General features: G+C 62.8%; 48 protein-coding genes and 5 pseudogenes (2 of these 53 running past the window's edge). 27 read left to right on the forward strand and 26 right to left on the reverse strand.

The window, feature by feature from the left end:
* The 4 genes from gadC to IE187_RS10410 form a co-directional block, all read left to right on the forward strand.
* Positions 1 to 289: the 3' portion of a glutamine/gamma-aminobutyrate antiporter GadC gene (gadC, locus tag IE187_RS10395; RefSeq protein ID WP_189676161.1), read on the forward strand. The gene continues 1,232 nt to the left of window position 1, outside the view; only the last 289 of its 1,521 coding nucleotides appear in the window; the start codon falls outside the window, past its left edge; it ends in the stop codon at positions 287 to 289.
* On the forward strand, positions 286 to 969 hold the full coding sequence (locus IE187_RS10400; protein WP_189676162.1) for a MarC family protein: 684 nt from the start codon (positions 286 to 288) through the stop codon (positions 967 to 969). Before gadC ends, IE187_RS10400 begins: the two co-directional genes overlap by 4 nt.
* The gene (locus IE187_RS10405; RefSeq protein WP_189676163.1) at positions 966 to 1,928 is read left to right on the forward strand and encodes a hypothetical protein; all 963 of its coding nucleotides are present in this window, start codon (positions 966 to 968) and stop codon (positions 1,926 to 1,928) included. Before IE187_RS10400 ends, IE187_RS10405 begins: the two co-directional genes overlap by 4 nt.
* Before the next feature lie 106 nt (positions 1,929 to 2,034).
* On the forward strand, positions 2,035 to 2,613 hold the full coding sequence (locus tag IE187_RS10410) for an oleate hydratase (RefSeq protein ID WP_229839348.1): 579 nt from the start codon (positions 2,035 to 2,037) through the stop codon (positions 2,611 to 2,613).
* A gap of 128 nt (positions 2,614 to 2,741) precedes the next feature.
* Here IE187_RS10410 and IE187_RS10415 read toward each other — a convergent pair whose 3' ends face one another.
* Positions 2,742 to 3,110: a response regulator gene (locus IE187_RS10415; RefSeq protein WP_189676261.1), complete on the reverse strand. Its 369-nt coding sequence runs from the start codon at positions 3,108 to 3,110 to the stop codon at positions 2,742 to 2,744.
* Between the two features lie 392 nt (positions 3,111 to 3,502).
* Between IE187_RS10415 and IE187_RS10420 the strand changes: the two genes are divergently transcribed.
* A complete protein-coding gene (locus IE187_RS10420; protein WP_189676164.1) occupies positions 3,503 to 7,894 on the forward strand; it encodes a chemotaxis protein CheB in 4,392 nt (1,463 codons plus the stop codon).
* Between the two features lie 48 nt (positions 7,895 to 7,942).
* Here the strand turns inward: IE187_RS10420 and IE187_RS10425 are convergent, their stop codons facing one another.
* Together IE187_RS10425 and IE187_RS10430 are read right to left on the reverse strand one after the other, a co-directional pair.
* Positions 7,943 to 8,152, reverse strand: a complete 210-nt coding sequence (locus IE187_RS10425) for a hypothetical protein (RefSeq protein ID WP_189676165.1) — start codon at positions 8,150 to 8,152, stop codon at positions 7,943 to 7,945.
* Positions 8,153 to 8,279: 127 nt separating this feature from the next.
* Complete coding sequence (locus tag IE187_RS10430) at positions 8,280 to 8,858, reverse strand: chemotaxis protein CheB (RefSeq protein ID WP_189676166.1); 579 nt, start codon at positions 8,856 to 8,858, stop codon at positions 8,280 to 8,282.
* Positions 8,859 to 9,245: 387 nt separating this feature from the next.
* Here IE187_RS10430 and IE187_RS10435 point away from each other — a divergent pair.
* Together IE187_RS10435 and cueR are read left to right on the forward strand one after the other, a co-directional pair.
* Positions 9,246 to 11,528: pseudogene (locus tag IE187_RS10435) on the forward strand (heavy metal translocating P-type ATPase).
* The gene (gene cueR, locus IE187_RS10440) at positions 11,525 to 11,914 is read left to right on the forward strand and encodes a Cu(I)-responsive transcriptional regulator (protein ID WP_133190876.1); all 390 of its coding nucleotides are present in this window, start codon (positions 11,525 to 11,527) and stop codon (positions 11,912 to 11,914) included. Before IE187_RS10435 ends, cueR begins: the two are co-directional and overlap by 4 nt.
* Positions 11,915 to 11,967: 53 nt before the next feature.
* Here the strand turns inward: cueR and IE187_RS10445 are convergent, their stop codons facing one another.
* From IE187_RS10445 to IE187_RS10470, 6 genes are all read right to left on the reverse strand, one after another.
* Positions 11,968 to 12,489: a hypothetical protein gene (locus tag IE187_RS10445; protein ID WP_189676167.1), complete on the reverse strand. Its 522-nt coding sequence runs from the start codon at positions 12,487 to 12,489 to the stop codon at positions 11,968 to 11,970.
* Between the two features lie 8 nt (positions 12,490 to 12,497).
* Positions 12,498 to 12,977, reverse strand: coding sequence for a cupin domain-containing protein (locus IE187_RS10450; protein ID WP_189676168.1), 480 nt, complete (start codon positions 12,975 to 12,977; stop codon positions 12,498 to 12,500).
* Positions 12,978 to 13,156: 179 nt separating this feature from the next.
* On the reverse strand, positions 13,157 to 13,348 hold the full coding sequence (locus IE187_RS10455) for a hypothetical protein (RefSeq protein ID WP_133190882.1): 192 nt from the start codon (positions 13,346 to 13,348) through the stop codon (positions 13,157 to 13,159).
* Between the two features lie 10 nt (positions 13,349 to 13,358).
* Positions 13,359 to 14,369 (reverse strand): YncE family protein, encoded by a 1,011-nt coding sequence (locus tag IE187_RS10460; RefSeq protein ID WP_189676169.1) that lies wholly within the window; start codon positions 14,367 to 14,369, stop codon positions 13,359 to 13,361.
* A 67-nt stretch (positions 14,370 to 14,436) separates the two neighbouring features.
* The gene (locus tag IE187_RS10465) at positions 14,437 to 15,828 is read right to left on the reverse strand and encodes a sensor histidine kinase (protein WP_189676170.1); all 1,392 of its coding nucleotides are present in this window, start codon (positions 15,826 to 15,828) and stop codon (positions 14,437 to 14,439) included.
* Positions 15,815 to 16,492 (reverse strand): winged helix-turn-helix domain-containing protein, encoded by a 678-nt coding sequence (locus tag IE187_RS10470; RefSeq protein WP_189676171.1) that lies wholly within the window; start codon positions 16,490 to 16,492, stop codon positions 15,815 to 15,817. Before IE187_RS10470 ends, IE187_RS10465 begins: the two co-directional genes overlap by 14 nt.
* A gap of 186 nt (positions 16,493 to 16,678) precedes the next feature.
* Between IE187_RS10470 and IE187_RS10475 the strand changes: the two genes are divergently transcribed.
* The 8 genes and pseudogenes from IE187_RS10475 to IE187_RS21345 all read left to right on the forward strand — a co-directional run bounded on the left by IE187_RS10475 (position 16,679) and on the right by IE187_RS21345 (position 26,952).
* On the forward strand, positions 16,679 to 18,007 hold the full coding sequence (locus tag IE187_RS10475) for a TolC family protein (RefSeq protein WP_189676172.1): 1,329 nt from the start codon (positions 16,679 to 16,681) through the stop codon (positions 18,005 to 18,007).
* Entirely contained in the window at positions 18,004 to 19,035 is a 1,032-nt protein-coding gene (locus tag IE187_RS10480; RefSeq protein WP_189676173.1) for an efflux RND transporter periplasmic adaptor subunit, read from the forward strand. Before IE187_RS10475 ends, IE187_RS10480 begins: the two co-directional genes overlap by 4 nt.
* Positions 19,035 to 22,100, forward strand: a complete 3,066-nt coding sequence (locus tag IE187_RS10485; RefSeq protein WP_189676174.1) for an efflux RND transporter permease subunit — start codon at positions 19,035 to 19,037, stop codon at positions 22,098 to 22,100. The genes IE187_RS10480 and IE187_RS10485 overlap by 1 nt, the downstream gene beginning before the upstream one ends.
* Before the next feature lie 449 nt (positions 22,101 to 22,549).
* Positions 22,550 to 22,927: a hypothetical protein gene (locus IE187_RS10490; RefSeq protein ID WP_189676175.1), complete on the forward strand. Its 378-nt coding sequence runs from the start codon at positions 22,550 to 22,552 to the stop codon at positions 22,925 to 22,927.
* A 616-nt stretch (positions 22,928 to 23,543) separates the two neighbouring features.
* Positions 23,544 to 24,268 (forward strand): annotated as a pseudogene (locus tag IE187_RS10500) (IS5 family transposase).
* A 129-nt stretch (positions 24,269 to 24,397) separates the two neighbouring features.
* Complete coding sequence (locus IE187_RS10505) at positions 24,398 to 25,096, forward strand: sigma-70 family RNA polymerase sigma factor (protein ID WP_189676177.1); 699 nt, start codon at positions 24,398 to 24,400, stop codon at positions 25,094 to 25,096.
* A gap of 173 nt (positions 25,097 to 25,269) precedes the next feature.
* Positions 25,270 to 25,983, forward strand: coding sequence for an EAL domain-containing protein (locus IE187_RS10510; protein WP_189676178.1), 714 nt, complete (start codon positions 25,270 to 25,272; stop codon positions 25,981 to 25,983).
* A gap of 804 nt (positions 25,984 to 26,787) precedes the next feature.
* Positions 26,788 to 26,952 (forward strand): beta/alpha barrel domain-containing protein, encoded by a 165-nt coding sequence (locus IE187_RS21345; RefSeq protein WP_229839349.1) that lies wholly within the window; start codon positions 26,788 to 26,790, stop codon positions 26,950 to 26,952.
* A gap of 264 nt (positions 26,953 to 27,216) precedes the next feature.
* On the opposite strand, the gene IE187_RS10520 is transcribed toward IE187_RS21345, so the two are convergent.
* Together IE187_RS10520 and IE187_RS10525 are read right to left on the reverse strand one after the other, a co-directional pair.
* On the reverse strand, positions 27,217 to 27,951 hold the full coding sequence (locus IE187_RS10520; RefSeq protein WP_189676179.1) for a glycosyltransferase family 2 protein: 735 nt from the start codon (positions 27,949 to 27,951) through the stop codon (positions 27,217 to 27,219).
* A gap of 92 nt (positions 27,952 to 28,043) precedes the next feature.
* Positions 28,044 to 30,806 (reverse strand): TonB-dependent receptor domain-containing protein, encoded by a 2,763-nt coding sequence (locus IE187_RS10525; protein WP_229839350.1) that lies wholly within the window; start codon positions 30,804 to 30,806, stop codon positions 28,044 to 28,046.
* A 340-nt stretch (positions 30,807 to 31,146) separates the two neighbouring features.
* Here IE187_RS10525 and IE187_RS10530 point away from each other — a divergent pair, with 340 nt between their 5' ends.
* The 3 genes from IE187_RS10530 to IE187_RS10540 are packed head-to-tail and all read left to right on the forward strand — an operon-like array spanning position 31,147 to position 34,174.
* Positions 31,147 to 32,463, forward strand: a complete 1,317-nt coding sequence (locus tag IE187_RS10530) for an extracellular solute-binding protein (protein WP_189676180.1) — start codon at positions 31,147 to 31,149, stop codon at positions 32,461 to 32,463.
* Positions 32,460 to 33,341: a carbohydrate ABC transporter permease gene (locus IE187_RS10535; protein WP_189676181.1), complete on the forward strand. Its 882-nt coding sequence runs from the start codon at positions 32,460 to 32,462 to the stop codon at positions 33,339 to 33,341. Before IE187_RS10530 ends, IE187_RS10535 begins: the two co-directional genes overlap by 4 nt.
* Complete coding sequence (locus IE187_RS10540; RefSeq protein ID WP_189676182.1) at positions 33,332 to 34,174, forward strand: carbohydrate ABC transporter permease; 843 nt, start codon at positions 33,332 to 33,334, stop codon at positions 34,172 to 34,174. The genes IE187_RS10535 and IE187_RS10540 overlap by 10 nt, the downstream gene beginning before the upstream one ends.
* On the opposite strand, the gene IE187_RS10545 is transcribed toward IE187_RS10540, so the two are convergent.
* From IE187_RS10545 to IE187_RS10590, 10 genes are all read right to left on the reverse strand, one after another.
* Positions 34,164 to 35,264: an ABC transporter ATP-binding protein gene (locus tag IE187_RS10545; protein ID WP_189676183.1), complete on the reverse strand. Its 1,101-nt coding sequence runs from the start codon at positions 35,262 to 35,264 to the stop codon at positions 34,164 to 34,166. The genes IE187_RS10540 and IE187_RS10545 overlap by 11 nt on opposite strands.
* A 627-nt stretch (positions 35,265 to 35,891) precedes the next feature.
* Complete coding sequence (locus IE187_RS10550; protein ID WP_189676184.1) at positions 35,892 to 36,131, reverse strand: hypothetical protein; 240 nt, start codon at positions 36,129 to 36,131, stop codon at positions 35,892 to 35,894.
* An 85-nt stretch (positions 36,132 to 36,216) separates the two neighbouring features.
* Positions 36,217 to 36,807, reverse strand: a complete 591-nt coding sequence (locus IE187_RS10555) for a hypothetical protein (RefSeq protein WP_189676185.1) — start codon at positions 36,805 to 36,807, stop codon at positions 36,217 to 36,219.
* A 16-nt stretch (positions 36,808 to 36,823) separates the two neighbouring features.
* Positions 36,824 to 37,393, reverse strand: a complete 570-nt coding sequence (locus IE187_RS10560) for a hypothetical protein (protein ID WP_189676186.1) — start codon at positions 37,391 to 37,393, stop codon at positions 36,824 to 36,826.
* Positions 37,394 to 37,404: 11 nt separating this feature from the next.
* Positions 37,405 to 37,893, reverse strand: a complete 489-nt coding sequence (locus tag IE187_RS10565; RefSeq protein ID WP_189676187.1) for a hypothetical protein — start codon at positions 37,891 to 37,893, stop codon at positions 37,405 to 37,407.
* Positions 37,894 to 37,970: 77 nt separating this feature from the next.
* On the reverse strand, positions 37,971 to 38,390 hold the full coding sequence (locus IE187_RS10570) for a hypothetical protein (protein ID WP_189676188.1): 420 nt from the start codon (positions 38,388 to 38,390) through the stop codon (positions 37,971 to 37,973).
* A gap of 279 nt (positions 38,391 to 38,669) precedes the next feature.
* Positions 38,670 to 39,146, reverse strand: a complete 477-nt coding sequence (locus tag IE187_RS10575; protein WP_189676189.1) for a hypothetical protein — start codon at positions 39,144 to 39,146, stop codon at positions 38,670 to 38,672.
* Positions 39,143 to 40,873, reverse strand: coding sequence for a hypothetical protein (locus IE187_RS10580; protein ID WP_189676190.1), 1,731 nt, complete (start codon positions 40,871 to 40,873; stop codon positions 39,143 to 39,145). The genes IE187_RS10575 and IE187_RS10580 overlap by 4 nt, the downstream gene beginning before the upstream one ends.
* Entirely contained in the window at positions 40,873 to 41,214 is a 342-nt protein-coding gene (locus IE187_RS10585) for a hypothetical protein (RefSeq protein ID WP_189676191.1), read from the reverse strand. Before IE187_RS10585 ends, IE187_RS10580 begins: the two co-directional genes overlap by 1 nt.
* Positions 41,211 to 41,888, reverse strand: a complete 678-nt coding sequence (locus tag IE187_RS10590) for a hypothetical protein (RefSeq protein ID WP_189676192.1) — start codon at positions 41,886 to 41,888, stop codon at positions 41,211 to 41,213. Before IE187_RS10590 ends, IE187_RS10585 begins: the two co-directional genes overlap by 4 nt.
* Positions 41,889 to 42,355: 467 nt before the next feature.
* Here IE187_RS10590 and IE187_RS10595 point away from each other — a divergent pair, with 467 nt between their 5' ends.
* The 5 genes from IE187_RS10595 (at position 42,356) to IE187_RS10615 (ending at position 48,600) form a co-directional block, all read left to right on the forward strand.
* Complete coding sequence (locus IE187_RS10595) at positions 42,356 to 44,887, forward strand: hypothetical protein (RefSeq protein WP_189676193.1); 2,532 nt, start codon at positions 42,356 to 42,358, stop codon at positions 44,885 to 44,887.
* Positions 44,888 to 45,305: 418 nt separating this feature from the next.
* A complete protein-coding gene (locus IE187_RS10600; RefSeq protein WP_189676194.1) occupies positions 45,306 to 45,956 on the forward strand; it encodes a hypothetical protein in 651 nt (216 codons plus the stop codon).
* A gap of 87 nt (positions 45,957 to 46,043) precedes the next feature.
* Positions 46,044 to 46,685, forward strand: coding sequence for a hypothetical protein (locus tag IE187_RS10605; RefSeq protein WP_189676195.1), 642 nt, complete (start codon positions 46,044 to 46,046; stop codon positions 46,683 to 46,685).
* Between the two features lie 111 nt (positions 46,686 to 46,796).
* Entirely contained in the window at positions 46,797 to 47,519 is a 723-nt protein-coding gene (locus IE187_RS10610; protein WP_189676196.1) for a MobA/MobL family protein, read from the forward strand.
* Between the two features lie 445 nt (positions 47,520 to 47,964).
* Positions 47,965 to 48,600 (forward strand): hypothetical protein, encoded by a 636-nt coding sequence (locus IE187_RS10615; RefSeq protein ID WP_229839351.1) that lies wholly within the window; start codon positions 47,965 to 47,967, stop codon positions 48,598 to 48,600.
* A 97-nt stretch (positions 48,601 to 48,697) separates the two neighbouring features.
* On the opposite strand, the pseudogene IE187_RS10620 reads toward IE187_RS10615, so the two are convergent.
* A pseudogene (locus IE187_RS10620) lies at positions 48,698 to 49,816 on the reverse strand (IS3 family transposase).
* Between the two features lie 176 nt (positions 49,817 to 49,992).
* On the opposite strand from IE187_RS10620, the gene IE187_RS10625 reads away from it, so the two are divergent.
* Positions 49,993 to 50,696 (forward strand): IS5 family transposase gene (locus IE187_RS10625; protein ID WP_229839352.1). Its coding sequence is split into 2 segments (ribosomal slippage): positions 49,993 to 50,277 and positions 50,280 to 50,696, totalling 702 coding nucleotides; the frame shifts between segments, so codons are not numbered across the junction.
* 65 nt (positions 50,697 to 50,761) lie between these two features.
* Here the strand turns inward: IE187_RS10625 and IE187_RS10630 are convergent.
* Entirely contained in the window at positions 50,762 to 52,156 is a 1,395-nt protein-coding gene (locus tag IE187_RS10630; RefSeq protein WP_189676198.1) for a hypothetical protein, read from the reverse strand.
* Positions 52,157 to 52,583: 427 nt separating this feature from the next.
* Between IE187_RS10630 and IE187_RS10635 the strand changes: the two genes are divergently transcribed.
* Positions 52,584 to 52,928, forward strand: coding sequence for a transposase (locus tag IE187_RS10635; protein WP_189676199.1), 345 nt, complete (start codon positions 52,584 to 52,586; stop codon positions 52,926 to 52,928).
* A gap of 114 nt (positions 52,929 to 53,042) precedes the next feature.
* A pseudogene (locus tag IE187_RS10640) lies at positions 53,043 to 54,344 on the forward strand (IS701 family transposase).
* 41 nt (positions 54,345 to 54,385) lie between these two features.
* On the opposite strand, the gene IE187_RS10645 reads toward IE187_RS10640, so the two are convergent.
* Complete coding sequence (locus IE187_RS10645) at positions 54,386 to 55,345, reverse strand: IS481 family transposase (RefSeq protein ID WP_189676200.1); 960 nt, start codon at positions 55,343 to 55,345, stop codon at positions 54,386 to 54,388.
* A gap of 366 nt (positions 55,346 to 55,711) precedes the next feature.
* On the reverse strand, positions 55,712 to 56,923 hold the full coding sequence (locus IE187_RS10650; protein WP_189676201.1) for a methyltransferase domain-containing protein: 1,212 nt from the start codon (positions 56,921 to 56,923) through the stop codon (positions 55,712 to 55,714).
* Between the two features lie 341 nt (positions 56,924 to 57,264).
* Between IE187_RS10650 and IE187_RS10655 the strand changes: the two are divergent.
* A pseudogene (locus IE187_RS10655) lies at positions 57,265 to 57,351 on the forward strand (transposase); the annotation flags it as partial.
* Positions 57,352 to 57,474: 123 nt separating this feature from the next.
* Here the strand turns inward: IE187_RS10655 and istB are convergent.
* A protein-coding gene (gene istB, locus IE187_RS10660; protein ID WP_189676202.1) for an IS21-like element helper ATPase IstB crosses the window boundary here: on the reverse strand, positions 57,475 to 57,671 show its final stretch. 664 nt of this gene lie beyond the right edge of the window; only the last 197 of its 861 coding nucleotides appear in the window; its start codon lies off the right edge, out of view; its stop codon occupies positions 57,475 to 57,477.

Raw genomic sequence — 57,671 nt, forward strand, 5'->3', positions numbered from 1 at the left:
CCGGCTGCGCTACACCCAGCCCGACCGCGAGCGGCCGTTCCGCATTCCCGGCGGGAATGTCGGGATGTGGCTGGTCGGCCTGCTGGGGCTCGCCGGGGCGCTCGTCGCGCTGGGGTTCAGCTTCATCCCGCCGGCGCAGATCAGCACCGGCAGCCCGGTGCTCTATGTCGGCGCGCTGGTGGTCGGGTCGGCGGTCTTCCTCGCCATCCCGTTCGTGATCTACGCCTTTCACAAGCCCGACTGGAAAGCGGCGGATTCGGACTTCGAACCGTTCGAAACCGCGGCATGACGGCACTCGACACCAGCGTGCTGGTGACGATGACCGTCGGCCTGTTCGCAATTACCGCGCCGATCGCGGTCCTGCCGTTGTTCGTCGCCGCTACCGCTGGCCAGACACAAGGGGACCAGCGTCGCACCGCGCTGATGGCAGCGGCGACCTATGTCGTCGCGGGACTGCTCGCGTTGTTCGTCGGCAATGCCGCGCTCGGCGTCTTCGGGGTCAGCATCGCCGCATTGCGCGTGGCGGGAATGGCGGTGATCGGCGTGATCGGCTGGCAAATGCTCAACGCCCCGATCCCGAGCGAAGCGACGCCCGTCCGCAGCCACCACCACCGCGCGTCCAACACGCATGTGCCGGTCGCCGCGCACAATGCCGTCGCCCCCTCCCCCGCATCGGTCGGAATCCTGCCGCTTGGCTTCCCGATCTATGCGGGCCCCGGGGTCTTGTCGGTCATCATCGCCTGGGGCAGCGGCAGCCGCCCGGTCTATCTCGCCGCGATGGCCGCGATCCTGGCGAATGCCGCGATCATCGTCGCGCTCGATTTCCTGGCCGCGCCGATCACGCGGGTGATCGGGGAGAAGGCCTTGCTGATCACCGAAAAGATCTTCGGCCTGCTCGTCGTCGCGATCGCGGTCGGCGGGATGGCGAGCGCGCTGGTCGTGCTGTTTCCCGGGCTCGGCGGCCGATGAAGACGGTGTGCGCCGCGATCGCCCTGTGCGCGCTGGGATCGCCCGGCGCCACGCTGGCGCAGGACGGCGATCTCGCGGTTCGCAACCAATGGTTCACCGGCTCGCTCGAGGCGTCGTCGCCAGCCTTGTCGACGGCGGGGACGCTCGCGATCGAACCCTATCTCATCTACAAGATCGATACCGGCGCCTATGACGATCGGGGCCATCGCCAATCCGGCGGAGACGGCGTGCAGCAGCTGCAGTCGGTGACGGTCGTGAAATATGCGCTCACCGACCGGGTGAGCTTCCAGGCGCTGCCGACGGTCGTCCGCGTGACCGATGGGCATGACGCGCGGGGCCTGGGGATCGCCGATCTGCCGATCGAGCTGGAATATCGACTGAAGGACGAGAATGGCCGAAGCGGATCGCCCTCGATCACAGCGAGCGCCGGCCTCGTGCTGCCGATCGGCCGCTACGATCATCTGACGACCGTGCTCGACGGGCTCGGCACCGGCGCGCTGCTGGCAAAACAGGGGATCGTCGTCGAATCGCTGTTCGACACCACGGGTGGCCACCCGGTTCGTCTCCGCCTCTTCGCCTCGATGACCGAGGCGCTGGCGTCGGCGGGCGTTCGCGATCTGAGCGTCTATGGCACGACGGACGGCTTTGTCGGCCACGCCATGCCGGGCGTGTCCGCGCAGGTCGGTGTGGCCGCCGGCTATGCGCTCGACCAGCGCTGGGTGGTTGCGCTCGATCTGGTCCGGAGCGATGCCGGCGGTTCGCGGCTGACGGGCGTGGATGCCGGCGGGACAGTGCGACGAACGACGGGCCGGCGCGCAAGCCGAACGACCTTGGCGCCGGCGCTGGAATATAATTGGTCGGCTCGCGCCGGGCTCATTGCGGGGGTCGAAGTGACCGTCGCGGGCCGCAATACACCGTCCTACGCCGCACCCCAGATAGCATTTGCCGTGGCATTCTAGCGTTCGTCGCGTCGATCTGTACCCCGATGGTGTGCGTAATTTCCGACGCTGCTCGCGCCGGGGGAACGGGACTACCGCGGGATCCTTGGGACAAGAGGATCAACGCATGAGCAGCTATACTCTCGTCAGCAGCGGAATTGCCGCGCTTGCCGGGGCGGTCATCCTGCTGCGGGATGGAGAGGTCGCGGGCGCGGACATCACGATCCTCGAGGAACGTTACCAGAGCGGCGGCGCGGTCGATGCGCACGGTAGCGCCGAGGACCGATATTTCCTGAGCGGCAGCCATATGCTCGAGGCGATGTACCAATGCACCGTCGACGTGCTCGACGACATTCCTTCGGCGAGCGACCCGACGATCTCGGTGCCCGAGGAAGCAAACCCAGCCGCTGCGGAATGGCGGTGGGACAATGAGGTGCGGCTCGTCAATCTGGACGGCTCTCGCTCGGATGCGCACGCTATGGGATTCACCGAGCACGACCGGATCGACCTGCTCGCGCTCATCGGTGGATCCGAGCGCAGGCTCGGCGACAAGCGCATCACCGACTGCTTCGCGGCCCATTTCTTCGAGACCACCTTCTGGTTGGAATGGGGCGCGCTGTTCGCGTTCGAGCCGTGGCACAGCGCAATCGAATTCCGCCGCTACTTGCGACGCTTCATCGATCATTTCTCGGCGATCGATGTCTAGGACGACATCTGTCGTACCATTTACACGCAGCATGACGGCATGATCGTGGCGTTCAAGTCCGCCATCGCGTCTGTCTCGAGGATCTCGGCTTTGCTGCACGCAGCACCGCGATCACCGTGAGCAGCATCTCACTGGCCGCCCCGAGCACGCGTTGCCGTGTCCATCGCAGTCGTGAGCGCATGCAGGGTGAAAGGTTTGGCGAGGACCACGGCGTCCGGCACCGCCTTCAAGAGCTGGATCGTATCGCCGCTCATATAGAAATGCGCGACGAAGCCGCGGGCAAGGATCCGCCGCATCGCGGATACTCCGCTGCCCTCGGCAAGATTGCCGTCGACGATCAGCAGATCGGGCGCCAAGCGCTGCGCCGCCGCCACGGCATCGGTCTCGGTCGATGCGATGTGGCACACATCGTGCCCCATCGCGATCAGCAGGTCGGCAAGATCCATCGCGATCAGGACGTCATCCTCGACGAGGAGGATTCTGCGTCCAGGGCTCACAGCCGCGCACGCCTTGCCTCATCCGCGCGACGTCCACGCCGCGACGCACCGTGGTGCACCGCCGGTGGCTGCGCGCGCACGATCTTGGGCAAGCTGTTCGGGTTCGGGTACACTGTCTAGCCTCCAGGCCACCCCGTCGGCGATAGACATGAACCCGGGCACGATCGTGAACGGCGTTGTCATCAGGGTCGTCCGCGGTACTGCCTCAGAAAAATGCGCGCAGTCAGTCTCGGAAAATACTCAAGCTCATGGTGCGCACCGGCGATTTATTTTTCAGCGTAACTATGCGTAGGATGGATGGGACCAGACAGTGCTACGTCCATTTCATGACCGTAAATAAAACACCATCGGTGGGGGCAAGCGACCAGCCTCTGCCCCATCCGGCGTCGCCGATGCCGCAAAAAGCTACCCCCAAAGTCGCTGGGCCGCGGCTTGCGGAGTCGGTCCCGATCGTCGCGATAGGCGCTTCGTCGGGGGGACTTAAGGCGGCATCCAGACTGCTCGACGCGATCTCACCCACCACGGGCATGGCGTTCATCGTCGTTCAGCATCTCGATCCGACGCACAAGAGCATGATGGTCGACCTGTTGGCCGATCATACCACGATGGACATCGGCGAAGCGATCGATGGCTGCGTGATCCGCCGCGACCATATCTACGTCATTCCCCCCGGCCGATATCTTTCGGTCGAAGACGGCGCGCTGGCCCTTTCCCCGCAACAGGCGCACCATGGCGCGCGCCTGCCGTTCGATTGTCTGCTGGCGTCGCTGGCGGAAGAATGCGGTGACCGGACGATTGCCGTAATCCTGTCGGGAACGGGCGCAGACGGCAGTGGCGGGCTTGCCGCGCTGAAAGCCGCAGGCGGCTATGCGATCGCGCAAAAGCCCGAACAGGCCGATTATGACGGTATGCCGCGGAGCGCGATCGAAACGGGGCTGGTCGATCAGACCCTTGCGCTGGAAGACATCCCCCAGGCACTGGCGGACCGCAAAGTCGCGATCGCGCAGTCCGCCGCCGCACCGAGCGTGCCCGCCCCGCCGAGCATGCCCGCCCCGCCCGCATCGACCGACCTGAACGCGATCATCGCCTTCCTCAACGACAACACGGCGCACGACTTCCGCCAGTACAAGTCGGGGACGCTGGAACGGCGGATCGAGCGGCGGATCGTGCTACGCACGCTCGCGCCCGGCAATCTTGCCGGCTATCTCGATCTGCTGCGCACAGAGCCGGCCGAGCGCGATCTGCTCGCCAAGGACCTGCTGATCAACGTGACGCGCTTCTTCCGAGATCCGGCGATCTTCGATGCGTTGGCGCAGACGATCCTTCCCGACCTCGTCCGGCTCCTCCCCGAGCAAACACCGCTCAGGATCTGGGTCGCGGGATGCAGCACCGGTGAAGAGGCCTATTCGATCGCGATGCTCTGCCGCGACGCGATCAAGGCGTCGGGACGCGACATCAAACTCAAGCTCTTCGCCTCCGACGTCGACCCGGACGCGATCGCGACCGCACGCGAGGGGCTGTATCCGTTCGATATCGAGAACACGGTCCCCGCGGACCTGCTCGCGCGCTTTTTTGTTCGGGACGAGGCCGGCTACCGGGTGGCGACCGCGCTGCGGGACACTGTCGTCTTCACCGTCCAGGACGTACTGTCGGACCCGCCCTTCTCGAAGATCGATCTCGTCTCCTGCCGTAACCTGCTGATCTATCTGAACCCCGAGGCGCAGGCCAAGGTCATATCGCTGTTCCATTTCGCGCTCCGCGAAGGCGGCATCCTGCTGCTCGGATCGTCCGAGACGGTGGGCAGCGCCGGAGACCGGTTCGAAGTGATCGCCAAGTCGGAACGCATCTACCGGCACGTCGCGCACGGCCGGACCGGCACCGCGGGCTTTCCCGTCAACTTCGGCGACGCGCTGCCGATGCCGGGGACGACGGGCCGGTCCGCCTCATCGCAGCGCCAGGCCACGCTGGCGGACATTTGCCGCCGGGCCGTCATCGCCACCCACGCGCCCGCCGCCATCCTGATCAATCGCAAGCGGCAGTGTCTCTATTCGATCGGGCCGACCGATCGCTATCTGCGGATCCCGCCTGGCTATGCCACGCTCGACTTGCTTGCGATGGCGTCCCCGACGCTCCGCACCAAGTTGCGGCTCGCGATCGACAAGGTCAGCGAGGCGACGCCGCGCGTCGACGGCGGCCGGACGCGCGTGATGCAGGACGGCATCGCGATCTGGTTTCGGATCGATGTCATGGCGGTGGTCGCCGGGCAGGACGACATGCTGCTCGTCTGCTTCGTCGAGGAACCGGGCGAGAGCGCGGGTGCGACGGCATCCCCCAATCGCGGTGACGCCGCGCGCGTCACCGAGCTCGAGCAGGAACTGGAGGCAACCCAGGCGGAATTGCAGACGTCGATCCTGAACCAGGAAACGTCGAGCCAGGAACAGAAGACGATCAACGAGGAAGCGCTCTCGGTCAACGAGGAGTTCCAGTCGACCAACGAGGAATTGCTGACGTCCAAGGAAGAGCTGCAGTCGCTCAACGAGGAACTGACCGCGCTCAACAGCCAGTTGCAGGAGACGCTGGAACGACAGCGCCTGACCTCGGACGATCTGCAGAACGTGCTCTACAGCACGAATGTCGCGACGCTCTTTCTCGACATCGACTTGAAGATCCGGTTCTATACGCCCGCGATCAAGTCGGTCTTCAACATCATCGCCGGCGACATCGGACGACCGATCACCGACCTGCGCTCGATCGCGACCGATCCCGACCTGCTGGGGGATGCGCGCAAGGTGCTGGCGGATCACGGCTTGATCGACCGCGAGATCAGCGCGCCGAACGATACGTGGTTTCTGCGCCGCGTATTTCCCTATCGCACGCATGACGATGCCGTCGAAGGCGTCGTCATCACCTTCGCCGACACCACCGACCGAAAGATGACCGCCAAGGCGCTCGAGGCCGCCAAGATCGAGGCGGACCGCGCCAATCTTGCCAAGTCGCGCTTCCTCGCGGCAGCAAGCCACGATCTGCGCCAGCCGCTCCAGTCGCTGACGCTGCTGCAGGAACTGCTGAGCCAGACCGTCGAGGGCGAGAAGCCCAAAAAACTCGTCTCCCGCCAGGGCCAGACGCTGGCCGCGATGTCCGGCATGCTCAATGCACTGCTCGACATAAACCAGATCGAAGCCGGCGTGGTGGAGGCGATGCCGGTGGTCTTTCCGATCTCCGACGTGCTCGATCTGCTGCGCGACGAGTTCGGTTATCTCGCACAGGCCCGTAACTTGTCGCTGCACATCCTGCCCAGTGCGGCGTTGGTTCACAGCGACGCCACGCTGCTCACGCAGATGCTTCGCAACCTGCTGGGGAACGCGATCAAATATACCAAGCAGGGCAAGATCCTGCTCGGCTGTCGACGGCGCGGCGACACGCTTCGAATCGAAGTTTGGGATACCGGGATCGGGATCGCCGCCGACCAGTTGCACGCGATTTTCGAGGAATTCCACCAGATCGACAACGCCGCGCGCGAACGCAGCCTCGGTCTGGGTCTTGGCCTGTCGATCGTGCAACGCCTCGGCCATTTGCTCGGGCATGCCATCGACGTTCGCTCGCGCCCGAACGCGGGCTCGGTCTTCACGATCACGCTTCCCTGCCCGGCCGCCGATCCGCCGGGCGCCGTCGCCAAACCACCCGAACCCGATGCGGCCCCGGACGGGCACCGGCGCACCTGCAAGATCGTCGTCGTCGACGACGACCCGGATGTCGTCGAATTGCTGGAGCAACTCCTCAAGCGCGAGGGGCATATCGTCAAGACCGCGGCCGATGCAGCATCCGCGATCAAGCTGGTTGCGGGCAGCGCGATCAAGCCGGAACTGCTGTTGACCGACTATAACCTGCCCGGCGGCCGGGATGGCCTCGATCTCCTGCGCAGCCTTCGGGCGACCCTGCCGCACGGGCTCCCGGCGATCGTCCTCACCGGGGACATATCGAGCGCGGCGCTGGCGCGGATCGCGGCAGAAGACTGCGTGCAACTGAGCAAGCCGGTGAAGGCGCGCGACCTGCTCGCGGCGATCGAACGCCTGTTGGCCCGGGCACTGCCGTCGGCGTTGCACCCGGCCGGAGCTGTTGCTATTGCGGGCCCATCGATCACCTATGTCGTCGACGACGACCCGTACATTCTGGCGACGATCCGCGATGTGCTGGAGGGCGATGGCCGCAGTGTCCAGGATTTCCCAAATGCAGAGGCGTTTCTTGCAGCGTATGCGCCGGGCAATGACGGGTGCCTGCTGGTCGACGCGCACCTGCCGGGGATGAGCGGCGTGGCGCTGATCGAGCAATTGCGCGCCCGCGCAAACCATCTCCCCGCGATCTTGATCACGGGGAGCGGCGATATCGGACTTGCGGTCAAAGCAATGCGAAGCGGCGCCTGCGACTTCATCGAAAAGCCGGTCGGCCGGGTCGAATTGCTTGCGAGCGTCGCGCGTGCAATCGATCAGTCACACGACCTTCGGCTGCGGGATGACGCGCACCAGAAAGCGGCGGCGCATGTCGGCGAATTGACCGACCGCCAGCGTGAAGTCATGGACCTGGTGTTGGCGGGCCATCCCAACAAGAACATCGCCGCCGATCTCGGGATTAGCCAGCGCACCGTGGAAAACCATCGCGCTGCGGTCATGCACAAGATGCAAGCCAAGTCGCTTCCCGAACTCGCGCGGATCGCGCAAGCCGCCGCCGACGGGAATGCGGCACGGCCGCGTTCGGCTCTGCCCCCGACCGAAAGCGCGGCGGTCTGAGGCAGCGCGTTGCAGCGGTCGAGCGGAGCATAGCGCCGCTGCACCGCGCTATCCGGCCGATATCAGTGTCCGGCAGTCCGCCTGCATATCGCAATCGCGGCACGCCGCGGCCTCTCCCACCGTGTCGATACACCGCGCACGGTAGAGGCGCGCGAGATGGGCGTGCGACCATGCGGCGGGGCCACAGTCGGTTGCCGCCGCGATCAGGTCTTCGGTGCGTGCCCGGTCGCGCAAAAACGCTCTGGTTTCGATTGACATGGCGCTGGTCTTTCCGGCCGACCGCGGCGGAGTGGAGCGGTCCTCGGGCCAGATGCTATGGTGACGAACACGGCCGCCCAAGGATCGGAAACTACGCACGGAACAACCATCGCGAGCCGACGGACGCCTACTCGCTATCCGATCCGAGGATTTCTGCAATTTTAGCGGCGATATCTTCGGGACCTAGGATAAAATCGACACAGCCACTGGCAATGGCGCTGTCGGGCATGTCCGCCTGAATCGCCGATGCCGGCAATTGGGCGATCGTGACCCCGCCGCACGCGCGAATCCCGCACAGCGCGTCCGCACCGTCGCCGTCATAGCCCGACACGATCACCGCGATGAGCCGGCCATGCCAATAGTGCGTCAGCGATTGCAGGAAGACGGTGATGACATCCGGCCATCCCCGCGGTTTGGAGATCGCCGTGAGGCGAAATGCCCCGTCCAGCACGTGCAGGTCGCGTTGCGCGGGGATGATGAAGACGTGGTTCGGTCGGATATCGAGCCCTTCGGTAATGAGCTCGACCGGCATCGCGGTATGCCGCGGGAGGATTTCGTGGAGCAGGGTCGAAACGGTTCGCAAATGGTTCACGATCACGATCGCCGCCCCGAGATCACTCGGCAAATTGTCGAGCAAGCGCTTGTACGCATCAAGGCCACCCGCCGATCCGCCGACGCAGATGATCGGTATATCCCGAGCTGTCATTGAACGAACGCTCCTTTGCGTGAATGCGCCAAGCTACGTCCTGCGTCGGCACGCGCGACGGGCGGCGGTGATCGACCATAGGCATTTCTGCGCGGAACCCCGTACGCTTTCTGGTGCGGTGCCGGCATTCGGTCGGCATCGCTCGGAGTTGCCGCTCCGCTCGAGCAGCGTGACGGCGGCGGCGCAGCGGTTGCCCCGGGCGCCAACGCACGCTCCCGCGTTCACAGGGCCGAAGTGATGGCCGGCGCGTTGTGCGTCATGAACCAGACCGGCTCCGGGCTTGACCCTGACACGGTGTCAGACCCTATCTGGGTTCGCATGGAGACCCAGATGACCAGCGATGTTCCCGTGCACGGCCTCGATGCCGACAGTCCTCGAGCGGACGGGATGGTGACCGATCCCGTCTGCGGCATGACCGTGGACGCGACAAAGACCGCACATCACGCCGACCATGAAGGTCACCGCTATTCCTTTTGCAGTGCGCGCTGCCGGAGCAAATTTATCGCAGCCCCCGAGACCTACCGCGCCGGCAAACCCGTACCCGCGCCCAAAGCGGGCCCCGGTGGAGTATGGACATGCCCCATGCATCCCCAGATCCGGAACGACGGTCCGGGAACGTGCCCCCTCTGCGGCATGGCGCTCGAGCCCGAAGATCCGACGCTCGATACGGGGCCAAACCCTGAACTCACCGATTTTACCCGACGAGCCTGGATGGCCGGGGTATTGAGCGTTCCGTTGCTCGCGATTTCGATGGTGGCCGAGATGCTCGGCATCACGCTCGTGCCGCCGACATATTCGCCGTGGATCCAGCTCGCGCTCACCGCACCGATCGTCCTGTGGGCGGGTGCGCCATTCTTTCAGCGCGGATGGACGTCGATCCGCACGCGACACCTCAACATGTTTACGTTGGTCTCGCTCGGCGTCGGCGCGGCATTCAGCTATAGTCTCGTCTCGACGATCGCGCCCGGCGTGTTCCCGTCCTCGTTCCGCATGCACGGGGTCATTCCGGTCTATTACGAGGCGGCTGGCGTCGTCGTGACGCTGGTGCTGCTCGGGCAGGTCCTCGAACTGCGCGCGCGCGCGGCGACGGGTCGAGCCATCCGCGCGTTGATGGATCTCGCGCCGAAGACAGCGCGGCGGCTGCGCGAGGATGGCAGCGAGGAAGAAATCCCCCTCTCCGACGTCGCCACCGGCGATACGCTGCGGGTGCGGCCCGGCGAGGCAGTGCCGGTTGATGGCATCGTGGTCGATGGCCGGTCGTCGGTCGACGAAGCGATGCTGACCGGCGAACCGGCAGCGGTGCTCAAGCAGAAGGGTGCTTCCGTCACCGGCGGGACGATCAACGGCGCCGGCTCGCTGGCGATCGAGGCGCGTGCCGTCGGCGCCGACACGGTGTTGGCGCGGATCGTCAAGATGGTCGCCGAGGCGCAGCGCAGCCGCGCGCCTATCCAGGCGATCGCCGACCGGGTGTCGGGCTGGTTCGTGCCGCTGGTGGTGGGGATCGCGATCCTTACCTTCGTCGTCTGGAATATGGTGGGGCCGGAGCCGCGCTTCGGCCATGCCTTGCTCAACGCCATCGCGGTGCTGATCATCGCCTGCCCGTGTGCGTTAGGGCTCGCGACGCCGATGTCGATCATGGTCGGCACCGGGCGTGGTGCGCGCGGCGGCGTGCTGATCAAGGATGCCGAGGCGCTTCAGATGATGGCCGTCGTCGACACGCTGGTGATCGACAAGACCGGCACGCTGACCGAGGGCCGCCCGAAGGTGACCGCGATCTAGCCTGGTGACGGCTTCGATCGCGATACGGTGCTCGCGGCGGCGGCGGCCGTGGAGGGCCAGTCGGAGCATCCGCTGGCCGCTGCCATCCTGCGTGCCGCGCAGGACGCAAAACTGAAGCTCGGGTCGCTTGCGCAGTTTGCATCGCAGACCGGATTGGGTGTCAGCGGTCATGTCGATGGCAAGGCGGTCGTGGTGGGCAATGCGGCGCAGATGCACCGGATCGGAGTCGATGCGGGGTCCCTCGCGGAGGCAGCGGAACGCTATCGCCGTGACGGCGCGGGCGTGATGCTCGTCGCAATCGCGGGCAAGCCGGCCGGATTGATCGCGGTCGCCGATCCCATTCGGGACTCCGCGCGCGACGCCATTGCCGCTCTCAAGGCGGAAGGGTTGCGGATCGTCATGCTCACCGGCGATGCCGAGGCAACCGCGCAAGCCGTTTCCACGGCAATCGGCGGGATCGACGAGGTCCATGCCGGGCTCAAACCCGAAGACAAGGCGCGGATCATCGGCGAGCTCCAGGCAAAGGGTGCCAAGGTCGCGATGGCAGGCGACGGCATCAACGATGCGCCCGCGCTCGCCGCGGCAGACGTGGGTGTGGCAATGGGCACCGGCACCGACGTCGCGATCGAGAGCGCGGGCATGACGCTGACCAAGGGCGATCTGGCGGCGATGGTGCGCGCGCGCCGTCTGGCCCGCGCGACGATGCGCAACATCCGCCAGAACCTGTTCTTCTCGTTCGTGTTCAACGGCATCGGAGTTCCGATAGCAGCCGGCGTGCTCTATCCCGTCACGGGTTTGCTGCTGTCACCGATGATCGCGGGCGCGGCAATGGCGCTGTCGAGCTTCACCGTGGTGACCAATGCCTTGCGATTGAACCGGGCCAAGCTGTGAAAATCGGGCCCGCATCGCAGGCGAGCGGCGTCTCGCAGCGGATGATCCGCCATTATGAGACGATCGGCCTGATCCCGGCGCCCCTCCGCCGCGACAGCGGGTATCGCGATTATGCCGATGCCGATGTGCACCGCCTCCGCTTCATCGCGAACGCGCGCGATCTGGGCTTCCCGATCGAGGACATCCGCTCGCTGCTGGGACTGTGGAACGATCGCGACCGCCAGAGCATCGACGTCAAGCGCCTCGCTTTGGCGCGCGCCGACGACCTTCACCGCAAGGCTCTTGCACTGGAGGCGATGCGAAATACGCTGCTCGATCTCGCCGAACGATGCCATGGTGACGGGCGACCGGATTGCCCCATCATCGCCGCCCTCGATACCGCATAGGGTCGCCGCCACGTCAGCCCGTGCGATCCCCCGGCGCGCGCCGATCATCCGCCTTACACCTCGGCGTGGCGATGGCTCCACGAGCGAGCAGCCCGCTCAGCGCGCGTCGGCACCACTGCCCAATGACAGGCGTTCGGGCCGAAGTCGCGTTGGGCATCGTCCCGCCTGAGCGTCATTCCGAGCGGGCGTTCGCCCATATCCGCCAGGAATGCGGGAAAATCGTCTCTCCACCGCGCAGCCACCGCAATCCCTCGGCCGCCGCATTGCGGATAGCCGCTGACCTTTGGATTGTCGCACAGGCTCTTCATCGCCTGCCAAGCGCGGTAGGTCGGCGCATGCCGTTTATCAGCGCGCTCGCCATGCGTGCGCAGCCGCGCGGCGCTGATCTCGCGGTGTCTGCAGCCACAGCTCGTGGTGCTTCCTGCCCGTACGTTGCCGCCATGCGCCACGATCATGGTGCCGCAATCACAGGCGAACAGCCAATGACAATGGCCGTGCCGATCGGTGTGCGAAAAATCCACGCCCAGAAGCCGCGCATAGCGCTGCCCGGCCATGTCGATCCGAACCTTGCGCATCTCCCCCGTCAACCGTGCGTGTCGGCTGCAGGCTTTGGTTGCACCGACCAGGCGGCAGGTTCGTCGCCCTGGTCGGCCTTGGCCGCCGCTGCCGTCGCCTGCACGGTATCTGGCCTGTGATGCGCGGGGGCATAGACGGTATAGAGTTGCATCGGCGTCGTGCCGGTGTTGGTGATGTTGTGCCACGTCCCCGCCGGAACGAGCACACACCAGCCGTCCGAAACGTCTTTCTCGAAAGTCAGCGCGTCCTTGGCAGCACCCATCTGCACGCGCCCATGGCCGGCATCGAGGCGCAGGAACTGATCGGTGTCGGGATGCGCCTCGAGACCGACATCGCCACCGACCGGGATCGACATCAACGTCACCTGCAGATAGCGGCCGCTCCACGCGACGGACCGATACTCGGCACTGTCCTTGGTCGCGCTTTCGAGGTCGAACGACTGCGGCTGTGGCCCGACGTCTTTGATGCGTGAGTCGGTGCCGGCCATCAGTCGTCTCCTCGAAAGCGTCGACCGGGCGGGGACTGCTTCACCCATTCTGAAGCGCACGCCGTGTCGCGATGGCGCTATCTGGCAGGCCGCCGCGACGGAACAGCATCGGAAACTACGCACGCTACAGGACGCTGCGCCGCCGGTATGCATCACCATCGGAGAAACGCGCGAGATCGTCAGAACTTGAACCGAACACCCGCCTCGTAGCTTTGGTCGTAGAATTCGCGTTGCGTCGTGGGATATTTGACGATGTCCTCGGCGGACTGGACGTTGATGAGATGGGAAGCCGCCTTCTCCTCGGCGCGCGCGGTTTTTGCCGCGCGCGTGGCTGTGCCGACGATCGTTGAACAAAGTTTCGACGATCGCAAAACCGCACCTTCAACGCGCAGGTTTGACCACCAGAATGTGAAAGGAGCCCGGCACCATCGCGGGACGTCCGCCGCCCGCTGCAGCCGCGCCGAACTTCGCGGTTGGCAGATACAGCGCGCCCGTTTTGGGATCGAGCGCGCCGGTGCGCGCGCCGACTTCGGTCGTCACGACGCCCACGGCTTCCACCCGGACACCTTTCAGCGAGAGGATGTCGAGCACCCCGTCTTTCCCGCACGGGATGAACGCGAGCCCGCGCGCCTCGTCCATAATCACGGCGTCGGGCCCCGCGCCGATATCGACGAGTGCGCTCAGCTGCCGCCGACGGGCGTCGACGATGGCGGCCTTGCCGTTGGCGCACGACGCGATCAGGCGGTCGTGCGCGCTGTCGTAGCCGAGCCCGGTCGGTGCCTTGCAGCCCGGCAGCGCGATCGCCTTGCCGGCGACCCCGCGCGCGACGTCGACCGTTTCGATCTGGTCCGCCTCCTCGTTGTTGACGAACAGCGTCCCGTCCGCGCCGAACGCGGCATATTCGAGCGCGGGCTTGACCGGGATCGTGCGAGACACCTTGCTGGTGGCGAGGTCGATCACCGACACGGTGCCGCTATCGGCATTCATGACATAGGCATGGGTCTTCTGCGGATCGAGAATGGCAGCGTCGGGTTTCTTGCCGACGGCGATGCTCGCCATTTCGGCACCCGACCGCAGATCGTACAACCGCACGGTGCCATCGGTCCCGCTCGTCACCAGCAGCCTGCCGCCGGACAACGGCACGACTGCATGACCGCGCTGCACGCTGCCGAGCGAGGTGACCTTGCCGGTCGCCACTTCCAGCACCGTGACCGCGTTGCTGCGCGCGACATACACGAAAGTGCCGTCGTCGTCGGTGCGGGCATAGTCCCACGATCCGTCGGGCCCAGCGATCGATTGGGTGACGGCATAGATCGGCGCGGGCGTCGCGGCGAGACCGGACGGCGTGGCGGCAGCTGCAGCGAGCAGGACGAGAAGCGAAGGGCGGCGCATGGCGGTCTCCACGAAGATGAGGGCTGCCTTTTGCCCCAGCGCCCCACCGCGGTCACGTTAGGGATCGCTAATCCAGCGCTGCGACCCCGGTCTCGACCACGCGTGCGGGCTGCGCGAAGGTCAGGCGAACCCGCAAGCCGGGGCGATTGTCGAGCAAATCGAGGCGGACGCGATGGAGCGCCGCGATCGCCGCGGCCAGCGCCATGCCGAGCCCTGCGCCCGGCAAGTTTCGGCTGCGGTCGAGGCGGTAGAAGCGAGTCAGCACGGCGTCGCGTTCATGCGGCGGAATGCCAGGTCCGTCATCGCTGACGCTCGCGACGATCGCGCCGTCGATCCGCTCTAGCCGGCTGACGATCGTGCTGCCGGCCGGCGTATGGCGGATCGCATTGTCGACCAGATTGGTCATCATCTGCGCCAGCAATTCGGCATCGCCCTCGATCAGCAGACCGTTGGCATGCGCCGCGATCAAGGTTTTCCCATCGTCCTCGGCAACGGGCTGATACGCGGCGATCACTCGCCCGACCAGTTCGCTCAAATCGAGCGGAGCGAAATATTGGCGCCCGTCGCCCCCCTCGAGCGTCCCGATCCGCAACAACGCCCGGAAGATCGCGAGAATCTCGTCGGTCTGCGCGATGGCGGTGTCGATGCTGGCGTCGAACCGCTCCGGGTCACGCGCATCGCGCGTTTGCTCGAGCTGCTGGCGAAGCCGCCCGAGCGGAGTGCGCAGATCGTGGGCGATGTCGGTGGTGACTTGGCGCAGGCCGTCCATCAGCGCGCCGATCCGGTCTAGCATCGCGTTGAGGTTCGCCGAGAGCTGGTCGAATTCGCGGCTGATACCGATCGGCGGCAGACGTTCGGCCGTATTGCCCGCCATCACCCGCGCGATCGCAGCGTTCACACGGTCGAGGCGGCGCATGAACAGCGCGCCAATGAGATAGCCACCGACCAGCGCAAGCACGGTGATGACCGCTCCCGCGACGACCAGGAACCGGTCGAGCGCACGCCGCAATTCCTGGATGTCGTAAGTGTCGGTGGCGACGACCAGCGTCCCGCCGTTGGGGAGGGCAACCCCGAGGCTCCGCAAGGTTTCGGCGGCAGGGTCCTGCGGGTCGTCGTGCACCGCGACCTGCCCCCAGCCGAGCCTGACCGTCGGCGTGCCGATATCGTCGACCAGCAGGCGTCCGGCGCGGTCGATCACCTGGTATCGGAACGCTTCCGCGCCGCTCGCGCGCCGATGCCGGGCGATCGCCCCGAGGAGGCTTGCTCGCCCCTCCTCTCGGTCCTCGCCGGCAAGGATCGCGGCCTCGCTGGTCAGGCCGCCTTCGGTGGCATCGACCGCATAATGCGCGATGGACCGCTCGACGACGACCAAGACGAGCGCGGAACCTGCCGCGAACGCAAGCGCGAGCAGGCAGGCAAAGCGGAACGCCCCGCTCCGGAAACCGCTAAGCCAGGCCATCGCACCGATAGCCCGCGCCGCGCACCGTATGGATCAGTTCCTGATCGAAGCCGCGATCGACTTTCGAGCGCAAGCGACTCATGTGGCTTTCGATGATATTGGTCTGCGGGTCGAAATGGAACGACCACACATTTTCGAGCAGCATCGTCCTTGTGACGATCTCGCCTGCGTGGCGCATGAGATATTCGAGCAGCTTGAACTCCTGCGCCTGCAACGGGATCGCCCGGCCGCCACGCCGCACGCTGCGCTTGATCAGATCGATTTCGAGATCGGCGACGCGCAGCACGGTCGCCACGTCTCGAGCCGGCTGGCGGCGCAACAAGGCGTTGACCCGCGCGAGAAACTCGATCGCGGCGAACGGCTTGACCAGATAATCGTCGGCGCCCGCGTCGAGCCCCTCGACGCGGTCATGGACGCCGTCGATCGCGGTGAGGAAAATCGCGGGGGCGCGAACACCGGCCGCGCGAAGCGCCTTGAGCACGCCAAGCCCATCGACTCCGGGCACCATGCGATCGAGGATGAGGACAGCATAATCGTTGGTGGACCCGAGGACGATCGCGTCGCTACCGTTGCTGCAAGCGTCGACGACATGCCCTGCCGCAACCAATGTGCGCTCCAGATGGGTGCGGGTCGCTTCGTCATCCTCGAGCAGCAGCAGGTTCACCGCATCACCTCCACCAGCTGCGTAGCACGATCGCCTAGCCGGACGTCCCGCGTCGCGCGCAAGTTGGGAATAAACAACATCCGGATCATCATCCGTCTATGCCATATCGCACGACGGCCGCGCGTTCTTTCCGTGGCTCGGCTTCCGGAGTTGACCGCGTTGAGACGTACCCTTCCGCGCCGCGCCATGGCTGCGCTCGCCGCACTGAGCGGGGTGACCGGGTGCGCGCACTACACCCCGCTCCCGCTGGCGACCGCGCCACCGCTGGCGGCCGACGTGCGATCATTGGCGCGGGCGGAAACGATCGTCGCGACAGAACCGCTGTCGGTCGCGCAAGTGGTCGACCTCGCCCTCGCCAACAACCCCGACCTCAAGGCGGCACGGCTGCGGCGCGCGATTGCCGCGGGCCAGACGCGACAGGCCGGTGTCCTGCCCAATCCGTCGCTGACCGGCGCCTTCCTCCCGCTGCTATCGGGTGGCGGGGCGGTGCCCGCGTGGAACATCGGCCTCAGCCAGGACATCAAGGCGCTGCTCACCTACCGCACGCGCCGCCGCGCCGCTGTCGACAGCGAGCGCCAGGTCGCCGCGGATATCGTCTGGCAGGAATGGCAAGTCGCGGGGCAGGCGCGGCAAGTCGCAGGCGACTTGATCCTCGGCGCAGGCAGTCGGCAAAGCTATGTCGCGGCCTATCGGTTGCTGGCCGCGCGCAACGCCAAGCTCGAACAGGCACTGGCCGCGCGCAACGTCACGCTGGTGACGGTCGCGCCCGACCGGGTCGCGCTGCAGGCCGCGCGGACCGCGCTCGATGCGCTCGATCAGCGGCAATTGGCGTTGATGCATCAGCTCGATGCATTGCTCGGGCTCGCGCCGGACGTCGTCGTCCCGCTCGCGACGCAGATCGATCTGCCGCGGTTCGACCCCGCCGCGATCCGCGCCGAGCTCGCGACGTTGCCCGACCGCCGCCCCGATCTGATCGCGCTGCGGATGGGCTATGCCGCCGCCGACGAGCAGCTGCGCCAGGCCATCGTCGCGCAATTCCCCGACGTCGTTCTCGGCGGCAGCGTCAGCAGCGACAGCTCGAAGGTCATCAACAGCGGCCCCAATGTCGCGATCGGCCTGCCGATCTTCGACCGCAACCAAGGCAATGTCGCGATCACGCGCGCGACTCGTGCGCAGCTCCAGGCCGACTATGCCGCGCGCCTTGCGACGGCGGTCGGCACGGTCGGTGCGTTGCTGCGTGAGATGGAGCAACTGTCCGCGCAGCTCGCGGTCGCGCGCCGCGACCTACCCGCGGCGCGGTCCTCCGCCGACCGCGCGCAGGCCGCGTTCGGCGCTTCCAACATCGACGAGCGGGGCTATGTCGACCTCGTCTACAACCGCTTTGCCAAGGAACAGGAGATCATGACGCTGGAACTGGGATTGCTCGACCGACAGGTTGCGATCCAGACGCTTGTCGGCGATGGCCTGCCGACCGTGGATTTGCGCGCCGACGACGCCCGGGCGGTGTCGCGATGAGGGTGCCGCTCGGTCTCTCGATCGCGCTGGCGCTGTCGGGCTGCGGTGCGGGGGGCACCCCAGATTCCGCACAAACCGCAGTACCGAGCGCGCTCGTTTCCACAGTCGCTCCGATCCAGGGATCCTTGCCCCAAACGGTCATCGGCTATGGCACCGTTGCGCCCGCGCTCAACGGAACGCGTAGCTTCAACGAAGCGCAGCCGGGCCAGATCACGCGGCTGATGGTCGCCCCCGGCACGGCGGTCCGGCGCGGGCAGCCGCTCGCCAGCTTCGCCACCGCGCCCGCCTCGCGGAGCCTGTACCGCCAGGCGGTCGATGCGCTGAGCGCGGCACGCAAGCAACGCACGACCACCGCGCAGCTGTTGTCGCAACAGCTCGCGACGCAGGATCAGTTGGTCCAGGCGGAAAAGGCGGTGTCCGACGCGCAGACCGCGCTTGCGGCGTTGCAGGCGGATGGCGCGGGGAACGGCGAACAGACGCTGACCGCCCCGTTCGACGGCGTCGTCACCACCGTGAGCGTCGCCCAGGGTGACCGGACGCAAGCGGGCGCCCCGATCCTGACGGTCGCCAAGGGAACGGGTATCGTCGTGACCGCCGGCGTCGACCCTGCCGAGCGCGGTCGCGTCGCGGTCGGGCAATCCGCGTCGCTCGTCCGGCTGTCGGGCGGAACGTCGCTGACCGGACGCGTGCTACGGGTCAGCAATGCGCTCAATGCCAAGACCCGGCTGGTCGACGTCGACGTTGCGTTTCCGGTCGGAAGCCTGTTGCCGGGCGAAGCTATGCAGGTCGCGATCGCCACTGGGCACGTCGCCGGCTGGGTGGTGCCGCATCGCTCCGTCGTCACCGCGGGCGGGCCGACGCACGTCTTTCAGGTCAGCGGCGGCAAGGCGGTCGCCGTCCCCGTCACGGTGGCGCTCGCCTCTGATGCGGGCGATGTCGTCAGCGGGGCGATCGACCCCCGGCGTCGCCTGATCGTCGATGGTGCCTATCAGGTCAGCGACGGTGCCGCCGTGCGGTGGACGCGCTGATGCTCGAGCGGTTGCTGCGCGAGCAATCGCGCGCCTTCGTCCTGATCGCCATCGCGCTGGCAGTGGCGGGGCTCGTCGCCGCGCTGTCGTTGCCGATCGGACTGTTTCCGCAAGTGTCCTTCCCGCGCGTCGTCGTCGATCTCGATGCCGGCAGCCGCCCCGCCGATCAGACCGCGCTGACCGTCACCCGCCCGGTCGAGGAAGCGCTCCGCGCGATCCCCGGTGTGCAGGACGTCCGTTCCGCGACCAGCCGCGGGGCAGCGCAGATCTCGATCGATTTCGGCTGGGGCCGCGACATGGTCGCGAGCACGCTGCTGGTCGATTCGGCGATCGCGCGGACGATCGCGTCGCTTCCGAGTGGCACCCAATACACCGTCCGGCGGATGGACCCGACGGTGTTCCCGATCATTTCCTACGCGCTCGTCTCGACCGCCGCCGATCCGGTCGCGCTGCAGGATATCGCAAAATATCAGATCACGCCGTTGCTCTCCTCGGTCCCAGGGCTCGCGCGCGTCGGCGTGCAGGGGGGCGACACCGCCGAGGTGCAAGTGCTCGCCGATCCGCACCGGCTCGCCGATCACGCTCTGTCGATGGCCGACCTCACCACCGCGATCCGCAACGGCAATGTGCTGAGCGCGGTCGGACAGGTGCAGGATCGCGGGCGCCTGTCGCTCGTCATCGCCGATCGCAGCGTGACGACCGCGGCGCAGATCGGTGCAATCATCGTCTCTCCCGATCCGCAGGGCGTCGTCCGCGTTCGCGACGTAGCGACCGTGCAGAATGGTGCCGTCCCGGTGTGGCAGCGCATCGTCGAGGATGGCACGCCCGCGGTGCTGTTCAACATCTACGAACAGCCCGACGGCAATGCGGTGCGGATCGCGCAGGCCGTCCAGCAGAAGCTCGCCACGCTCGCGCTCCCGCCCGGCGTCAAGCTGGTCTGCTGGTACGACCAGAGCGAGCTCGTCACGCAATCGGTCGCCAGTGTGCGCGATGCAGTGCTGATCGGGCTCGTGCTCGCAGCGGTGGTGCTGTTGGGCTTTCTGCGCAGCTGGCGGGTGACGCTGGTCGCGGTCATCGTCGTGCCCGCGACGCTCGCGGCAACGGTGCTCGTCCTCAGCATGCTGGGGATGAGCTTCAACATCATGACGCTTGGCGGGATCGCCGCGGCGGTCGGGCTGCTGATCGACGACGTCATCGTGATGGTCGAGCATATCGCACGCCGCGCCGGCGCGATCGGCGCTGACGGCCGACCCGCCGGGGACGCCGCGGTGATCCCGGCGGCGCGCGAGTTCCTCGCGCCGCTCACCGGATCGAGTCTTGCAACGCTGATCGTGTTCGTGCCGCTGTCGTTCCTCACCGGGGTGACCGGCGCCTTCTCCAAGGCACTGTCGCTGACGATGGCGGCGGCGCTTGCGATCTCCTGGGCGATGACCGCGTTCGTCGTGCCGGTGCTGGTTCGCTGGCTGGTCGATTTCAGCGCGTGGCATGACCCCGGCACGCCCGGAGTCGGGCGTATGGCGCGGCTCCACGATGGCATTCTCGACCGCCTGTCGGCACGCCCCTGGCTGCTCGCCATCGCCGCAGTGCCACTGCTGGCGATCGGCTATGTCAGCTACGAAAACGTGCCGAGCGGCTTCATGCCCAAGGTCGACGAAGGCGGGTTCGTGATGGACTATTACACTGCGCCCGGCACGTCGCTCGATGAAACGGGGCGGCAGGTCGGCCAGATCGACGCGATGTTGAAGGCCAACGCGGCCGTGCTGACCTTCTCGCGCCGGCTCGGCACCGGGCTCGGCGGCGATCTCGGGCAGAGCTATCACGGCGACTATTTCGTGCGGCTCAAGCCCGGTCATGCCGCCCCGACCGAGGAGATCGCGGCGGCGGTGGCGGAGCGGATCACCGCGGAGGTACCCGGCGTCCAGGTCGAAGTCGCGCAGCTGATCGAGGATCTGATCGGCGACTTGACCGCAGTGCCGCAGCCGATCGAGGTGAAGCTCTATGCCGCCGACCCTTCGGTCCTGCAGGGCGAGGCGCGCAAGGTCGCTGCGCTGATCGGTAAGATCGACGGCGTGGTCGAGGTGAAGGATGGCGTGCAGCTCGCGGGCGATGCGCTCGACGTGCATGTCGATCCGGTCCGCGCCGGGATCGAGGGTGTCGCTCCCGCCGATATCGAGGCGCAGTTGAGCGCCGCGCTGACCGGGAGCATTGCAACCACGCTCGCCCAGCCGAGCAAGGCGGTCGACGTGCGGGTGCGCTTGCCCAACGCACTGACGCTCAGCGAAGCCGGGCTCGCCCAATTGCCGATCCGCGCGAGCGACGGACACGTCTTTGCGCTGTCGCGCGTCGCCACGATCGAGGCGGTGACCGGGCAGCCGCAGATCAGCCGCGAAAACCTCGAACCGATGATCGCGGTGACCGGGCGGATCCAAGGCCGCGGGATCGGTGCTGCGGTCGGCGACGTGCGGGCGGCGCTCGACCGGCCAAGCGTTCTCGGCCCCGGCGTGCGGTATGAACTGGGCGGCCTCTACCAGCAGCAACAGATCGCTTTTGCCGGGTTGATCAAGGTGTTCGGGGCGGCGCTGGTGGCAGAGCTGGTCTTGCTGCTGCTCCTCTATCGCCGCTTCTGGTTACCGGTGATCATCATCGGCTGTTCGCTGCTGTCGACCACTGCTGTGTTCACCGCGCTGTGGGCGGCGGGGGTCGATCTCAACATCACGGCGCTGATGGGAATGACGATGATCATCGGCATCGGCACCGAGATGGCGATCTTCTACGTCTCGGAATTCGAAGAGCTGGCGCGGACCATGCCGCCCGCAGCGGCGACGCGCGAGGCGAGCCGCAACCGTCTGCGCCCGATCACGATGACGACACTCGCGGCGATCTTCACGCTGCTGCCACTTGCGCTGGCTATCGGTCAGGGCTCGGGGATCCAGCAACCGCTCGCGATTGCGATTATCGCCGGTCTGATCTTGCAATACCCCTTGGTATTGCTCGCGATGCCGGTCCTGGTACGGCTTACGTTGCCAAAGGACGAGCGTGTCCTCGACACCGTACGCGAATCCTGATCGATCGGACCGACGAGAAGGTGTAGGCGATGCCAGACCGACTATCGACTATCGCGTTCCGCCGAAATACTGGCGGCTGCGCTCGGACCACCATCGCGGTATTGTGAGGGGGAATTCCGGCAGCCGACACGTCAGCAACGATCGCGAAAATCTCGAGCCTTAGCCCGAACACGGCGAGGATCGGGGCGGTAGCAATCGCCTTCGCCGTCGATGCTTGTCGCGATTGGCGCAACGAAACGCAACGGACCGATCGCAACCGGCTTGGTGATGCAGAAAAGTGGTGTGGCGCGCGGACCCGACCGCGCGGTTGCGCAGTGCGCCCACGATCGCAGCGGTGATCGCCGACACCGCACTCGATAGTGCTGCATCACCGCGCATCCGCTCGAGCGGCGGCGACCACATGCCTGAGTGGCGATCCGCACCAGGGAAGCCGACAGAAGTCAAAAATCATGTTCAGCGCCTTGGCGTGGTCCCGCCATGGCGAAGCCGCCGAGCATCTCGCGTGCGGTAATCTTATCGTCCTGCTGGACCGTCTGATGCGCGACATGGGCGAGCACAGCATACGCGCCTTCGAACGTGACGACTGCCAGGGTCTAGAGGACGATCGCAATCTGCGTGATTCACGGCATCAACCATGCCGCCGCCTGCCGCAACGATTGGCTGCTCCTGAGACTGGCATGCGCTACGACGTGCCGCCCCGGAAATACCCCCAAATGCAACTCGACATCATGGGCCAAAAAGGCATCCAAGCGCGAGCGGCGAGCGGCGACGAATTGGCGACAAGCCACGGAACGCAGGCACAAAAAAACCGCCTCGGGGTATCCTGAGACGGTTTGGTATGTGGGTGTGGTTGCGGGGACCTGCACTGAACGGTGTGCCACTTCCGCAGTCATCGAGATCTAGAGGCATGGCGCTGCGGAACTATCTGCCTCTGGGTTAGCGACCCGCCATGGACTGCTTCAACTTCGCCTGTCGCAGCGGCGATCGACAGAGCTCATGCGACTACGGTCGACTACCCCTGCCCGGCGCCGCTCGCACGCCGTTGCAGCTGGGATAGGCTTTGCATCCATAATGGAACGCTTTTCCGCCGTTGCCACCGCCCCACCGCTTGACCATAGGGTCACCACAGCAAGGGCAGATTTTTCCCGGTTTTGCGCTGCCGCCGCCCTTTTTTGCTTTTCCGGCTTTTCGTAACCGTGGCTGAAGCAGGTTGTTGGATCATCCTATCAGCCGGCGTGTCGATCGACGTCAAAACGGGACCCCACCTGTCCGCAACGCAAGTAATTGTTTCGGAGATGGAAAGTTTGTTTTCAAGGGGTCCCGACCGGTGCGGATCGGGACCCCTTCTAGGGTCAGGACCTATTGATCTGAGTGGCTCGACCTGATTCAGGCTCCGTGAGGAGACCGAGGATGAGTGACCTGTACTAGCTGACCGACGAGCAAATGGCGCGGCTCGAACCGTATTTTCCCAAGAGCCACGGCAAGCCACGGGTTGATGACCGGCGAGTGTTGAGCGGCATCGTTTTCGTCAACCGCAACGGGCTACGATGGTAAATTGCCCCTCGGGAGTATGGCCCACACAAGACGCTCTACAACCGGTGAAAGCGATGGAGCGAAAGGGGTGTCTTCCTCCGCATAATCGAAGGACTGGCCGCTGCGAGCGCCACGCCGAAGACGATCATGATCGACGCGACCTATCTGAAGGCGTACCGCACGGCGTCCAGCCTGCGGGTTAAAAAGGGGGCCTTGGGCGCCTCATCGGTCGCACCAAAGGCGGTATGAATACGAAGCTGCACGCCGTCACCGATGCAGAAGGCAGACCACTCAGCTTCTTCATGACCGCGGGCCAGGTCAGCGACTACACCGGCGCTGCCGCGCTGCTTGATGATCTACCCAAGGCGCAGTGGATACTGGGCGACCGCGGCTATGACGCAGACTGGTAGAGGGACGCCCTTCAGGCAAAGGGCATGACGCCCTGCACTCCGGGGCGAAAATCCCGGATCATCCCCGTCAAATATGACAAGCGCCGCTACCGAAGCCGGAGCAGTATCGAGATTATGTTCGGTCGTCTGAGGGACTGGCGCCGCGTCGCTACCCGCTACGATCGATGCCCGACCGTCTGCTTTTCCGCTATCGCGCTCGCCGCCACCGTCATCTTCTGGCTCTGACCAATGAGCCGTGACCCTAGAAACCGGCGTTGGCCAACCTGCCGCTCGTGTTGAGGCACGGTTTCCATAATATATTCACAGTCTCGTTCGAAATCGCAACTTCGCGACCTTCGCCACGTTGTCGCTTCGATGAATCTGACTTTCCATCTCTCCGACAAAGGAAAGCTCGGGGAGCCCGACGCCGTGGCAAGTGGAACTCTCGACTACGTTGTGGTAGTCGGCGAGGCTATCGGGTTTCCGGTGGTCGATGGCGTCGCGCCGTTTAGCCCCCAGCAGATACTAACGCTGGCGCTTCTCCGCACCGGTCAGGAAGATCGGGAGGCTTTTCGCGAACTGTACAGACTCACTAGTTCGAAGCTGTTTGGCATTTGCCTTCGCGTCTGCCGCAGCCAGGCCGCCGCTGAGGACATGCTCCATGACGTCTACTTGAAGATCTGGAATCGGGCCGGCACTTTTGATCCTGACCGTGGGAGTGCAATTGCGTGGATGTCGACACTTGCGCGAAACCGCTGCGTCGACTGGGTCCGTACTCAGTACGCCCGCCGATCGGTGCCCATCGAGGGCGCGTGGGAAATAGCAGATCCCACCCCGCTCATCAGCGAGGCATTGCTAGAAGGTGAAGCCAGTGCGGGACTGCTGGCGTGCCTTGAAAGTCTTAAGCATTGCGAGCGCGACGCTATCTATGGCGCCTATTTTGGCGGTCTGACGCACGCCGATATGGCTGCGATGCAAGGCGTGCCCGTTAGCACGATGAAGAGCTGGGTTCGCCGGGGGCTCCAGAAACTTCGCGAGTCAATTGATGACGCGGGAATCGACTTGCGCCCGTAAAACCGACGGGCTTACTACGAGACGTGCGCTAGCTTGCAACATCGGAAGGCCAATTGCCTTCTCCAAGATTTACCGGCTCTTAGTATTCATCAATTAACCCTGGGCTTGGAGAAACGAGTATGCAGGGCGGATGCCAAGGCTGTAAATTAGATCGCGATCAATTCGACATTGCGATGGCGTTCCAGCCGATCGTCGATGTCGAAACAGGCCGCGCCTTCGCATTCGAGGCGCTGGTGCGCGGCGGTAACGGGCAAAGTGCGGCCGAGGTGCTTTCGGGCGTTTCGAGCGAAAACCGGTATGCGTTCGATCAGCGTTGCCGGGTGGCTGCGATAGAAGGCGCGGTCGCTGCAGGCATCCTCGATACCGGTGCCAAGCTCTCCATTAACTTCCTGCCAAACGCCGTGTACTCACCAGCAGCCTGCATCCAGTTGACCCTCAAGACAGCGCGCGCGACAGGTTTGCCGATCGATCGATTGATTTTCGAGTTTACCGAGAATGAAGAAATGATCGACACCGACCACGTGAAAAACATCGTGGAGACCTACCGGACGATGGGGTTCGGCACTGCGATCGACGACTTCGGCGCGGGACACGCCGGGCTCGGGCTTCTCGCGAAATTTCAGACCGACTATATCAAGCTCGACATGGAACTCGTTCGAGGGATTGAAGCGAGTCTTCCACGCAGGATGATTGTCGAGGGTGTGATCCGCATAGCTAACTCGCTGGGCATCGTGATTATTGCCGAGGGCATCGAAACTCTAGCCGAATATGACATTCTGCGTGCGATGGGGGTCCGCTATTTCCAAGGCTATCTTCTCGCTCGCCCCGGCTTCGATCGCCTCCCCGTGATTGATCTGCCAAGTCGGAGCTTCGCTGCGGTCGCATGAAGGGATCGATTTGCAGTTAACCGTACCGATAGAGTAAATGTCTTGAGGCGCCAAACGATCAAGCCCGTGGATACGATCGGGCCTACCCTAAATCCGCACGGCAGAATGATATTCGTCCCCGCGAAAGCCGACGAATTGAAGGGCGGGCCTAATGTAGAAAGTGCCGTCATAAGCGGGTATCAAGATAGGCCCGCAGGTCAACGTCAGCCGCGACGCCCGCGCAGGCTTCCAAACAAGGCTACGGTGACCATGCCCAACAAGGCGGCTGTTCTCATAGTCGGGCCTTCGCAAATTTGGTCGCCTGAGCCCCGAGCGAGGTAACCTTGCCGGGCAACGCGTTGACGCCGTCACCCACCCTAGACGCGATCGCATCCGGAGAAGTCGTCATTGCGTTGGGGTGGTGCGGCTTTCAAAGCGTCGGGAACGGCTCCTGGCTGGCGGTCGGGACTGGCGGAGGATGAGACATAGCTGGCTCCTTCTTGGTACGGCCACCGACCAGTTTGATCCCGACTGCACCCTCTACGCGCTCATGGTGTGTAGATAGGCGTCGAAACGGGACCCCACCTGTCAGAAACGCAAGTAATTGTTTGGGAAATGGAAAGTTCGTATTCAAGGGGTCCCGATCGGCACCAATCAAGACCCCTTCCAGACCGATACTATCGTGCAAATTGCTGTATCTACAATAAGATATGGTGGGGTCTCGTGTCGACGCCTATCTACAACCCGGCGGCTCGGGCTACCCTCGCTGCCTGGCTATTTTATGCCAAGCGAAGCTTTTGCCGCAATTAACGCGGGACTAACGGCTTGAAGCTGTTCCCGGCAGAGGCAGCATCGTCGAAGACCCTCAACGCACAACGAGCGGTGATCCTGCGTAGCGTGCCGATCGTCGCTGTCGGCGGTATCACGCCTTTTACGATGTACGATAGGCGCGGATTTTTCGATGGTTTCGGGCTCGGTTCGGCTCTGTAGGAGACCGGTATGGATGCTGCGCAGGTGGGGTGTAATACGGATGCCTTCGTGTCCACTATCAATCGCGATCGAATCAAAACGCCTTTGGCGAGATGGGCTAGATTTTGATTTCGACACCGGCAATCGGCTATGGCGCTCGGGACTGGGTGCCGGGCAATCCAAGGTCAAACGATAAGCTGAAAAAATGGTAAAAGTTGCGTAGCCGCCAAAGGCGCTCAAAAACGTCGCTTGCTAAGCCCTCGCAGCATTTCGCTATCAACTTGACTAAGGCGTCAAGGCCGCGAGGTACGGGTGTGCAAGCACGCGCAGTGCGTTGCGTGCACTGATGTCGGTATCGCCGACTAAACGACTGCCCGCTACGGTGCGGTATAGCGCGACACAATGATCGATCCTCGCGAAACGGGCACCGGCTGCGGCTGCACGGGTATAGAAATCCCAGTCGTTGCAATTGTGAAAGCTGGGATCGAAACCGCCGATGCGGTCGACGACCGCCCGGGAAACGATCGACCAGCTGGGGCCAACCACCCCGCCGCTGGCAAGACCACGGCGGATACAGTCTCCATCCCAACCACATTCCGGGGCGCCGGGTGCCCCGTGCCCTTCGACGCGCGCAAAATGACCGACGACGATCTCGAACGCGCCATGCCCGGTGCCATCGAGCAACGCCTGCGCCGCGCCCAGCAGCCAGACGTCGTCGCTGTCGAGGAACGCGATCCAGGGCGCGCGCGAAAGCCCCGCGCCGGTGTTGCGTGCCTGGGACGCGCCGACATTGCGCGGCAGGACGACTGCCTCGACACGGTCGTGCGTCGCCGCCAGCGCGCGGATGATGGCGGCACTGTCATCGGTTGAGCCATCATCGACGACGACTACGCGCTGTGGCGCAGGGTCCTGCGCCAGGACGCTCTCGACCGCGTCGGCGACGACATGCGCGCGATTGTAGCAGGGAATGACGACGTCGTAGGTCGGGCGCGAAGTATGGGTGAGCGGGGCAAGGTCCATTCCCTTTCCTGTGCCAGCTGTGTGCGAGTGATCAAGCGGCTTGATGCCTCCGGCAACTCCCGATCCGCCCATCACCAACGGCTTGGGACAGCTTATCGAAATTTGCCCGTACGGATTTTTACCCCTGTGTAGAGATAGCGTCCTATGGCAGAGATCGGCTGGTTGATCGCGTTGCCCGGATCGGGCTTCTGGTCGGTTAGGTTCTGTACGCCGGCATAGATCGAATAGGCGCGGCCGACGTCAAGCGCGATCTGGAGATCGTGCTGCCATAATTCCCTGTAGCGCAGCTGCGCTGCCGGCGCGTAATTGGGGTCATTGTCGGTGGTCAGCTTGTCGACCGTCCGCGTCGCGTCCGCCCAGCGCAGATTGTAGCCGATCGTGAGACCGCCGCGCGTCCAGCTCGGCGAGAAGTTAAAATTGAACTTCGGCGTGCCCGGCTGATCGACATTGTCGGTGGGTGCCGCGCCCGGCGTCCCAACGAATTCGAGCCGGTTGAGATATCCGCCGACCAACCGGAAATCGAATGTCCCGAGCTTGCCTGCCCGAATGACATAATCGATGTTCAGGTCGGCCCCTGCGGTGCGGAAGCGCGAGACATTCTGCGGCTGGACCGAATAGTTGCTTATAATTCCGGTCCCTTGCGTCCGCGAGATGGCGGCACAGAACGGATTGGAGACCGAGGGTTGATCGACGCACAGCGACGCGAGTTGCGAGGGTGCAGGTGTACTAATCGCGCCCCGCAGATCGATATCATACCAGTCGAGCGACGCTGTCAGCCCGCGCAGGAAACGCGGCCGCAGCACAACGCCAGCGGTCCAGGTTCGCGCCGTCTCGGCCTTGAGTGCTGGATTGCCCGAGCGCGTGCCGACGACGTTGCTGGCGGTCTGCAGCGCCGGCGAGATCGCCGCGCCCACTGCCGATAGGACGGCCGCGCAATTGGCTGCGCGATATTGCGTCCCGTGGCCCAGCTCATTGGGCGAGCAAGGGTCGATGAAGAAGTTCGAATCCCCGCTAAGCGGCTGGAACAATTCCCCGATGTTGGCCGCCCGCACCGCTTCGCCATAGGAACCACGGAAGCTGATGTCGCGGATCGGGGCGTAGACGCCGTTGACCTGCCAGGTGGTCGTATTGCCGATCGTCGAATATTGCGAGAAGCGGTAGGCCGCGGCGACCGAGAGCGTCTCGGCAAGACGCTGGCCCTTGAAGATCGGCGCGTTCAACTCGCCGAACGCCTCCTTCACGTCGAAGCTGCCGCCCGACGGGACGACCAGCGTCGGTTCGGTGAAGGCGACGAAGCGGTTGTTGATGAGATTGTCGCTCGGATCGAACGCGCTCGTCTCTTTGCGATATTCGCCGCCGACCGAGAATTGCACGGCTCCGCCGGGCAGGGCGAAGAACGCGCCGAAATCGCCGCTGATCGACGCGTTGACGACCTGTTGCGTGATCCGCGCGAAGCTGGTGTCGTCGGTTTGGAAATAGCGCAGCGCCGCTGGGCTGATCGGCCCCGCACCGAACAGGCTGACCGGAACGCAGCCCGGGTTGCCGCCGGTCAGGTTGGTACGGCAAACCGGCTGGCCGGTGGTCGGGCTGGTCACGACATCGAGCGCGGCTCGGTAATTGACGTCGAGCAGGTTGTTGAGCTTGGTGATATCAACGTCGGTGCGGCCATATTCGAAATATGCGTCATAGGTAGCATGGCTGCTGATGCGCCCGGTGACGTCGAACACGCCGCGATAGGTACGCCGCAGGTCGGTTTCACCATGGCGTCCATAATCGATATTGTCGCGCGTCACCGCGACCTGCGTCTGACCTGCGGCCAGCGCCGCGGCGCGGATCGATTGCGGTACGAACGGATTGTCGAGCGTGATCGGCGCGCCATAGGTGCCGATGTAATAATCGAAGGTGGTCGCTTTGGTCTGCGCGAACTTGGCTTCGACCGAGACCTTGAGTGCATCCGAGACGTCGTAATGCCCGAGCAGGTTGACGTCGTGTCGCTCGATCCGCGGCGCGAGGTCGCCCGAGTAGAAGCCGGCCACGGGGGTATCGTCACCCCCGGTCGAATAATAGGCCGCAGGCGTGCCGGGCTGATAGGGCTGGCCGAGCCCGTTGAAATTGGGCGTGCCGCTCCCCGTCGCATCGACCGCGCCGATCGGTGATTCGTTGGGATAGCGCAGGTTGCCAACAAGAATGTTGTGTGGCGCCGACGGGTTGGTCGCCGCCGCGTCGTTGGGGATGAGATACTGCCGCTGGTCGGCACGCAGATAGGCACGATCGTCATTCTCGAGCCGGTCGTCGGCGTTATATTCATAAGCCAGCGTGAGATTGGCGCGGCCGCCTGCGAAACTGTGCCCGGCCGCAATCGAGGCAAAGCGGTTGCCGGCGTCGCCGCGCGATGAGATGCCGAGCTGTCCGCGCGTCGCGATCCCGTCGAAATCGCGCTTGAGGATGAAATTGACGACGCCCGAGACGCCGTCCGCGCCGTAGACCGCCGACGCCCCGCCGGTCAGCACGTCGACCCGCTCGATCAGATCGGTCGGGATGCTGTTGATGTCGACCGCGGCGCTGTTGGCCTCGCCCGCGACATGGCGACGGCCGTTGACGAGGACCAGCGTCCGGTTGGTGCCGAGGTTGCGCAGGTTGAGTTCGTTCAGCCCCGCCGCACCGAACGGGTTGGAATAGACCGCATTGCCGCCCGAGGTCTGCGTGGAGTCGCGCGATCCGGTGAGCGCGGGGACGCGCTCGAGGAAATTGGTGATGTTAGTATTGCCCGACTGCTGGATCGCCGCCGCGGTGAACGAGGTGATCGGGTTCGGCGCGGCGAATTCGGCGCGCGCGATGCGCGAGCCGGTTACCACGATGTCGTTGCCCTCCGCTGCGTTGGGGGCGACCGGTGTGGAAGCTGGCGGTTGCTGATCGGTCGCGGAACCGTTCGATGCAGCGCTTGGAGGCGGCGGGGCGAGGACGGTTTGCGCTTCAGCGACTGAGGTCCCAAGGAAGAATGCGGTGCCGGTTAACAAACAGCGGCGATACACAGCCAGTAACATCAAATACCCCTTCTACACGCGGTTTTTGCCACCCGGCGATGCATCCGGGATGGCCTCGGCTTTGATTGATGGTTTTGCCGCTGAACCGCCTTTTGCGGACCTTACCGTATCGAGAGAATGATCCGAATCAAAAAATTCATACTCTTTGCTGTTGGCGAGCCAGGAATGGGGGCATACCCTCGTCGAAGTGCCATACCGAAAATACGATATACCGACTTTCGACACGCTCATCCAACGCCGCACGCTGCTCACTCTGGGTGCCGGCCTTGCGCTCGGCGGATGCGGCGCGGCCGTGCCGGGGCTGCGATGGTGGGCGATCGGTGCGCTTGGCGAGAATGCGCCCGAGCTGCTCCCAGCGTTTCGCACGGCCACCGGCGTGGCGGTCGAGGTCCAGGCGCTGCCATGGACCGGCGCGCATGAAAAGCTGCTCACCGGGTTTGCCGGCAATTCCCTGCCCGACGTGATGATGCTCAACAGCGCCTGGCTACCGGAGTTGACGCTGATCGGCGCGGTTGCGCCGCCCGCAGCCCGTTCGTCGCTGCTCGCTGATCACGTCGCGGGCGCGGTAGCATCGGTCGAAGTTGCGGGGCGGGCGATGGCGGTGCCATGGACGGCGGACAGCTGGGTACAATTCTATCGCCGCGATCTGCTCGCGGCGGCAGGCTATGCGGCCCCGCCGCTCGTCTGGAGCGAATGGATGCAGATGGCGCGCGCGATCAAGCGCCGTCAGCCCGACCGCTTCGCGACGCTGCACCTGCTCGACTGGCCCGAACCATTGTTCGCCTTTGCCGCGCAGCAGGGGGTGCCCTTCCTCCGCGATCACGCGACGCGCGGCAATTTCTCGTCCGACGGCTTTCGCACCGCGCTCGGCTTCTACAAGGGAATCTTCGACGAACGCCTGGCCCCGGTGACGACCGGGGCCGAGGCAGGCGATACCTACGTCGCCTGGCGACATGGTCGGTTCGCGATCCTGCCGTCGAACGCAACGTCGATCGGCGATCTGCGGCGTCGCACGACCCTGCTGCCGCACGATCTGTGGGACGTCGCGCTAACCCCGGGGCCGCGCGGGGCCGGTGCCGCGATGGCGCGGGGCACCAGCCTCGCCGTCAGCCACGCCGCGCGCGACCCTGCCGCCGCATGGGCGCTGATCCGCTATCTGTGCGATCCCGCGATCCAGCGCCGCGTCTACGACATCACCGGCGATCTCCCGACGCGACGGAGCGCCTGGCGGATGCCAGAGATGCGCACCAACCCCGTGTCGGCGACCTTCGCGACGCAGATCGCACACAGCGTCGCACCACCGGCCGTTCCCGAATGGGAAAGGATCGTTGCCGAAGTTCAGCTCGTTGCCGAACATATGGTGCGTGGCGACTATGGCGTCGAAGCCGCCACGGTCGAAATGGACAAGCGGGTCGATCGCATTCTCGAAAAGCGCCGCTGGCTAGCGGAGCGGGGCCGCGCGGCATGACACGTCAGGCGCGCGCGGGGCTGGGCTTCGTTCTCCCGGTGATGATAGGCACGGTGCTCGTGCTGGTCATCCCGACGATCGGGGCGGCACTGTTGAGCGTCACCGATTTCGATATCTACGCGCTTGCCGATATCGCCAATTTGCGGTTCGTTGGGGCTGGCAACTATGCCGAATTGCTACGGATGCCGTTATTTTGGCGCTCCGTCGCGAACACCGCCCTTTTCACCGCGATCGGCGTTCCCGCCGCGATCGCCACGTCGCTCGGCGTGGCGTTGCTAATCAGTTCGGCGACGGTGCGATGGAAACCGGTCTGGCGCGTGCTCCTGTTCGCGCCCTATGTCACGACGCTGGTCGCAACCGCGGTGGTCTGGCGCTACATGTTCGACCGGCACAACGGACTGCTGAATTACGCGCTGTCGCTGATCAGTATCGCGCCGGTCGACTGGCTGGGAGATCCGCGGACGAGCATTCCCGCGACGCTGATCTTCATCGTGTGGAAGGCGTTCGGCTATAACATGCTAGTCTTCATCGCCGCGCTGTCGACCGTGCCGCAGGAACTTGCCGAGGCGGCGCGGCTCGACGGCGCGGGGGCGTGGGCGCGCTTCCGGCATGTCACGCTACCCGCGATCGGTCCGGCGTTGCTGCTCGCGGCGGTGCTGAGCGTCGCCAATTTCATCCAGATTTTCACCGAACCCTATGTGATGACGCACGGCGGCCCGGCACAAAGCACGGTGACCGTGCTGTATTTCATGTTTGACCAGGGCTTCACCTGGTGGAACCTGGGCATGGCGTCGGCAGTCGCGATGATCGTGTTCGTCGTCATCCTGCTGGTGACGGCGGTCCAGGCACGGCTGGGAAAGCGCAACGAATGGTGGTGAGCGCTGGCAGCCTGTTGCGCACCGCGCTCGTCGCCCTGTTTGCGCTGATCGCCGTGCTGCCGCTGCTGTGGATGGTCAACGTCTCGCTGATGGCGCCGGGCACCGCCGCGACCTTTCCGCCGCCGTTCTGGCCGGCGCATCCGACACTCGCCAATTATCGCGAGCTGTTGCTGCCGCACCCCGGCGGCCTGACCAGCTACCATATCCTGCCCGCGCTGGGGAACAGCGCTGTGCTTGCGTCGCTTACCACGGTGCTTAGCCTCCTGCTGTGCGTGCCGGCTGGTTATGCCTTCGCCAAACTGCGCTTCTGGGGGCGTGCGCGCATGCTCCAGGCCTTGCTCGCGCTCGCAGTCGTGCCGGCGCAGGTCGCGATGCTGCCGCTTTTTCTGATGCTCAAGTCAGTCGGATTGGTGAACACCTATGCCGGGGTGCTCGCGCCGTGGCTGGCGGGCGTTTACGGGGTATTGTTCATCCGCCAGGCGACGCTCGCGGTCCCCGACGAAATGCTCGACGCGGCGCGGATCGACGGCGCGAGCGAAGCGCGGATCTTCCTGAGCGTAGTGCTGCCGCTGCTGCGCCCGGTGGTCGTAACGCTGGCGCTGTTCGCGTTCCTTGCGAGCTGGAGCGACTTTCTGTGGCCGCTGATCGCGATCACCGATCAGCAGCATTACACGCTTCCCGTCGCGCTTGCGGCGATCAGCCGCGAACATGGCGGGGATACTGAACTGATGATGTCGGGGGCTGTGGTGACCACGCTTCCGGTCCTGCTGTTGTTCCTCGCCTTGCAGCGCTATTATTTCACTGGAATACTCGGCGGCAGCATCAAGGGGTGATCGCGCGCGGTCGGGGGTAGGCAGCACCGGCGCCATCGAACAAGAGCGCGTCCGACGCGGCGATCGCGAAGCGCAGCGTCTCGCCGAGCACGACGTGGCGGTTGTGCGGCAATTGCGCGACCAAATGGGCCGTATCGCCACCGTGTCCGAGATGCGCGAACGACAATGGCCCCAACCGCTCGAACAGTTCGACTTGCCCCCCGAACACGCCGAGCGGATCGGGATGGAGATGCTCGGGCCGGACGCCCAGCGTGGCGGGGGCATCGACCGTCGTTTGTGGGACCACTGCATCGATCCGACAGATCCCGCCATCCGGGAGCGCGACGGTTACGACGGTCGGCTCGGCGCGCACGATCCGCACGGGTAGCAAATTGATCGCCGGCGAACCGATCGCCGCGGCGACGCGGATCGAGGTCGGCGCGCGATACAGATCGAGGGGTGCGCCGACCTGCTCGATGCGACCTTGTGCCATCACGACGATCCGGTTGGCGAGCGTCATCGCCTCGACCTGATCGTGCGTCACGTAGATCATCGTCGCACCGAGGCGCTGGTGCAGCCGCGCGATCTCGTGGCGCATCCGCACTCGCAGCGCGGTATCTAAATTGGACAGCGGCTCGTCGAGCAGCAGAACCGCTGGATCGCGAACTATCGCCCGGGCAATCGATACGCGTTGCCGCTGCCCCCCGGAAAGAGTGCTCGGACGTCGATCGAGCAACGCCTCGAGCTCGAGCGTCGCGGCAACGGCGGCGACCTTGTCGGCGATCACCTGTTTCGGGAGCTTCGCCATGCGCAAAGGGAAGGCGATGTTCTGCGCGACGGAAAGATGCGGGTAGAGCGCATAAGACTGGAACACCATGGCAATGCCGCGATCCGCGGGCTCTACCGCGGTGACGTCGCGGCCCCCGATTTCAATACGGCCGGCGCTCGGCGTTTCCAGCCCCGCGATCAATCGCAACAGGGTCGACTTGCCGCATCCCGATGGCCCGATGATGACGACGAATTCGCCCGAGGCGATTGCGAGATTTGTCGAGTGCAACGCGTCTGCTGCACCGAAGGTCTTGGAAAGATGCTCTACGACAACGCTGCTCATCGGCCCGACCGTAGCCCTGACCGCAAATCGGTCAACTCGTCACGCAATATTGACTGAAGCGTTCGGTTCGATGGCTCTGGCCTATGGCAGCGAGTGAGTCATCTCGTTATGAGTATTCTCTGCCGCTCCAAGCGCTGCCAGGTGCAGTCCGAGCAAATCCGCATTCGTTCAATCTCGCGAAATCACGCTTAGAGGGACGTCCATGGTTCGCGCAGAGCGAATGTCGCCAGCCTTCGTCAAAGACCATCTTGACGATGGGCGTGCATTGCATCGCTTCGTGCCCCCCGAACCCCGCGCAAACCCGCCTGACCATCTCTGATCGTTCGACACCACTATCCTGTCAGGCGGATGTATCGAGGAGGCTTTCACCTTTGATCCGGACGATGGTTGACGAAGAATGATGGTCGAGCGGCAGTCGGGCTCGCTTCACTGGATTCAAGCCCGTCACATCCACCGCATCGTAGCATTGCCTTTGGGCTAAAGCCGGACGCTCGTGCAAGCGGGGCCGCATGAACGAGAAACCGTGTTCTGGCGCTTCGGCGAAACAGTGCGGCCCCGCGCGCGGAACGCCAGTGACTGGAGCGGCTTCCGATCCGCGCCAACCGGGACAATCCCGTTCTTCCCCGACTAGACCAAATTTGCTTCCAGAATCGTCTCGGCAAGCGGCGGAAACGCGATAAGGTCCGCGACGTTCTCCGAACGGGCAAGCAGGTTAGTGGGACAGTAGCGATCCTCGTCCCAGCAGGGATGGTCCAGGATCGGGTAGAGGGAGACTCCCTCAACCGGCAGGCCGAGCGACCGGGCAATTGTCACCTCGCGCAGTAGATCGCCAACTTCCGGCGCAAACTTGTTCGTTGTCTTGCTCATACGGGCTCCTCCTTCTCAGGAGTGGGGCCTCCGGCGAACCCGGTGTGATTCATCTCGCAATGTGGTCCGTCACTGAGTTGGCGGGTTAGCCGGCGTTTTTTTCAATGGCGATAATCCCGTTCGCCCAACGGTTCGGGTCGACGCTGATCCACTTCCCCTGCTTTATCTCATAGATCAGCCAACGGACCGACGTTAGCACGCCCGAGCGCGGCCGTGTGAGTTCGAGCATGATAAGCGCGGCCTGACCCTCGCGGGTCAGACCGTAGTCGCCGCGGTCGATGAGGGTAGTAAGCCCGAGCATGTCGAGGTGCAGCAAATAATGTTCGAACAGCGGGCGTGACCCTCCGAACACGTCGCAGATCACTCGTCGGTCATCGACCTTCTCGTGCCGGGCGGACGCCGGGCATTTGGCATTCGCCTCGATCACGGGCTGTTCGTAGCGGCGACAGTGGAGCCAGCTGAGCGTCCGTCGCATCACGTCCAGCTGCTCGTCACCGGGACCGCGGTCACCGAGTCCGACCCGGTAAAGCGCGAACGCTCGCCGCAACGACGTGTAGCGTCGGTTATCCGGCGTGATGACCTGATCATCGCCGTCACGGACTTCGTGATATACGAGCTGCCGGCCCCACATCTGAACCGGATCGTCGGTAAAGAACCAATTTGGATCGTTATACATGAGGAGGCTCGTCCGATCAGAAGTGCCGGCTGTGCTGGATCGAGCGCGCACGGCAGGCGCAGTCGTCGCGTACCACGCGGCCGTATTGGTCGATCGTGGCCCAGCCTTGCCGAGGGTCGAAGCGCGGCGCGGTCGCGTGCGCTGTGGAGGGCACTACCATCAGTTCGAAGATCCAGGCGGTGAGCTCATCGGCACCCTGACGATGCAACATGCGCGCGAACCGATCCCAGCGATGACCTTGCGTGTTCAGCCAGCCAATCATGCCTTCCATTGCGTCGATCGACTGCGTCGGCAAAGACCAGACATCGCGCCAGGCGCCCTCCCCGTCCTGCTCCTGCATGACTACGCCCGGCTTCCCGTCGAAATCAGCTCTAGCGAAGCGAACAGCGCTGCCTTCGGAGGTTGTCAGGTCGATGGCGACCAGCGGCCCCTCGCTGGCATTCAACCCGGCGCCGCCGTCCGCCGGTTTGACCTCATTATGGGTGGGCATCTGCGTCCCCCGCCGCATACGCTCGAAGAGTGTGTCGCCGGCGCGGTCGGCATCGCTGCCGTGAGAGGCAGGTGCGTACGGAATGTAATGGGGCATGTCGTCTCTCCTTATCGAGCGAACACGCGCCGCTCCGCGCGTTGGATTTTGGCGGCTCGCGTTTTTGCCGGGTCCTTCTGATCGACGATGACGGGGCGGGTTGCCTCGAGCATCGCCAGCACCGACCAGCCGAGTGGCGACAGCGCGGCATGCTTGAAGGCGGTGGCACCGTGCTCGATGAGCTCATGATGGCCGAGCGTCAGCAAATAGTGACGAAAGAACATCTCGCTGCCGCCGAACAGAAACTCGGTCATCGCGTCAGGATCGATGCGATGCAGATCCTCGGACACGCACCGCAGAGTTGCTCGCATCAGCTCGAGCTGATCCTCCTGATCCTCGCACATGCACATGTTGAGGTGCTGGCCCCAGAAGACATCGCGAACGCTGTCCCACAGGCGACCGTCCGGCGCCTGCAGAACCGTATGCGAGCGACCGACCGTAACCGGCTGCAGAGATGCGCCCCACGGGCGGACACGGGCGAGGGCGAGATCGACAGACATGACGTTCCTTTCCGCTGTTCGAAGGCAGATCTATACCGCCCCAAGCCCAGCGTCAAGTATTCGGATACTTCCCTATCTCAAAGACTATCGTTTAGTCCTGCCGTCGAAGCGAGCTCCCACAATGCGTCCTGCGGCAGCAGGCGCCGTTCGCTGATCCAGAGCCACATGCTGGCAGCGGCTGCGCCGATATCCACGACAAGTCGCTGGCCGGGATGTTTAAGCCCGGGGGGTCGGTCCCAGAGCATTGGCAGGTCTTTGCGCGCCAGCAGGCGCAGGGCCGATGATGGCGACACGGCCTGGTCGGGATCGACCAGCTCGACCAGCTCGGCAAGGAGGATGACGGCGATGAGATCGTCGGCGGAATCTCGTTGGGTGCCGTTATCGGGAGCCATGCGCGAAATCATCGCGTGCAAGAATAGCTGCTCGCCGGCACGCGCTATCGGTATAGCGACGCTGGGATTGAGATGGGCGTCGATTAGCAGCAACGCGGTGATCAAGCGACAGCATTGCTGCAGCGTATATCCGCGGCGCAGAAGAGGATCGTCCTTGATCGTCGCTGGCCAATTAGCGCGACCGATTTGCTTTAGTCGGGCGCGAAGGCGTGCCCGGGCGGTTTCGCTCAGCGGACGCGCGGCCTCTGCTCGTTGGCCTGCGCATCCGCTCATCAACACAAAGCTTGCGAGATCTTCGAGGTGAACGGATCCCAGGCGAGGCGTAGGTGATTCGGTCATGCCCCGTCAGTACGGCTCAGGCTTGCCCGGTGCCAAGCACGGTCATCACTCGCCCGATTTGAAGTCCAGCCAGCAGGGCGTGATGGCCACGGACAGCCAGCCATCATGAAGAACAGTCACGGTCTCGATGATCGCAGTGCCGATCTGCCATGGCGGATCCGCAAGCCGGGAGAGTGGTTCTCCGCCAAGACCGGCGGCAAAGGTATCCGGGATTTTCCCACGACATAGGAAATCGGACCGGACCGGGCTGTGCTCTCGGTAGATCCAACGCATTTCCCGTTCGACCGGCTGCTCTATTTCAAGCATGAGACGACGATACCGTCGGCCAACGAGCACGACGCCGAGACCGGTTTCCGCCCGAAGCCGATCCACGAGCGGATGTCCGGCGCGAAGTGCGCTGGGACGACCTTTCGCAATCTGTTCGCCAATGGCGTCATCGACGATATCGACCGTAAGCCCGGCCGCTTCCAGCATCGTGGCCATCGGCCTGGACAGATGACGAGTGGTCGAGGTGCTCGTCATTTCGTCGTTTTGTCCTGCGATGCCTTAACGGCCGCCGCTATCTCCGATTCGTCATGGATCGACTGAGAGGCAGCGACGATCCCGGGCAGCCAATCACCCTTGCGTGCCTTGCGGTGACGCTGGAGCACATAGGCCAACAGCGGATCGCTCGTGAGGGGGGTCAGCCCCGTGAACAGCGCCGACACCGCGGACGCTGTGACGTCCACATTTTCTGCGTCTGAGACCCGATCGCGGATCGCATGCAAGGTTTCGCGCAGCGCGGTTATGCGCGCGAGCAAAGCGGGCTTCCACTCAGTGGGCAAAGCGTCGAACGCTCCGCCCAATCCGCCTCTTTGAAAATCCTGAACGATGCCTCGCCAGAATGGCAGATGACGATCGCGGTTCAGCCAGTGATCGGGCACGAAGCGTCCTGCACCAACGGGCGTCGCCGCGACCGGAAGATAGACATGGATCAGGCCGTTGCGGCCCTGCGCACGGCGCATGCGAGCTTCGCCAAATTCCCGGTCTTTCGCATCCTCGCCGAACGGCGGCATCGGACCGCGCCGCCCGCTGGCGAGCGCACGATCAGAAAGGTCCGTAGCCACGTTTCCCAGCAGCTTCAGGAAGAGGGTCCAGAACGCCGTCTTTCGAGCGAGCTGCTGGGATCCGGTCACGCGCTTGTTGCTTAGGCGGTCGACACCGTGGCCGATCTCGACCAGACCGACAGTGGCCGTATCGAGGATGTCGAGACCCATGAAGCGGGCAAGCCCGATCGGCATGGTCTTGCCTCCCCGGTTCGGCCGGGAACTTCGCGCTTCTTTCAGCCGGTTGAGAAGTCGAGCTCGTGCCTCCGGGTGGCGCATGGATGCGCGCACATCACTGTCGTCCATCAGCAGCTTGAGCAGGGGGTCCTGCGGATCGATGGTCCGCGGCCCGGCGTCGGCGTGCCAGAGTAGAGTCTCGACATGGAATTGTGCATCACCCAGATACGCCACGAAACGATCATCAAACGCGTCGCATGATCCCTCTCGACCGCTCAGCATACGGACCGCCTCAGCGCTGGAGAGCGGAATGCCTACCTCATCATCCCGCCGAGCGCCGTACAGCCGAGCGGCGAGACTGCCGACGATGCTCCGCAGTCGCTCGAGCTCGGCGAGCATGAGCACCGCGTCGAGCAGCCCGCGCTTGAGCCGCGGAAAACGGGCGCTCCTCGCGCCCAGGCTCGGGCGCTTCGCGAGTGCCAGGTTAAACTCAAGACTGAGCAGTAGCACGTAGGCCACCCGATCCTCGCGCCCAATCTCGAGCAGGCCTTCGGCAACATCACCGAGTCGGAAGCCGTAAAAGCGCTCGAGCGAGGCCTCGATATTTTCACTTCCCGGATCGCCATCACCATTCCACAACCCGGCTCGCTCCGCGAGGAATCCGATAAGGGCCTGCTTTTCGTCGGGAAGATGGAAAAGCCCTGCTGGAACGTCGCCGTCCCGGACCGCGACCAGCGCCCGCACGTCGCCGCCAAAGGCGAGCCGGCTCATGCGTATGCCGGCGGGTATGCGAGCAACTAGCGACGTCGCTCCAGAGAAGCTTTCGTAGCCCCCGGGCCGATAGTCGATTCCCGACTGCAGCCCTCCGAGAAGAACACCTTTGTCCACCACACCGCATGCTGCCGGGACCGACATCAGCAAGTCGGCTCTTTCGGGCATTTTGTGCATCAGCGTCAGCCGCTGGATCAGCGGGGTCAAGTCTTCCATCACCACACCTCGTCGTCACTTGGCAAATGGCCGGCTGCCTGCTCATCCTCGATATCGCCCACCCAACGGTCCCGAGCCGTTTCGAGTTCACGATATCGCCTGGATATAAGCGCGGCCTCCACCGGCACCAACTCTGCCAGAACTTGCGCGCGTTCATCGACCAGTCGTCCAGCCTGTACAAGCAGCGTTTCCAGCTGCTCGGCCGGCGCACGCTGGACCTGCTTCTTCAATCGAACGATGTCGATTTCGGCGCGACCGAGCGCCTCGAGCAGGGCGTTGTGCTTTTCAGCGAGATCGCCCCCGGCGGCCTCGCCGGACAGGGATTGGGTGTTGCCGCTCATCGCTTTCCCTTTCGATATTTAAGGATGGCGCCGTGCGCAGACAACCAGTCGGCCGCCTCACCGCAGGTCTGGCAATCCGGCAGTTCGATCCCGAGGCCATCGGTCGTATCAAGGATCGTCCAGCGTTGCCGCCGGGTGACGGGCGCATCGCGCCAACTACGATCGACACTGGCCGCTTCGCGATCGGCAAATCTGCGGCAGCGTTCAGCGTAAGCCGCGGCCCCCCGGTTGAACGCCGACACTCGCCCGATACGATCGAGATCGGCGAAGCCCTCGCGCAGGCCAGGCAACAGTCGCCCTCCAAGCGTGCGACCCCGGCCCGGCACGATGCGCAGGCGCTCCAGCATTACAGGCGTCCCGAGTGCGCACAGCCCGGCGAGCGCTGGCGCATGCGTATAGCGCAGGCCATAGCCGTGGAACTGGCTGCCGAGCACGAACCGGGCGGCGTCCCCCGCGCTGCACCCCAGCGGCGGCTCGGCGCGATCCCGACGCGCCGCGATCATCCGCCGCCCCACTGCCTCGCAGTCGCCGCGGTGCCGATCGAGCGCCCGGTACAGGATACGCATCGCATAGCGATCGGCTGAATCTGCTGCTGCTTCCTCGACCCAGCGCGTCGCGTCCTGGAAGGGTACGGCTAGCAGCCCGGCCAGTGCGGTAGCGTCGTCCGCCGCCATACCGACCGCGACCGCCAGACCGCCAAGCGTATAGTAGCTACGATGAGGATGGCCGAGGAGCGGCGCATCCCATCGCGGCAGGGCGGCCTTACGCGAGGGGAGTACACGGTCTTTCGAGGCGGGTTGCGTCGTCATCCAGGGCATGATGCCCGGCTGAAGATCTTCTGCCCTTGGTAATGGCTGAATTTAAACGCGCGGCAGCCATTACCATGGGCGCATCCAGAAATCAGAGGCACGACCTTCGCACCAGTTGTTCAGTCAATTTTGGGGGTGGGATGCGAGATAAGCGTTTTTGCAAAACGCAAGCGCGGCGACCCAGTCGCCGATCCCACCCCCCTGCCCCCCTTCCTGCCCCCCTTCCTGCCCAACTTTCGAAGCCTGCGTTCAACATCGGCGACGTCCTCATCGACGCGACGCCCGAGCGCCTTCGCCAGCAGTTCGGCCGCTGTGAGAATGCCGAGCGCGCTATGTTGCGCGACATGCGGATCGAGCAAAACCGGTTGGCCGCGATAACGCGCAGCGACCGCGCAATGCGCCGTCACATCATCGCGACGGCGAAGCTGGAGCGTGAACTGGAAGGGGTGACGGTTCGGCTAACGGCCCATGTTCATGAGAAGAAAAAGCCGGTGCCGGCGAACCGTAGAAAGCGTGAGGATATACCGCCGACACGGCGCCTGCCCCGGATGGGCATCGTCATCCTCGACCGCGCTGGTCGGCGCGGAATCTTAGTCCAGATGACCTCGGTCGGCGCTAACGATACGCGGTATCGGCCAGGCTGCGCTCGTCTCCATCTGAACTACATCTGGGCAGAAAATGCCGTAGAACGCCTCTCGTCGGGCGGTCTCTCACGCTGCTCGAACATGGGGCCGACGCCAGAACTCGTGGCGGCCGCCATGGACCTCAAGGAGGATGTCGCGCGCGCCAGCCGCGCCAACGCCAATATCGAAATACGGGTCATCGTGCGCTTGCCCAAGGACATCAGTCCGGACGCGCGCTTCAGCATCGTACACCAAGTCTGCGAGGAATTTTTCGGTCGTCACGGCCTGCCATATGCGGCAGCTGTCCATCCGCCCGATCCACATAGCGACGAGCGCAACTACCATGCTCATATTCAAGCCGGGTTCCGGCCGATGCGCTATGCTGGGGGATCTGATTGGGAGGTCGCGACCGAGCTTCGCACCGACCTTTCCAGACCGATCGGCATACGCCTCCTTCGCGCCGTGGTTGCAGACACAATGACCCAGGTCAGCCGTGAGGAAGGGCGGCATCACATTTATACTTCGCTGTCGATGCAGGAACGCGGGCTTTCGCTGAAACCGACGAAGAAGGTCGGTCGCGAGCAGACCGAAGCCTATCGGCGCGGCGAGTATGTCGGGGTCGTTGAAGAGAATATCCGCATTATCGCCGACAACCTCAAACGGTACGCCGCACTGCGCCTTCGGTGGTTTAAGGAAAAGCTGGCGATGCCCCCGCGGCCGATCGAAGTCACGGTGCCGGTTCTCAAAAGCGAGGTCCTGAAAGCCGTCTCACGCCCAGTCGAATTGGCCGGCCCGACCGCCAAAAAGCGGCGGCCACTGGCGCGCCCCGACATCGTCGCCATCCCGGTCTCAAAGAGTGTAAACGGTGCTCGCCGCGCTTTGCCGCGCCCTGCTATCAAGAGACAATCCGACCGCGTTAAACGAACGCCGGGCTCGGCTGAGGCGACTCCTCCCCGCCCCTTCTTTGACGCGAAGCATAGCCTGGCCACTCTTGACACAGGATCCAGTAGCTTGGCGGACACAAAGGTCGCCGTGCGTGCTCCCGCGCGCGCGCAGGTGCCCCGCCCATCGACACCAATAGTCCCGTTCGACATCGAACTGGACGGTGCCAGCAGGTCGAATACCGGGCGCAAGATGGCAGGTCCCATGCTTCCCGCTCCGCCTGCGCAGCGGCCCGACGATGCAGGGGTGCGTGATGCGATGCTGCTCATCCAGTTGCGACAAGCCCAGCAGAAGGAGCGAGCAAAACTCGCCGCGCGCCGAAAAAAGCTTCTCGACCGATCGCTCTTTCACAAAGGTGATCACGGGAATCCAACACCGGAATATGCGGCGTTCCTGCTCGCGATTCGAGAGGATCCCACGGTGCTGCGCTGGGAGCTCGACACAAAAGGAAAACGGCATGCGCCCGTTTTTGCCGGTGGTGACCAAGCGTTAGGCGATCGCTTCGCGCTATACATGCAGCACCCCGCAGTTCGCAGCCAGGTTGGGGAGCTTCTGGAGACCGTTTACGAACCTGGCGCAGCGTGGCCCAGCGAGATTTCCAACGGCATGTGGCGCTACGACGCAGGCAGATATGGTGCGCGTGGCGCAGCGGCAGCGCGTGCTGGATGGACGCAGGGGGATGCGCTTTTCCGGGAGATGATCGCCCCATCCGACACCTCGCCGATACTCAGCCAAGTCGATAATATTGTCGTTCCCGACATCCGCCAAGTGCTTGGCTGGAGCGACGCAAACCTTATGCGTCTTCTGCATCCTGGAGCCCAGGAAATGCTCACCATCGCATACCGCGAACAGCAGGAAGAGCGAGTCGAATGTCTCGCGTCTGTCGCGCAGAGCGTGACGGAGATCGAACGCAAGCTGGCACCCGCAGGCGGCGGGTCCGTGCGAGCAGTGGTGGTTCCGGTTACCATGCCGGCATCCCTAACGGCGATGTTCTCACGCTGGCGGGACGAGGCCGACTTTTACCTCGACACGGCGCCGAACAGCGAAGCCGGAAAGGCCGCAGTGACGCGCAAGAAACGTTGCGACGATCTTTACCTGCGCGCCTTGCAAGCGGCCCAGGATTGCGGCGATCACCCGGCCGTCTTGCATGAACTGATCGACCGCGCAGCGGCTGTGAAGCCTATTACGAAACGCGCCGAAGACGTCAAAAAGGATCAGAAACGGTCATCTGGTTCCGCTTTTTCAAAAACCTCCCGTACGCGGGGAAACCTCCGGTCGCGTGGCAGAACTAAACATTAGATCCAGCGACGGCCAAGGTTTGGTTGGCCTCGTCGCACCGGTCGCGCGGCCACACGATGGACCAACAGGTGTGCGGACCGGATCAGCCTCACGATAAGGAAAAGTAAGATGCGCAACACCTGCGTAGCCGCCACTCTTGAGCCTGTAGAACCAGCAGCAGCAACGAAAAGGCTCAGCCGCGCCGGGCATCAGCCCGTCTCGAAGACTTCGAGAGAAGGCGAAGGGAAGAATCCAGGGGAAGGGAAAAGGAAGGTGGCGAAAGTCAGCTTCGCCCCAGGGTTCTTCCACCGTCTCGTGTCGCTCGAAGACGGTGTCCGCTGCTCCATTCGGAGCGATCACGCAATGTGCATGCCGTCGACCTCGTCGCCCTGACCGGTGATGCGGCGCGCGGCATCGCGCGCCATCGGGACCATCCCTCATGAACGCATCTCATGTTATCACTGCCGTCTGTTTTGCCAGGCTCGACGTCGGCCACGAACTCGAAAATTCAAACCCGCAAATCATCGGTGCGGCGACGTTCAGCGGCTCTATCCAGGGTGGCATCGTCACCTTCGCGCTCCATACAGCCGTACTCACCGCCAAGGACCCAGGCGAAGGCTTAATCCCCTGGCTCGAGACGCGGCTTGGCGATGATCGCACCACACTCGCGGGCTTCGAGCTGAAGGAAAGTGTTCGTCTACTCAAGACACTGCCGAGAGCGCGCTCGTCCGCTGCCGTACGCAATCTGGGCGGCCGCGGCAGGACCATCATCGACATGGGCGCCGATAAGGATGGCGAACCGATCACGCTCGGCGAGTGCTGTGCGGAGCTGTCTATCCCGTGCGCGACGCCCGATCCTGCCCGCGACTTCATTGGCTGGTGCACCGGTCGCGGCGAGAAGATCGTCGACACGTTGCAACTTGATGTGATCGCCGTGTGGCGTCTCGCCATGCATCAGATCGCGGCGAGGTCGAGCCTCGGCTTCCGGGTCCACGAGGTCATCGAGGGGCACCTCGCCACCTGGCTGCGCGCAGCCGATTTTCCCGCTGCTGCCGTCCATCTGGAAGCGCTTCCGTCGGCTCAGCTCTGACCATCCAGCTGGTCGACCATATCCGCGCCGCCGAGCCGAAGCCCCTCCGCAGCGGAACCCCAACCTCAAATAAACAAGGAAACTATCATGCTTCTCGACACCATCGAACCTCGTGGCTTCGAGCCTTTCGCCACCGCTATCGTTCTGCGAACCGTCGCGACCTGTTACCAGATGTGCCACCAGCCCGACGATCGTGCCTTGATTGGGGTCGGCCTGTTCACTGCCACGCCCCAGGAGGAAGGCTATCGGTTCGCCAGCAATGCACAGGTCCTGCGCGATGGCGACATACTTGCACTGCTTTACTGGCTGGAACAGCGGATACCTCAGTCGGGTGTCATCATCAGCTGGGACAGTTGGTGGCCGGTAACGCGGCGCCTTGCAGCATTGATAGACCCGGCTCGTCATCCCCGCACAGTTGCCGCGATTGCAGACCCGGATGGCCGTTGGCGTGACCTGCCACGATCGATGACGTGGCACATGAAACAGGCCCCAGTAACCGCAATGCCGTGCCTCTGTGGCCCCGCCCCGCATCCGCCATGCGTGCCTGAGCTTCCAGCAGCATTGCTACCCGATCCCGCAGAGGCGGAGCGCACGATGATGCGGGAAGCAGCGAGGGGTTGGGCCTGTTGGACGAACAGCTTTGGCGACTTCGACGATCATGAGCATCCTGCCCGCCGTGCGCTTGCGGCGTTTCGTGAGCATGCGGCCGGGGTCCGACAAGCCGGCTGATCGTCGAACGCCGAGCTCGCCAATCTCCCAAATCAGAAATCTGCCAAGCGTGCCGGGGCTGGCCCTGGTGCAGGGCTTCGGCGCGGCACACGCTACTCAAGGAGTATTCACATGAACGCCATGACCAATTTTCCGTTGCACGATCGCCGCCCCGTCAGCATCCGGCCCGTCTCGAAAGCAGGCTGGCACCAAATGAGCGGCGATCGCCGCTGCACACATGCCAGTGCGATGGCCAACTACCTATACATCACGCGCGGGGTCGGGGCCGACGCCCGCGGTCAAATCGACTACAGCCACCGCGACGACCTCATCGCTCACGGGCTCGAGCTTCCCGCAAATCATCCCTGCTGGGCGGAAGAACCTGGCCGCATCTGGCGCGAACTCGACGAATCTACGGATCACCTCGCCGCCGATGATGTCCGCGCCTGGCATGTCGTCGTGACGCTCCCTGCCAATGAACACCCTGATACTTGGATCGCCATGACCCATGATTATGCTCTCTGCAGTATTGCCGCTCATGGTCCCGCGGTCGCATGGTCGATACACGCCAGGACGCATGCTGGTGGTCAAGCAACCGTTACACCACATGCGCACCTTCTCGTCACCACGCGCGTCTGGCGTCATGAAGCGCGGCAGGGTCAAACCGTACCCGGTTGGTGTGGCCCTGCGGCGCGCGCCAGGTTGCATGCGAACTGGCTCGCAAAGCTCCCTCAGTCGATGCGCGCCGCCGCCGTCAGTCCGTATAGCGCCGGGCAGTACGTACCCGCGCGGCTCGACTTCTCGGCCCTCGGGCGCCTCATAGCTGCGCATACGAGCAAGATCGAACCGAGTTAAAGTTTGGCACCATCTCCCTCAGTTGATCTCGCCAAGCGCCGTTTCGCGGGCAGAAAGTTTGCCCCAAAAAGTCGATACTCAAGGACCCCTTTAGCATTCCCAACTTCGGCCGCCAGTTCGTGTCGCGAGCGCGAGCGCCGGAACGGCTTGATTTGGGACGTAGCGGCCATTCGAGGAACCGGATATAAACTGCGCCTTCAGCCGAAAGCAGTCGTTGCGCATGATCGGTCTGATCCCAGGTTGGCGTAGAGAACCACTAGCAGCTACAAAGTTATGCAAACCGCGTAAGCTCTCTGAATCACAGTTCGCTAGCAGCAATGTCTCGACCATCCTGCGTCGGGATCTGATTTGTGGCTCAATTTCATTGGGGGCAGGCCGTATGACTCGTTCGACACCTGGCGATAGCAGCCACGCGATAAGCCGTTCAACCGCATGGCTGGCGATCATGAGCGGCGGTCTTGGCATCTGTGCGTTCGGAAGCCTCATCGCTTACGTTACGACGCCGTCTCTCCAGATGCAGACGTCCGGCGGTGTCCCGCCCATGGGCGCGCTGCTCTTGACCGTGCAGTTTTTGTCGTTCGCTGTTCAGGTCCTGATGATGATTCCGGTGGCGATTAGGCTTTTTGGCATGAGCGGTCGGCGATCGCCGGCGCCGGGTCGAAATGGAATATTCCAAGGTTGGACCATCTTGGGGGTTGTAGCTCTGGCTGGGGTGGCAATTCTCCGACTGGCAGCGATGGTCGATGTCGCGATATCCGACATTCTCTTCATGCTTCCGATGGGCCTGGTTGGCGTATGGCTGGTAGCCGTCAATTGTAAGAACCCCATCGCCTTTCCCGGCTGGATGAAGATTTGGGGTCTGGTGGCTGGCCTCGGTCTGGTTGGCGTTTGTCTAAACTTCCTCTTCAATGGCGGCTTAGCTGTCTTTTCGAACGACTCCATGGCTTACGGGAATGACGTGAATTTTCATATCGGATTGGGCTTGTTCGGATTTCCTGGATTTAGCCTGTACGCAACGTGGTCAATTCTCCTCGGTCTTCGGTTGCCGGGACCATCAAACGAAAGCGCGGGTCGCCCCTAAGTGCGACGGCCGAACCTGTAGCTTGCGCCGACGACCGAACGAATCACTTTGTCAGGCATCGCGGCTGAGGCCGCCTCCAGTGACGTGCTCCCCGTTTTCAGGCCGCTGATACCTTAGCTTTGGTGTTCATATGCCCTTGGCGGGGGCGGTCCGTAAACTCGGCGGGTGCCAACCCGCCAAGACTGCTGTGCGGACGCACGGTGTTGTAGTCCGTCCGCCATGCCTCGATGATCCGTCTCGCCGCAGGCAGCGATTGCAACAGGTGGTCGTTCAGGCACTCGTCGCGCAAGCGACCATTAAACGATTCCACAAAGCCGTTCTGCTGTGGCTTGCCCGGCGCGATGTAATGCCACTCGACCCCCGTGTCTTGGCACCAGGCTAGAACGGCGTGACTGGTCAGCTCGGTGCCGTTGTCGCTGACCACCATGCACGGCAGGCCGCGACGTTCGGCGATAGTGCTCAACTCGCGAACAACCCGCCGACCCGACAGCGAGGTATCGACGATGCAGGCTAGGCATTCCCGGCTGTAATCGTCGATGATGTTGAGCAGGCGGAACCGCCGGCCGCAGACCAACGAGTCCGACACGAAGTCGAGCGACCAGCGCTGGTTGGGTTCCTGTGGGATCGCCATCGGTGCCCGCGTGCCCAGCGCGCTTCCGGCCGCCACGTTTGCGCACCGTCAGCCGCTCCGCGCGATATAGCCGATAGACCTTCTTCAGGTTCATGCCATTGCCCTTACGCTTGAGCAGGATCGCCAGACGTCGATAGCCGAACCGGCGTCGCTCGTTCGCGCTCTCGCGCATCCGCACGCGTACAGCATCCTCCTGCCCGCGAAGCGGCTCATATTGCCATGCCGACCGATTTACCCCGATCAGCCTGCAGGCGCGACGCTCGGAGAAGCCGTGGTCGGCCATCAGCTTCTCCACCGCAGCGTAGCGCTCTGCAGACCGAGTCGGTTTTTTCCTAGCAAATCCTTCAGCGCAGACACGTCGAGCATCGACTTCGCCAGCAGCTTCTTCAGCCGTCGGTTCTCGTCCTCCAGCGCGCGCAACCGCGCAGCGTCGGACACCGTCAGCCCACCGTACTTTGACTTCCAGGTGTAAAAGGTCGCATCGCTAATCCCATACTTGCGGCAAAGGTCGGCTGTCTTCACGCCGGCCTCATGCTCCCGCAGCACTCCAATGATCTGATCCTTGGTAAATCGGCTTCGCCGCATCGCTCGTCTCCATCTGACGAGCTAACTTACCAATGGTATGATTTCTGGGGAGCAGGTCAGGACCCATAAGCTTGATTCCCTTGGCGGCGAGAATGTGATTCAGGCTTGGCAACAGCAGGAGCCTGAATTTGAGCGAGTTCTGGTTGAGCGAATAGCAGTTCGAGCGGCTTCGTCCGTTGCTGCCGAACAAGATCCGAGGTGTCGCGCGGGTCGATGACCGGCGAGTGATCAGCGGCATCATCCATGTGGTGAAGTCGGGTGGCCGGTGGGTAGATGCCCCCGCCTGCTACGGTCCGAGAAAGACGCTCTACAATCGGTTCATGCGGTGGGCGGCAAAAGGCATCTGGCAGGAGATGTTCGTCACGCTGGCAGCAACGGGCGCGCCGCCTGCCGAAGTCCTGATCGATAGCACGCACATGAAAGCCCACCGCTCGGCAGGCGGCGGAAAAGGGGGGCGCTCGTCCGGGCGATCGGGATCAGCCGAGGTGGCCGAAACAGCAAGCTCCACGCGCTCACCGACGGTCAAGGTCGCCCGCTCCGCTTCCTGCTGACCGGCGGCAACATCGCCGACTGCCGTGCCGACGATGTCCTGCTCGATGATCTTGCGCCGCGTACCATCGTGCTGGCCGACAACGCATATGACACCAACGCGATCCGCGAACTGATCGAACGTCAGGGCGCTGTGCCCAACATCCCATCAAAGGCCAACCGCCGCTGGAAAAGCTGCTTCTCGCGCTCGCTCTACAAGGGGCGAAACGCCGTCGAGCGCATTTTCTGCCGCCTCAAGGATTATCGCCGCATCGCCACCCGCTACGACAAACTCGCCACCAACTTCCTCGGCGCGATATACCTCGTAGCCGCCATCACCTGGTGGTTATGAGTCCTGACCCTAACTTGGTGCCAATAAGACCGCTAGCAACTCATCATATCATTTATAGATAAGCATTATTCTGGAAGCTTCTGAACATTTACAGTATGTCTAGCGCGTATATTAGCTCCATTACTAGTCTGTAATTTAAAAGTAATAATCTGATCTTTTTTTACCGATATCGGGCCATAGGATTGAGAACTAAATTTATCCGCTCCACTAATTGTTGTGCGTAGCGATGTGTCAAGACCATTAACCTGAACAATGACAGTATATTTTTCACCAAAACCCGGCGCTGCACTAACATTGTAATCAATGGCAAAAATATAGCCATTATCGGCTACCCGCCACGTCGCGTCGTCTCGCTCATCTACCGAGCCCCGCTCGGTCAAATATACGGAAGCCCCCCCTGGAGTGTCGCCTACGCTTCTCCCGCGATAATATTCGCCTCCGGTAACGATTAATTTGGCGCCAGGCGCGACAAAGACGCGCTTGTTTCCTTTCCAGCTATTTCCATCTATAGTCAGTTGCGCTTTATCCTCGACCGTAACATCGTAGAAGGTGCGGATTGAGCCGTACCACCCACCCTGTCCCCAAAATGGAATCTCACCAATGTTTTTGGTTCGAAGGTTAGTCAGCCTAATGTTCGTACTGCCTCCAGCAATTTTGATCCCACGATTGAAGGCGCAGAAAAAATCATCGAACAGAATCTCATCACTTTTACCATCAACAATCAATCCATAGGATCGGTTGGCATCGGCGATCGATTGAGAAAAAGTAGAAAGTTGGGCATCGGTAAGCCAGTATCCGACATCCGACGAAATCATATTTGTCCGACTGACCTGATGCCCGCCGACGGCTACGTCTCCAACCACAGGCGTGTTCTGGCGCCAGCCAATAGATCCAATTCTAGGAAGCCCGAGGCCTCCAAAATAGTCTATAACACCAGCCATATAAATTGAGGATGCCCGCACCTCGTGTACATTAGAACCAATATAAATCCCAGTTCCTGAAATCTGCTCTGCCGTAATATTTGTCAACTGAGCCAGACCATTACCACTAGATCCGTGCAATATTACGGCTCCCTGCCCTGTATTAACAATATTTGCGTCTCTTATATATTCAAATCGTCCATCTCCAACGTCTATCGCAGTCATAATAGCTTTGCGATTGTCAGCAATGTAAACATTTGCAACGCCTGAATGGAACCCCGTCATAGAAAATATACTTAGTCCAGTCGCGGCAGTGACAGTAGTACCGCTCCCGTCGAATAATTGATTATTCCCAATATCATTTGAAGATATTATATATATTCTATTTTGTAATATTATATTATTATGATTTATTAAATCATACAATTCATTTTGAGATAATACAGTTTTATTATGCGCGTCCGCTCCTTGAGCATAGCATGACGCGCAACTCAAAAAGCCAGCATATAATAATGATAGATTTTTTACAATAATATTCATAACTCAACAATTTGTAATATGGAAAATTATTTTTTTATTAAGAAAAAATAAATCAAAATAACAAATAAGATTGTATCATAATTTATTATAAATACACGGCGCTCCGTCCGAAATTTATTTAATCGATTTCATCGGCTTGCAATTTACCAAGGTTTGCGAAAAATACGAGGATCACATGGGCTGGACCGAAATCGCTCGGCGCGAGTATGACAGAAGTAGACTGCGCTATGCAAGAGACTGCGCTGATGAGCAATAAGCTGTCGTCCGGCCGTTATTAAGGCGAACCTCCAAGGTGGGACGCCTCCGCAGGCACAAGGCGCGGACCCTCTGGGATACGATTAAGAATATCATATCAAAAGGGTGTTAATAGGCACAATTGCCCAAGGACTTTCGGCCTTTCACTACGGTACAATAGAATCTCTACGCGATGCGCGGCCGCGGCCAATCCGATGCCGTCAACGCGGCGCTGGTGGCATGGGTGCGGGTTACAGAGGGCCGCAAGGCCGAACCAACCGCGAGCATCATCGACAGCCAGTCCGTTAAGACCACCGAAGCTGACGGGCCGTGCGGCTACGACGCCAGCAAGAAGATCAAGGTTCGTAACCTCCACATTGTGATCGTCACGCTCGGCAATATGCGCAGAGGCGTGGTGCACGGCGCCGATGTGAAAGGCCACAACGGGGCTCAATGCCTGATCGAGCGGTCCTACGACGCGTATTCGGCCAGAGGCCTCGGAAGGCGCATTCTGTCGAAGGAGAGTATTGCACAATAATCGGCGAAACGGGTCCGTAAGAACTAGCACTACTTTGGCAAAAATATAGTTTCGGGGATTCCCTGCGCAGGAAATGAGTGATTCGTAGGGAACCAGCTTTGAAGGGGGCTGGCGATGAAACAGGATTGGCAGGGCGATCTCGAGCGGTGGCTTGAGCCGTATCTGCAGGATCTGGGCAACAAGAAGCGACGGCGGATGTGCCCGGCCTACATCGCTGGCCTGATCGGCCCGGGCGATCGCAAGAGCATTCAGCCGATTGCAGCGCGCGGGGACGCGATCAGCTATGACCGGCTGCACCAGTTCATCGGCGCGGGGGATCTGGGACAGTGCGCCGCTGGACGCGCGCCTTTGGCGGCAAGCGGATGCTTTGGTCGGAGGCGACAAGGCCTGGCTGATTATCGACGACACGGCGCTTCCCAAGAAGGGCAAGGCCTCGGTCGGTGTCGCGCCGCAATACGCCACGGTGCTAGGCAAGAACGCGAACTGCCAGACGCTGGTCTCGGTGACGCCGGGTTCGGGAGAAGTTCCGGTGATGCTGGGTCTGCGGCTATTCCTGCCGGAAAGCTGGACAAGCGATACCGCGCGGATGTCGAGGGCCGCCGTGACCGAAACTTTTCAAGCATATCGAACGAAGCCCGACATCGCCATTGCTGAGATCGACCGCGTCATCGCGGCCGGTGTGCGCTTCGGCTGCGTCCTGGCCGATGCCGGTTATGGCCTGTCGGCACCGTTCCGGCAGGCGCTCAGCGCATGCGGATTGTGCTGGGCGGTCGGCATTTCCCGCCACTAAAAGGTGTATCCCGCCGACGTACAGCTGACCTTCCCGGTGGCGGGGCGTGGCCGACCACGAGTTCGGCACGTGCCCGACGTCAAATCACGAGCAGCCCATGCCATGCTCGAAGAGGCGAAATGGCGACAGGTCAGTTGGCGCCGGGGAACCAAGGGCCGCTTGACAGCCCGCTTCGCCGCCATGCGCGTACGCATTGCCGATGGTGCGTCACAGCGGATCGGGGCGGCCGGCGCACAGCATATGCCGGGCGAAGAAGCCTGGCTGGTGGGCGAGCATGGCTCCAACGGCGAGCGGAAGTACTATCTCTCCAATCTTACCGCCGACACCCCGATCAAAGACGTCGCTGGGGCTATCAAGGCCCGCTGGATCTGTGAACAGGCGCATCAGCAGCTCAAGGAAGAACTCGGCCTCGAGCACTTTGAAGGCCGATCTTGGACCGGGCTGCATCGTCACGTGCTCATGACGATGATCGCCTACGCCTTCCTGCAAACGCGAAGGCTCGCTGCGGCGGGCCGGAAAAAAAGCGGCTCCAGACCACCGCCTCAACCGGGTCTGCAAGCTGTTCGTCAGGCCATCATCGATCGCCTGTTGCGCCCGCCCCAGCGGCATTGTCCTCATTGCGGTGAAACGCTACCAGCCCCGCATTCCGCAGTTCTGCCAAAGCCTGCTAGGTGTTTAGTCCCGGCATCTGGTGGATCGGATCCACGATGAACCTATCCGGCTCTGACGTCCAGATTTTGGCGATGTATTCGTAAGGCGTGAGGCCCCCGAGCGTCTTGAGCCTGCGGGCGAAGTTATAGGCAGCCATGAAGTCGGCGAGGTGCGTCCGTAGCTGGTCATGGTTCTCGTAGTGGAAGCGTTTGACGGTCGCCTCCTTGATGGTGCGGTCCATCCGCTCGACCTGCCCATTGGTCCAAGGGTGGTTCGGCTTGGTGAGCCGGTGCTCGATATCGTTCGCCTCACAGATCATGTCGAAGCGCATCTGCCGCGACCAGGCGGTGTTGCGGTTGCGCGGTTGCTCGGCGAACTGGATGCCATTGTCGGTCAGGATTGTATGGATCCTGTAGGGCACAGTTTTCAGCACGTGTTCGAGGAACTCCCACGCGGTTCGCCTGTCAGCCTTCTCGACGAGCTGGGTGACCGCGAATTTACTCGTGCGGTCGATGCCGACGAACAGATAGAGCTTGCCTTCGGCGGTCTGCACCTCGGCGATATCGATGTGAAAGAAGCCGATCGGGTAGCGCTTGAAGCGCTGTCGCTTCGGCTTGTCGCCCTCAATGTCCGGCAGGCGGGAGATGCCGTGACGCTGCAAACATCGGTGCAGCGCTGACCGCGTCAAATGCGGGATCGACGGCTGCAACGCATAAAGGCAGTCATCCAGTGGCAGCAACGTATGACGCCGGAACGCCACGACCGCCGCCTCCTCGGCTTCAGTCAGGGTCGTGGAATGAGGGGCCTTCGGCCCGGTCTTCATATCCTCGACCGTCGCCCGCTTCCGCCACTTCGCCACTGTCTTGGGGTTGATCCCAAGCTCCCGGCTCAACTCCGAGAGCGAAGCTTGCGATCGCTGTATTGCTGCTCTGACGGCGTGCGTGGTCGTGGCGCTCCCGTGACGTACCTGTCCCATATGGCTTCCTTCCATTCCAACGAAAGGATCGCACCATCAAACCGTGGGATCAAACACCTAGATAGACCCATAGTGCGTGGGAGCACGCCTTTATGAAATGTGTCCGGTCTGCAAAATCCCATACGCGCCGTTAGTTTTATCGCTGCGTGACAGGCCGGACAGATGTCAGCATCTGACCCTGGCTAGAAACTATCAAATAGCGCTTTCAACCAAAGGGGCGTCCATAGATGAGTCTATGGTCTAGTTGAGTTCGAGTGCGGGACCTTGATGAGCCCCGTCACGCGATCTCTCGCACCGGCTTGCAGGTTTTTGGCAAAAAACTCGAACTTAATACAATTTAATGTAAAACCTTTACTTTGATTATGTTCATTTTATTGCCTCCACCCAAACGCTCTCCGCTATATACATGCCCTTTTCCTCTGAAATACTCTCAGATAAATCTTCAGATAACTGTAAAAACCGGTTAACCGATTCGATATTATTACTATTACGCATTTCGGTCACCTCAACGAACCATCGAATAGTCGAAGCAAACCCGGTATCCCACCACACCTTTCTATTTCGAAACATCGCGAACGTCAGATCAATCCCGTAGGGCGTGAGGTTAAAAAAGTGCTGACCCTCACTGTGAACCGGTTGCATGAATGCTGAATTTGCGATCAACGATGCGCCTGACTTCAAAACCCGATGGATTTCACGGCCCATCTGCAAGGGATCGCGCACATGCTCCAGCACAGCCGCGGTATAAATGAAGTCGATGCTACCACTTTTGAAGGGAAGCGCAGTTGCGTCGCCAAAAATGTCGGGCTCCTCGAACGGAGAATATTCGAGATTGATATAACGCGGATCGGCGAGCTGCCGCCGCCCGCCGCCCACGTCGACAATCACGGCGTCGGGGCCGAGTGTTTCTACGATTTCGAAAAAGCGATGGCGAAACGCACCGCCGCGATTCCGCGCGTCCACCTTTGAATAGACCGGAGTAATAAGATCGTCGTAATGTTCGATAAGGCCATCCAGAAGGATTTCACGGCCCTGAGATTGAGGGTTTTTACCAACCGGATAAACCTTTAAACGCAGTTTTTCTTTTTTTTTGTTCCCGATTTTATAACGTCTCCCAATATTATTTTCTCTGTTGAATAAATCAATATTGTCACGGTATTGACCATTAATTTCTATGGCGGCAATTCCCGACCAACCGTGAGCATTGAAAATGATCTCGATAACGGTCGCGTCTGACTCGAATTCAAGCGCAACGGGCATTTCAGCACCGCCAAATCCCTTCAGATAACCATCCAGCTCGAGCGTATCGCCAGTCCACCGGAAACGATTGTCCAATGCGCTCGTGTATGAATGTGATGGAATTTTAACGTTCTGTGGGCCGACCTCCGCCACTTTTTGACGCTCGTCCGCCGTCACGGCCTCGAACTTGACGAAGTTGAACCGGAAAGCTTCCAGACGCGCCCAGACCTTGCCGGCGCTATCCTCCAGCCACCCACTATAAGCCTCTTCATCCGCGTAGCCTGTTACCACCAACGACAATGGTTCGTCCGTACCCGGTGCAGCCAGAAGTTCTAACATCTTGGACGGTCGCATAATATAATCCCTGAACGAACCTGTTATCGCGCTTTTACAGCCATACCGCGGCTTACCGCATCAGGGTGGCAACCGGTAACTTACCATACCCACCTATTCCCAGATCGAAGCTTATTCCAATCGGAAACCAAGGCCTTTCAAGTGCTGCTCGCTATTAAACTCGCGGAAGCCAAGTTTCATCAATCCCTATTTGAGGATTGCGCATATCGAGCAGCGGTCGCACCGCATAGCCCTTATCGACATCGCGTGACGTCCCCCCTGTTTTTTCATCCAGTTTGAGTGAGAGTTTTCCGGCCCTTTAGAGCCTACGGGCGAGGAGCTGGGACATGAAGAAGTCGAAGTACACAGACGAACAGATCGCGTTTGCGTTGAAGCAGGCGGAGACGGGCACACCGGTGGCAGAGGTAATCCGCCTGTCAACGCCGGTCGGATTCCAGGCCAGCGGGGCGGAGTAAAAGCAGGCCATTGTTGATGTGGGCCTGACGATATGAAGAGGGCCCCGATCGGGGCCCTCTTCATATCGTTGTCGTCGTCGATCAGGCGGTGGTGATCTCGCCGGTTTCGAGGTCGATGATCTCGGTGGCCTGGTTTTGCTCCGCCCTGGCGGCAGAGCGCCGACGTCCGGCCGACTGCTTCAGCCGATAGCTGTCGCCGCTCATGGTCAGGATGCTGACGTGATGGGTGAGCCGGTCGAGCAGCGCACCGGTGAGCCGCTCGCTGCCCAGCACCTGGG

The sequence above is a fragment of the Sphingomonas glacialis genome, assembly GCF_014653575.1.
Taxonomy (GTDB): Bacteria; Pseudomonadota; Alphaproteobacteria; order Sphingomonadales; family Sphingomonadaceae; genus Sphingomonas; species Sphingomonas glacialis.

What these genes read in the sequence shown, in the direction of transcription:
- IE187_RS10600 (WP_189676194.1), top strand. Translation starts at nt 45,306, where the DNA reads ATGAACGCATCTCATGTTATCACTGCCGTCTGTTTTGCCAGGCTCGAC.
- IE187_RS10475 (WP_189676172.1), top strand. Translation starts at nt 16,679, where the DNA reads ATGGCTGCGCTCGCCGCACTGAGCGGGGTGACCGGGTGCGCGCACTAC.
- IE187_RS10410 (WP_229839348.1), top strand. Translation starts at nt 2,035, where the DNA reads ATGAGCAGCTATACTCTCGTCAGCAGCGGAATTGCCGCGCTTGCCGGG.
- IE187_RS10630 (WP_189676198.1), bottom strand. Translation starts at nt 52,156, where the DNA reads ATGAATATTATTGTAAAAAATCTATCATTATTATATGCTGGCTTTTTG.
- IE187_RS10605 (WP_189676195.1), top strand. Translation starts at nt 46,044, where the DNA reads ATGCTTCTCGACACCATCGAACCTCGTGGCTTCGAGCCTTTCGCCACC.
- IE187_RS10560 (WP_189676186.1), bottom strand. Translation starts at nt 37,393, where the DNA reads ATGCCCCATTACATTCCGTACGCACCTGCCTCTCACGGCAGCGATGCC.
- IE187_RS10635 (WP_189676199.1), top strand. Translation starts at nt 52,584, where the DNA reads ATGCGCGGCCGCGGCCAATCCGATGCCGTCAACGCGGCGCTGGTGGCA.
- IE187_RS10450 (WP_189676168.1), bottom strand. Translation starts at nt 12,977, where the DNA reads ATGGCCGGCACCGACTCACGCATCAAAGACGTCGGGCCACAGCCGCAG.
- IE187_RS10550 (WP_189676184.1), bottom strand. Translation starts at nt 36,131, where the DNA reads ATGAGCAAGACAACGAACAAGTTTGCGCCGGAAGTTGGCGATCTACTG.
- IE187_RS10575 (WP_189676189.1), bottom strand. Translation starts at nt 39,146, where the DNA reads ATGACGAGCACCTCGACCACTCGTCATCTGTCCAGGCCGATGGCCACG.
- IE187_RS10430 (WP_189676166.1), bottom strand. Translation starts at nt 8,858, where the DNA reads ATGACAGCTCGGGATATACCGATCATCTGCGTCGGCGGATCGGCGGGT.
- IE187_RS10405 (WP_189676163.1), top strand. Translation starts at nt 966, where the DNA reads ATGAAGACGGTGTGCGCCGCGATCGCCCTGTGCGCGCTGGGATCGCCC.
- IE187_RS10565 (WP_189676187.1), bottom strand. Translation starts at nt 37,893, where the DNA reads ATGTCTGTCGATCTCGCCCTCGCCCGTGTCCGCCCGTGGGGCGCATCT.
- IE187_RS10510 (WP_189676178.1), top strand. Translation starts at nt 25,270, where the DNA reads ATGGCGTTCCAGCCGATCGTCGATGTCGAAACAGGCCGCGCCTTCGCA.
- IE187_RS10465 (WP_189676170.1), bottom strand. Translation starts at nt 15,828, where the DNA reads ATGGCCTGGCTTAGCGGTTTCCGGAGCGGGGCGTTCCGCTTTGCCTGC.
- IE187_RS10420 (WP_189676164.1), top strand. Translation starts at nt 3,503, where the DNA reads ATGCCGCAAAAAGCTACCCCCAAAGTCGCTGGGCCGCGGCTTGCGGAG.
- IE187_RS10585 (WP_189676191.1), bottom strand. Translation starts at nt 41,214, where the DNA reads ATGAGCGGCAACACCCAATCCCTGTCCGGCGAGGCCGCCGGGGGCGAT.
- IE187_RS10425 (WP_189676165.1), bottom strand. Translation starts at nt 8,152, where the DNA reads ATGTCAATCGAAACCAGAGCGTTTTTGCGCGACCGGGCACGCACCGAA.
- IE187_RS10590 (WP_189676192.1), bottom strand. Translation starts at nt 41,888, where the DNA reads ATGGCGGCGGACGACGCTACCGCACTGGCCGGGCTGCTAGCCGTACCC.
- IE187_RS10545 (WP_189676183.1), bottom strand. Translation starts at nt 35,264, where the DNA reads ATGAGCAGCGTTGTCGTAGAGCATCTTTCCAAGACCTTCGGTGCAGCA.
- IE187_RS10650 (WP_189676201.1), bottom strand. Translation starts at nt 56,923, where the DNA reads ATGTTAGAACTTCTGGCTGCACCGGGTACGGACGAACCATTGTCGTTG.
- IE187_RS10400 (WP_189676162.1), top strand. Translation starts at nt 286, where the DNA reads ATGACGGCACTCGACACCAGCGTGCTGGTGACGATGACCGTCGGCCTG.
- IE187_RS10615 (WP_229839351.1), top strand. Translation starts at nt 47,965, where the DNA reads ATGAGCGGCGGTCTTGGCATCTGTGCGTTCGGAAGCCTCATCGCTTAC.
- IE187_RS10485 (WP_189676174.1), top strand. Translation starts at nt 19,035, where the DNA reads ATGCTCGAGCGGTTGCTGCGCGAGCAATCGCGCGCCTTCGTCCTGATC.
- IE187_RS10535 (WP_189676181.1), top strand. Translation starts at nt 32,460, where the DNA reads ATGACACGTCAGGCGCGCGCGGGGCTGGGCTTCGTTCTCCCGGTGATG.
- IE187_RS10460 (WP_189676169.1), bottom strand. Translation starts at nt 14,369, where the DNA reads ATGCGCCGCCCTTCGCTTCTCGTCCTGCTCGCTGCAGCTGCCGCCACG.
- IE187_RS10505 (WP_189676177.1), top strand. Translation starts at nt 24,398, where the DNA reads ATGAATCTGACTTTCCATCTCTCCGACAAAGGAAAGCTCGGGGAGCCC.
- IE187_RS10480 (WP_189676173.1), top strand. Translation starts at nt 18,004, where the DNA reads ATGAGGGTGCCGCTCGGTCTCTCGATCGCGCTGGCGCTGTCGGGCTGC.
- IE187_RS10445 (WP_189676167.1), bottom strand. Translation starts at nt 12,489, where the DNA reads ATGCGCAAGGTTCGGATCGACATGGCCGGGCAGCGCTATGCGCGGCTT.
- IE187_RS10540 (WP_189676182.1), top strand. Translation starts at nt 33,332, where the DNA reads ATGGTGGTGAGCGCTGGCAGCCTGTTGCGCACCGCGCTCGTCGCCCTG.
- IE187_RS10610 (WP_189676196.1), top strand. Translation starts at nt 46,797, where the DNA reads ATGAACGCCATGACCAATTTTCCGTTGCACGATCGCCGCCCCGTCAGC.
- IE187_RS10490 (WP_189676175.1), top strand. Translation starts at nt 22,550, where the DNA reads ATGTTCAGCGCCTTGGCGTGGTCCCGCCATGGCGAAGCCGCCGAGCAT.
- IE187_RS10645 (WP_189676200.1), bottom strand. Translation starts at nt 55,345, where the DNA reads ATGGGACAGGTACGTCACGGGAGCGCCACGACCACGCACGCCGTCAGA.
- IE187_RS10555 (WP_189676185.1), bottom strand. Translation starts at nt 36,807, where the DNA reads ATGTATAACGATCCAAATTGGTTCTTTACCGACGATCCGGTTCAGATG.
- IE187_RS10520 (WP_189676179.1), bottom strand. Translation starts at nt 27,951, where the DNA reads ATGGACCTTGCCCCGCTCACCCATACTTCGCGCCCGACCTACGACGTC.
- IE187_RS10595 (WP_189676193.1), top strand. Translation starts at nt 42,356, where the DNA reads ATGTTGCGCGACATGCGGATCGAGCAAAACCGGTTGGCCGCGATAACG.
- IE187_RS10580 (WP_189676190.1), bottom strand. Translation starts at nt 40,873, where the DNA reads ATGGAAGACTTGACCCCGCTGATCCAGCGGCTGACGCTGATGCACAAA.